This window comes from Streptomyces sp. NPDC017936, assembly GCF_044328485.1.
Taxonomy (GTDB): Bacteria; Actinomycetota; Actinomycetes; order Streptomycetales; family Streptomycetaceae; genus Streptomyces.
The window spans coordinates 171,368-218,669 of record NZ_JBIRHK010000007.1 but is presented as its reverse complement, the minus strand read 5'-3'; the positions used below and the strand labels follow the sequence as shown (position 1 = coordinate 218,669).

The following is a 47,302-nucleotide window of genomic DNA, read 5'->3' as shown; positions in this document are numbered from 1 at the left end:
GGCCCGCGGGGCGCGCGCCCCCCGCGCGCCCCCCCCCCCGGCCCCCCCCCCCTGACCCCCGGCCCCGCCGAAGGTCCAGAGGTCGTCGCTCCGGACCGCGGTCAGTCGTGCGGGACCACCGCCACCGGAGCGGCGGAATGGTGCAGCAGGGCCTGGACCACCGGCCCGATGTGCGTGCCGACCGCCGCCCGGCGGATCTGCCGGCCCACGACCACCAGCGACGCGTCGTGGGAGGCGTCGACGAGGTGGCGGCCCGCTCCGCCGACCGTGGTCTGCGCGCCGGTCTCCACGGCGGGGTACTTCTCCTGCCACGGTCGCAGCACGCCGGACAGTTCGCGTCGCACCCGCGCCGCCATCTCCTCGTTCAGGTCGGGCATGAGCTCGCCGCCGTGGTGGTAGGGCGGCGGCGTCCAGCCGTGGACGATCCGCAGGCGCGCCGAGCGCCGCGAAGCCGCGTCGAACGCGAAGCCGATCACCGTGCTGTCGGGCTTGCTCAGGTCGAGGCCGAGAACGACGTCGCGGTGGTCGGTGGCGGCGGGCGGTCCGGGGGCCGGGCGCTCCGGCGACGGCTCCTCCTCACCGTGCTCGGCGGAGCGCACGAGGACCACCGGCCGCTCGCACCGGGCGAGGACGGCGAGGGAGACGGAACCGGCCAGGAATCCGGTGACCCGGCCCGGACCGCGGGACCCCAGGACCAGCAGCTCGGCGTCCTCGGCGGCCTTCAGCAGGGCCGCGACGGGCGTCCCGGACAGCTCCTCCACGTCGGTCCGCAGGTCGGGGCGGTGGCGGGCGACACGGGTCCGTGCCTCGTCCAGCAGGCGCCGCGCCGCCGTGCGCTGGAGGTCGGCCGGCGGCACCGGCACGCCGAGCCCGGCCGTCGGGGCGTAGGCGGGGGGCTGCCACTGCCAGGCGTTCACCAGCCGCAGGGGCAGGTCGCGCAGCTGTGCTTCGCGGGCGGCCCAGTCGGCGGCGGCGAGGCTCGCCGGCGAGCCGTCCAGTCCGGCGGTGACGGTGCGGGTCATGGGGAGGACCTCCTTCAGGATGCCTCCAGTCTTCGTCGCGCACGGCCGTGACGGCAGGGGTCACCGGTCCCGGTCCGGCGGCCGATGGTCCTCTCGGCGTCCGGCCCACCGGCCCGCGGCCGAAGGGCCTTACCACCGTGGCGAGTTCAGGTCCCGTGAAGGTCCCGAGGCCCCGTGGACGACGGCGTGCGCGGCGTCGAGGGCGCCGACGGCGGCCGGACCGCCGGCCGGACCGCCGGTGTCGCGGCCGGCCGTGACCGGGACGCCTCCGCCGCCGGGGCGGCGGCCGGCCTTCAGCCGCCCTGCTGCCGCAGCCGGTCCTGTACCTGGGTGGCGATGACGGCGGCCTGGACGCGCCGTTCGACGCCGAGCTTGGCCAGCAGGCGGGAGATGTGGTTCTTCACCGTCTTCTCGGCGAGGTAGAGCCGCTGACCGATCTGACGGTTCGTCATTCCCTCGCCGATCAGGGCCAGGATCTCCCGCTCGCGTTCCGTCAGTCCCGGCAGGGCGTCCGGCTCCTCCTCCTTCTGCTGCCCGCCGCGCAGGCGCGCCATCAGCCTGGTGGTGGCGCTCGCGTCGAGCAGGGACTGGCCCCGGGCCACCGTGCGGACGGCCGACACCAGGTCGGTGCCCTGGATCTGCTTCAGCACGTACCCGGACGCGCCCGCCATGATCGAGTCCAGGAGGGCCTCCTCGTCGTCGAACGAGGTCAGCATCAGGCAGGCCAGGTCGGGCATGTGGGAGCGCAGTTCACGGCAGACGGTCACGCCGTCGCCGTCCGGCAGGCGCACGTCGAGGACCGCGACCTGCGGGCGCAGCGCGGGCACGCGCACCAGCGCCTGCTCGACCGTGCCGGCCTCGCCGACCACGGTGATGTCCGGTTCGTCGTTCAGCAGGTCGCGCACCCCGCGCCGTACCACCTCGTGGTCGTCCAGCAGGAAGACCCGGATCGGATCGCCGGGGCCGGACCGCTCGTTGTCCGCCATGTCATGCTCCTCGTCCCGTGTTCGTGCCGGTGCCCGTCCCCGGGCCCGACCGGCGTACGGCTCGGCCCTCTTCCCGCCTCGGGGCCGGAAGCCCGGGCCGTTCGGCCCTGGCATCCTCCATGATCCCTGCTGCCGGCGGCCACCCTGGTGCGGCGGGAACGGGCCGGTGCGGCCGGTCCGTCGGCGCCGGCACGCGACGCGCCGCCGGACCGCCGGAGACCGCGGCCCGGGCGGGGTCCCTCCCTCCACCGGCGACAGGTCGAACCGTGGCCGTCGCCGGGGAACCACGGGCCGCGGGCCCGGTCGGGCCGGCTCCGGAATCGCCGCGCGCTCCCCGTGCGAAGCCACCGGGAGGACGCGCGACCGGTCCCCGCGGGGCACCCCCGGATCAGGTCCTGTTCCCGGGCCCTCCGGCCAGGCCCTGCGGGGCGACGGGCGTCACGCGTTCGCTCAGGCCCGCCCCGCGCCGGACGTCGGGCCGGTCGTGCCCGCCTTCGAAGGTGCCGCCGGACACCGGCGGGATCAAGCCGCGCGCCTCGCCGTCCGGGGCGGACTCCCCGTCCGGCCCGGGGGTCCGCGGGCCGTTACCGGTCGGTGGACCCGGTTTCAAATCTTGAGCACAAATTCCACACATCCCTCTCTTCATACTGGCCCCGATGGTCTAGATTGACCGTGCTTCAGCTGTTCGGACACGAGGCGACCGTTAATGATCAATAGGTCCGACGTCAGGGAAAGCCAGCAGTCACGTCCCCGGCGCCGACGTGGGGGTGATCGGTTCTCGGAGCCCGACAGGGGCCTCGGATGCGGGGAGCACCCGGGGTCCGACGAGTTCCCGCACACCTCGGGAGTCCGGCCGGACGTGCGAGTCCGCTGCCGCCGGGGCGAGTTGTTCGCGTAGCTCCGGCACAGCCGGGATGTCATGCGTGCGCGGGGGGCGGGGGCCTCCCGCGCAGAGGAACAGCGCGGCGCGGGGGGCGGGGGCCTCCCGAGGGGAGGAACAGTGCGGGAGGCGGGGGCCTCCCGGGGGGAGGGACAGTGTTAGGCGAAGCACGTCGAACCACTGGGGACCTGGGGGGTTCTGTGCGGCAAGGGGGGTTGGTCAGCCCTGCCCCGCCGACGCGCGGGCGTCCGGCGAACGGGGCGGTCGTCCGGCCCGCGAGCGACTGGGAGCAGCGGTACCGCCGTACCGTGATCACCAGCGATGCCCTGGCCACCGCCTTCGTGGTGGCGGCGATCGGCAACTTCTTCGGGGCCCGGGACGCGGCCAACTGGCACGAGAAGTGGGGGATCCTCGCCTTCGGCACCTGGCTGCTGGTGCTGGGGGCGCTCGCGGTGAGCCGGGCGTGGGCTCCGGCCGTGCTCGGCCAGGGCGCGGAGGAGTTCCGCCGGCTCGGACGCTCCCTGTTCGCGGCGACCGTCGTCCTGGCGCTCGGCGGGATCGCCCTCACGTCCCGCAACATCAAACTCTGGATCTTCGTCGCGATCCCCGCGATCGCGCTCGTCACCATGACCGCGCGGTACCTGCTGCGCCTCTCGCTGCACAACCAGCGGAAGGAAGGGCGGTGCCTGCGGCCGGTGCTCGCCGCCGGGAGCCCGGCCACCGTGCGCGACCTGATCACCCGGACCCGCAAGTTCCCGCACCTCGGCTGGCGGGTGGACGCGGTGTGCACGACGGACGGTCCCGGGCTCGACGGCGACCGGCTGGACGGAGTGCCGGTCGTCGGCCGGCTGGCGGACGTCGCGGGCCACGTCCGCCGCGACGGCTACCGCGTCGTCGCGGTCACCCCCGACCCGCACTGGTCACCGGACCGGCTGCAGCGGCTGGCCTGGAACCTCGAGGGCAGCGACGCCGAGATGGTCGTGGCCCCCGTGCTGATGGAGGTGGCCGGCCCCCGGCTGCACGTCGACGCGGTGCTCGGGATCCCGCTGCTGCGGGTCAGCATGCCGGCCTTCACCGGCGGCCGCCGCGCGGTCAAAGGGGTCGTCGACCGGATGGGCGCAACGATTCTGCTGATGCTGTTCGCGCCGCTGATGGTGCTCGTCGGGCTGCTCGTGCTGATGGACAGCCGGGGCGGGGCGTTCTACCGCCAGCGCAGGGTCGGCAAGGACGGCCGCGAGTTCACCATGCTCAAGTTCCGCACCATGGTCGCCGGGGCCGACCGGGCGCGTGCCGAACTGGCCGACCTCAACGAGGGCGCCGGCCCGCTGTTCAAGCTCCGCCGGGACCCGCGGGTGACCCGGGTGGGAACGGTGCTGCGCCGGTACTCGATCGACGAGCTCCCGCAGCTCTTCAACGTCCTCACCGGATCGATGTCGCTCGTCGGTCCGCGGCCTCCGTTACCGGAGGAGTGCGCCGCGTACGGCCCGGACATGCGGCGCCGGCTGCTGGTCAAGCCCGGACTCACCGGCCTGTGGCAGATCAGCGGACGCAGCGACCTGTCGTGGGAGGAGGCGGTCCGGCTGGACCTGCGGTACGTGGAGGACTGGTCGCTCGCCCTGGACACAGTGATCTTGTGGAAGACGCTGCGTGCGGTGCTCCACGGCCAGGGGGCCTACTGATGCGCCGGGGACCGCGACTCGACGGTCCCGCCGGCGCGCGGACCGCAGGCCACGAGGGCCTGCGTGGGGGGAGGAACGGGTCATGAGAGTCAGTGTTTTCGGGCTCGGCTACGTGGGCTGCGTGTCGGCCGCGTGCCTGGCCAGCATGGGCCACGAGGTCATCGGGGTGGACGTGAACCAGGTGAAGGTCGACCTGGTCAACGACGGCAGGGCCCCGGTGGTCGAGGAACGGATCGGCGAGCTCATAGCCGAGGTCGTGCGGACCGGAGCGTTACGCGCCACCGACGACGTCCGCGAGGCGATCGCGGGCAGCGAGATCTCGCTGGTCTGCGTGGGCACGCCGTCGGAACCCAACGGCAGCCTGTGCACCACGTACCTGGAGCGGGTCACCGAGCAGATCGGCGCCGCGCTGGCCGAGCGGGGCGGGCGGCACACCGTCGTGTTCCGCAGCACCATGCTCCCGGGCACCTGCCTGAACCTGCTGGTGCCGATCCTGGAGAAGCACGTCGGCGGCACGGCCGGGGTGGACCTCGGGGTCGCGGTCAACCCGGAGTTCCTGCGCGAGGGCACGAGCGTGCGGGACTTCTTCGACCCGCCCAAGACCGTCATCGGCGAGCTCGACCCGGCGAGCGGCGACGCGGTGCTCGCGCTGTACGACGGTCTGCCCGGCGAGGTGTTCCGGGTGCCCGTCCCGACGGCCGAGGCGATCAAGTACGCGGACAACGCGTTCCACGGCCTCAAGATCGGCTTCGCGAACGAACTGGGCGCGGTGTACCGGGCGCTCGGGGTGGACTCGCACCAGGTGATGGACGTGTTCCTGGCCGACCGCAAGCTCAACATCAGCCCCGCCTACCTGCGGCCCGGCTTCGCCTTCGGCGGGTCCTGCCTCCCCAAGGACCTGCGCAGCCTGGTCCACGCGGCGCAACGGGCCGACGTCTCGGTGCCCATCCTCGCCCACGTGCTGCCCTCCAACACCGACCACCTGCAGCGCGCGGTGGAGCTGGTCGAGCGCACCGGCAAGCGCCGGGCGGGCCTGTTCGGCCTGTCCTTCAAACCCGGCACCGACGACCTCCGCGAGAGCCCGCTCGTCGAGCTGGCGGAGAGGCTCTTCGGCAAGGGCTACGACCTGAAGATCTACGACGCCAACGTGAGCCTCTCCCGGCTGCTCGGCGCGAACCGCGAGTACATCGAGACCCGGCTGCCGCACCTCGCGCAGCTGCTCGCGGACTCCGTCGACGAGGTGCTCGACCACGCCGAGGTGTGCCTGGTCGGGACCAGGGACCCGGACGTGCTGTCGGCGCTGCCCCGTGGCGGCGACGGCCCGGTGATCGTCGACCTCGTCCGCCTTCCCGACGCCGAGGCGCGCCGGGCCGAACCGGGATACATGGGCCTTGCTTGGTGACACATCGTTCGGTGACACGGCCGGCGGAGACCGGCCGGGCCGGCGCGCGCTGATCCTGGTGGAGAACCTGTCGGTGCCGTTCGACCGGCGGGTGTGGCAGGAGTGCACGACGCTGCGCGACGCGGGCTGGGAGGTGCACGTCATCTGCCCCCGGGGGAGCAAGCGGGACACGGAGGCGGAGGCGGTGATCGACGGGGTGCGCATCCACCGCTACCCGCTGCGCGCGGCCACCGGAGGGCCGGCCGGCTACCTGCGGGAGTACGGATCGGCGCTGTGGCACACGGTCCGGCTGGCCCGGAAGGTCGGCCCGGTCGACGTGGTCCACGCCTGCAACCCGCCCGACCTGCTGTTCCTGCCGGCGCTGTGGATGAAGCGGCGCGGGGCGCGGTTCGTCTTCGACCAGCACGACCTGGTGCCCGAGCTGTACCTCTCCCGGTTCGGCCGCGGCCAGGACCTGCTCTACCGCGGCGTGTGCGCGCTGGAACGCATGACCTACCGGGCCGCGGACGTCGTGCTCGCCACGAACGAGAGCTACCGGGACGTCGCGGTGCGCCGCGGCGGCCGGCGGCCGGCGGACGTCTTCGTGGTGCGCAGCGCGCCCCAGACCGACCGGTTCCGACCGGTGCCGCCCGAGCCGGAGTTGAAGCGCGGCAAGCCTCATCTGCTGTGCTACCTCGGTGTCATGGGCCCTCAGGACGGCGTCGACTACGCCCTGCGGGCCCTGGCGAAGCTGCGCGACGAGCTCGGGCGGACCGACTGGCACGCGGTGTTCGTCGGCGCCGGCGACGCCTTCGACGCGATGGTGGAGCTGTCCCGGCGGCTCGGGCTCTCCGAACAGGTGCAGTTCACCGGGCGCGTCCCGGACGCCGACCTGGTGCGCTACCTGTCCACCGCGGACGTGTGCCTCTCCCCCGACCCGCGCAATCCGCTCAACGACGTGTCGACCATGAACAAGGTCCTGGAGTACATGGCGATGGGCCGGCCGATCGTCTCGTTCGACCTGAAGGAGGCGCGGGTCTCCGCCGGCGACGCCGCCGTCTACGCGCCCGCCGATGACGAGGCCGAGTTCGCCGGGCTCATCGCGCTGCTGCTGGACGATCCGGAGAAAAGGGCCCACATGGGCAAGATCGGCCAGGAGCGGATCAACGGGCCGCTCTCCTGGCGGAACTCGCAAGCGTCGCTGCTCGCCGCCTACACCGCTGCCTGCCGTGACCACGCTCCGGCGCCGAAGGGCGGCCCGGACCGGGCACGGAGGAGGCCGCGCCGTTGAGCGATGACACGATACGCCTGGTCACGATCGGGCGGATTGTCCGTCGGCGCCGGCGGCTCCTCACCGTTCTCACCCTGGTGGGCGCGCTGGTCGGCTACGGCACCTCGCTGCTCGTTCCACCGCGGTACACGACGTCGGCGTCGGTGCTGCTGCCGGGGGCGTGGGAGGAGCGCGAGCTGCTGACCCAGACGGAGATCGCGACCAGTTCGGTGGTGGTCGACCGCGCGGCCGCCACGCTCGGCTGGACCGGGGTCGGCGGCAGCGAGCTGCGGGACCGGGTGAGCGCCAGGACCACCGACGGGAACATCATCAAGATCTCGGGCACGGCCGACACCCCGGAGCGTGCGCAGCGGCTCTCCGACCAGGTGGCCCAGCAGTACGTCGCCTTCGCCGCGCGGCTCGCGGGCGACGACCCCGAAGCGACGGCCGGGCCCGAGGAACTGCGCAAGAGGGTGGAGCAGACCAACCGCCACATCACCGACCTGGCCGAGGCGGCCGATCCGGGGCGGACCGTGGAGAGCGTGCAGGCCCGCACCGAGCTCGAGAAGCTGCGTACCGCGCTGCAGGAGGCCATGAAGAGGCTGGACGAGGCCGACCCGGCGACCGACCGGGCCGACTTGGTCGTCATGGGGCCGGCGGCCCGGCCGGCCGGCGAGGCACCGCCGACGAGGACGCAGCTCGTCGTCGCCGGGGCGCTGCTGTTCTTCCTGCTCACGGTCGTCGGTCATCTCGCCGCCGCGCGGATGAGTCGCCGGCTGCGCACCGAACCGGAGATCGCCGCGGCGCTGGGCTCGGTGCTGCTGGGGACCGTCGACGTGCCGGGGGAACGGCCCGCGCGCCGGCCGGAGGGCCGCGGCCCGCGGGCCCGGATCCGCCGGCTGCTGGGCGTCGACGTCCGGTGGGACACACCGACCCCGCAGACGTCCGGCGACGAGGCCGGCCGGCAGATCCGCTACCGGCGGATGTGCGCCCGCCTCCGGGACCGGCTGCCGGCCCCCCGGCGGCTGCTGGTCGTCGTCCCGGACGGCGACGAGACCGCCCGCCGGGCCGCCGGGCAGCTCGCCACCGAGGCCGGGAGCGATCCGCTGCTGCGGGTGACGGAGGTCTCGGTCTCCCGGCCGATGGTGCCGGACCGCGCCGACGAGTCCGGCGCCCTGGTCGTGCTCAGCGCGGGCAGCTGGACCGCGGGGGAGCTCGCCGGCATCGCCGAGGCGTGCGCGGACGCGGGGCACGACGTCGTCGGCGCCGTCGTCGCCGGCACGGTCCGGGACCGCCCGAAACGGTCCGCCGCCCCTCCTCCCGACGAGGACGCTCCGGCGCTCGCGGTGCGCGGCCACGCGACGGGAGGTCCGGTGTGACGACGAGCAGGACTTCGGAGCCGTCGGCCGCCGCTCCTCCGCTGCTGGACCTGCAGGCGCTGGTGGTGGCGGTGCGCAGGCGCCGTCGCCTCTGGTGCTCCCTGGCACTGCTGGGACTGCTGGCCGGCGCGGCGGTGGCGGTCCTGCTGCCGCCGCCGCCGACCGCGACGACCAAGGTGCTGGTGGCGCACCAGGAGGACCAGCCGAACGACACCGGAACGCTGATCCGCACCGACGTCGCGCTGCTGCAGACCACGCGGATCGCCGGCAAGGCCCTGCAGGCCCTCGGGTCCCGGGAGGAACCGGAGGACTTCATGGAGGACTACGGGGGGATCGGCTTGACCAACAACCTGCTGCAGATCCATGCGACAGGTGACAGCGACGCGGAAGCGGTGGCCCGCGCCGAGGCGCTGGCCGACGCGTTCGTCGCGGACCACGTGAGGCGGATACAGGAAGGCGCGAACGCCGAGGCCAAGAGCCTGCTCGACCAGCGTGACCGCATGCGGAAAGAACTCGCCCAGGTCAACGCGGCGATCGGGGACGGACCGCCGGAGAGCGACCCGACGGCGTCGGCGGACCTCGAGTCGCTCTTCGCCCGCCGGGCCGAACTCACCTCGCGGATCGCCGATTTCGACCAGCGTGCCGCGGAGGCGCGCATGGGCACGCCCCGGCTCGTCGCCGGCACGCAGATCGTGGACGCACCGCGCGCGGTACGGCACTCCCTGCCCAGGACCGCCGCCACCGACGCCGCGATCGGGCTCGTCCTCGGGCTCGCCCTCGGGCTCGCGGTCGCCGCGGTCTCCGCGGTGGTGGCGGACCGCCCCGTGCTGCGCCGGGAGATCGCGGCGAACCTCGGCGCCTCGGTCATCGCGGAACTGCCCCGCAGGTCGCCCTGGCTGTGGCGGCGCCGGCAGGTCCGGGCGGCACGGACACGGCTCACCGCGTCCCTGGCCCGCACCGTGCGCGGCTCCGCGGAACCGGTGTCGCTGCTGGAACTGGGCTGTGCGCGCAGCGCGAGCGTGATCGCCCTGGACCTCGCCGGGGCGCTGGCGGCTCAGGGGCCGGTGGTCGTCGTCGACGGTCTGCCCGGCCGGCAGCTCGCCGAGCGCCGCCCGCAGCCGGGGGACCTCACCGTGGTCAGCGACGTGGATGCCGCCGCGGCCGTGTCGCCCCGGGCACGTCGGCTCGGCGTCGGCTCGGTGGCGCCCGGCACCGCGTGGACCGACCTCCAGTACCTCGGCACCCGGACCGTGCTCGTCGTGCGGGCCGGGCACGGCAGCGCCGCCTGGCTGCACACCGTGGCGCGGCAGCTCGCGGAACAGAGCATCCCGGTGATCGGCGTGGTGCTGATCGACCCCGATCCGCGGGACCGGACCGACGGCACGCTGTGGGACGGGCCGCGCACCGCGCTGCGCGGCCAGGGCGAGCGGCCGGCCCGAAGGAACGGTGGGGGCACCTCCCACGCCGTCCAGGCAGTGGGGGAGGACCGGCTGCGGACGGAGCGGCTGCCGACGCCGGCCGCACGGGTCCCGGACAGCGACCAGGAGGCGCGGTAGGACATGTGTGGCATCGCAGGAACGTACCGGTGGCCGGACGGGAAGGCCGTGACCGACCGGCTCACCGACACCCTCGCCCACCGCGGCCCGGACGGGGCGGGCCGGTACAGCCATCCCGCCGGTGACGGCGAGGTGCACCTCGGGCACCGCCGGCTGGCCATCGTCGACCTGTCCGGGACCGGCGCCCAGCCGATGGTCTCGGGCGGCCTCGTCCTGACGTACAACGGCGAGCTGTACAACGCGCCCGAGCTGCGCGCCGAGCTGGCGGCCGCCGGGGTGCGCTTCCGCGGCACCTCCGACACCGAGGTGCTGCTGGAGGCCTGGCGGCGCTGGGGCACGGACTGCCTGCCCCGGCTGCGCGGCATGTTCGCGTTCGGGATCTTCGACGAGCGCACCGGTGAGCTGGTGCTCGCCCGCGACCAGCTCGGCGTCAAGCCGCTGTTCCTGCTCCGGCGCGGCGAGGGCCTGGTGTTCGCCTCCGAGCTCAAGGCGCTCGCCGCCGTGACCGGCGGGTCGCTGGAGGTGGACCACGCGGCGCTGGTGGCCTCGCTGCTGTACTACTGGGTGCCGGACTCGCGGTGCGCGTTCCGCGAGGCGGAGAAGCTGCCGCCGGGAAGCTGGCTGCGGTGCCGGCCCGACGGCCGGGTGGAGCGCGGCCGGTTCTGGAACCTGAGGGACGTCGCCGCCGAGGGGCGGGAGCGGGCCCGGGCCGGCGAGCGGCCGGACCTCGCCGCCGTCGTCGAGGAGTCGACCCGACGGCACCTGCTGTCGGACGTCCCCGTGGCGACCTTCCTCTCCGGCGGTCTCGACTCCAGCTACCTGACCGCGCTGGCGGCCCGTCACCGGCCCGGGATCTCCGCCTACACGATCGGGTTCCGCGCCGAGGACGCCCGGTTCGAGGCGATGCCGGACGACCTGCGCCACGCCCGGCGGGTGGCCGAGCGGTTCGGCGTCGACCTGCACGAGATCGAGATCGCCCCGGACGTGCTCGACCTGCTGCCGCGGATGACGTACCACCTGGACGAGCCGATCGGGGACCCCGCCGCGATCAACACGTTCCTGATCTGTTCGGCCGCCCGGGAGGCCGGGGTCAAGGTGATGCTCTCGGGGATGGGCGCCGACGAGCTGTTCGCCGGTTACCGCAAGCACCTGGCCAACCTGCTCGCGCTGCGCTACCAGCGCGTCCCGCGGCCCCTGCGGCGCGGGGTGTCCGCGGCCGTGGACCGGCTGCCGGTCGCCACGAGCCGCCGGGGGTACCGGTCGGTGCGCTTCGCGAAGCGGTTCCTGTCCTTCGCCGACCTGCCGGAGGAGACCGCGTTCCGGCGCAGCTACACCCTGTACGACCGGGAGGAGCTGCTGGGCCTGGTCGATCCGGACCTGGCCCCGGCGGTCGAGGACGTGCTGACCGAGCACGCGGACGTCTACCGGGACAACGACCTCGACGACTTCGTCAACCGCATGTGCCTGGGCGACGCCCGGATGTTCCTGCCGGGCCTGAACCTCGCGTACACGGACCGCTCCAGCATGGCCGCGTCGACCGAGGTGCGGGTGCCGTACGTGGACGTCGAGGTGGTCAGGGCGGCGTTCGCCGTGCCCGGCGACCGCAAGATCGTCGGACGGCAGGGCAAGGCCGTCCTCAAGGAGGCGGCCTGCTCGGTCCTGCCCCGGGAGATCGTGTACCGGCCCAAGGGCCTGTTCAGCGCCCCGCTGCGGGCCTGGATGAGCCGGGACCTGGCGCCGCTGGTGCGCGAGGTGATCCACGACGGCGCGCTCGTCGGTTCCGGGCTCCTGCGCCGCGACGCGCTGGCGCGCATGGTCGCCGAGGACGCCGCCGGGCAGCGGGACTTCTCCAAACATCTGTGGCACGTGCTGACCCTCGAGTACTGGTACCGCGGCGCGACGTCCGGGTCCGGCCAGAACTCCCTGACGGCGTAGAGACAAGAGGACTTCGGTGAAACAGGTCGTACAGAACTACAAGAGCGGCGAGCTGGCCCTGCTCGACGTGCCGGTGCCGGGGTGCAAGCCGGGCGGTGTGCTGGTCCGCAGCGCCTACTCGCTGATCTCCACCGGGACCGAGCTCATGAAGGTGTCCGAGGCCGGCATGTCGATGGTGGGCAAGGCCCGCTCCCGGCCGGACCAGGTGGCCAAGGTCGTGCAGAGCGTGGCCACCAACGGGCTGCCCGCCACCTACCGCAAGGTGATGGGCAAGCTGGACTCCTACACGCCGCTGGGCTACTCGCTGTGCGGGGTGGTCGAGCAGGTCGGCGCCGGCATCGACGACGTGAAGGCCGGCGACCTCGTGGCCTGCGCGGGCAACGAGCACGCGCTGCACGCCGAGCTGAACTGGGTGCCGAAGAACCTCTGCTCCCCCGTCCCCGACGGGCTCGCGCCTCGGCACGCGGCCTTCGGCACCGTCGGGTCCATCGCGCTGCAGGGCGTCCGCCAGGGCGAGCCGCAGCTGGGCGAGGTGGCGCTGGTCATCGGTCTCGGACTGATCGGGCAGCTGGTGGTGCAGCTCCTCGTCGCCTCGGGAGCCCGCGTCGTGGGCGCCGACCCCGACCCGGCGCGCTGCGGACTCGCCGAGCGCCTGGGCGCCGCGGCCTGCGGCGACCCCGCCTCCGCGGCCGTGGAGAGTGCCGTCGCCGAACTCACCGGCGGGCACGGCGTGGACCAGGTGTACCTGGCCGCCGGCGGCGGCAGCAACCAGCCCGTCGAGCTGGCCGCCCGGCTCTGCCGGGACCGCGGCCGGGTCGTCGACATCGGCAAGTGCCGTCTGGACCTGCCGTGGAACGCGTACTACGAGAAGGAGCTCGACGTCCGGTTCTCGCGTTCGTACGGCCCCGGGCGCTACGACCCGTCGTACGAGCTCGAGGGGCGCGACTACCCGATCGGCTACGTGCGCTGGACCGAGCGCCGCAACCTCACGTGCTTCCTCGATCTCCTCGCCCGCGGCAGCGTCGACGTGGAACCCCTGATCTCGCACATCGCCGACTTCGACGACGCCGTCGAGACGTACCGGAGCCTGAAGGACGGCGACCTGAAGGCCGTGGCCGTGCTGTTCCGGTACCCCGGACACACGGCGGAGGCGGAGGAACCGGCGGCTCCGTCGGTGGCCGTGCCCGCGGTCGACGTGCAGACCGCTCCGGCCCGGCTCGCCAAGTCGCCCGTGCGGCTCGCGTTCGTCGGCGCGGGCAACTACGCGACGTCGATGCTGCTGCCGCACCTGGCGCAGCGCGACGGCGTCGAGCTGTCGACCGTCGTCACCACGACGGCGCTGTCCGCGGCCAACGCGCAGCGGAAGTTCGGCTTCGCCCGGGCGACCACCGACCTCGACGCCGTGCTCGGCGACGAGTCCGTCGACGCGGTGTTCGTGGTCACCCGGCACAGCTCGCACGCCGAGCTGACCCGCAAGGCGCTGCTCGCGGGCAAGACCGTGTTCGTGGAGAAGCCCCTCGCCCTCACCGAGGACGAACTGGCCGGCGTGCTCGCGGCGGTGGAGGAGTCCGGCAACGACCGGCTGCAGGTGGGCTTCAACCGCCGGTTCGCACCGCTGCTGCAGGAGGCCAGGCAGCGCTTCGGCGCCCGGAGCGGCCCGGCCAACCTCCGCTACCTGGTCAACGCGGGACGCCTGGACCACGGCAGCTGGTACCTCCGGCAGGGCACCGAGGGATCGCGGTTCGCCGGTGAGGGCGGACACTTCATCGACACGGCGAGCTGGCTGCTCGACGCCGACCCGGTGTCCGTGTACGCGACCGCCCCGTCCGGCAACGAGGACCTGCAGATCGTGCTGCGCTACCCGGACGGGTCCACCGCCACCATCAGCTACGTCACCTCCGGCCCGTCCGGCTTCCCGAAGGAGACGCTGGACCTGATCGCGGACGGCCGTGCGCTGCGGCTCGACGACTTCGTGCGTGCCTCGGTGTACGGCCGGAAGCGCTGGGTCAGTTCACGGCTGCCCAGGGCCCGGGACAAGGGCCAGAACGCCGAACTGGCCGCGTTCGTCAAGGCCGTGCGGACCGGCGGGCCGATGCCGGTGCCGCTCCGGTCGCTGGTCGCCACCACGGCGGCCACCCTCGCCGTGCAGGCCGGCCTGGCCTCCGGCGCGCCGGTGACGCTGGCGGAGGCGCGATGACCGCGAGCTCGGGGAGTCCGGGCTGGTACCTGCGGCGGCTGTCCCGGATGGGGCCGCGGGAGGTCGGCGGCCGGACGGTCGACGCGGTGCGCAGGCGGCGGTGGCGGTCGGCGCCACCGCCGAAGTGCCCGGACGTGACCGGCGCCCGGTTCACCGCGGTACTGCCCGCGGGGACGCTCGCCGCGGTGCCGCCGGACGCCGCGAAACGCCTCGTCGCCGAGGCGGACCGGCTCATGGACGGGCACGCCGAGTACTTCGGCGTGGTCCGCGACGACCTGGCCGACCCGGACTGGTTCCGCGACCCGAGGACCGGGCGCCGCGCTCCGTCGGGCTACGCCTTCGACGTGCCGTACCGCGACGAGGACGCGGTCGGGGACATCAAGCAGATCTGGGAGCCGTCCCGGCACCAGTACCTCACCGTGCTCGCCGCCGCCTACGCGGTCACCGGGGACGAGCGGTACGCCGAGCGGGTGGCCGGGCACCTGCGGTCGTGGTGGGCGGCCGACCCGCCGCTGCGCGGGGTGCACTGGACCAGCGGCATCGAGCTGGGGATCCGGCTGCTGTCCTGGGTGTGGATCCGCCGGCTGCTCGACGGCTGGCCGGGCGCGGCCCCTCTGTTCGAGGGCAACCCGGTGGCGCTGCACCAGATCTGGCACCACCAGCGCTGGCTGGCCGCCTTCCCCAGCCGGGGGTCCTCGGCGAACAACCACGTCATCGCCGAGTCCGCCGGGCAGTTCGCCGCGGCCTGCGCGTTCGGGTGGTTCCCCGCCTCGGGACGCTGGCGGGCCGACGCGCTGCGGTCGTTGGACCGGCACCTGCGCGGTAACACCTACCTCTCCGGTCTCAACCGTGAGCTGGCCACCGAGTACCACGGGCTGGTCCTCGAACTGGGCCTTGCGGCCGTGGCCGAGGCGGACGCCGCCGACGTACCGGTCCCCGCGTCGACCCGCCTGGTGCTGCTGCGGATGACCGACGCGCTCGCGGCCGTCGTGGACAACCGGTTACGGCCGCCGCGCCAGGGGGACGCGGACGACGGGCACGGTCTGGTCGTGGACGGCGCGGGCACCGACCGCTGGGCCTCGCTGCTGGCCACCGGGGACGCCGTGTTCGGCCGGCTCGCCTGGTGGCCGGCGGTGACCGGCACCGATGTGCGCACCCCGCTGCTGGCCGCGCTCATCCGGCCGTACGCGAGGAACGGGACCGCGCCGGCCGTGTCCCGCCCGGCGAGCCGGCCGGCCCACTTCGCCGACGCGGGGCTCACCGTCCTGCGCGGTCCGGAGGAGATCTGGTGCCGCTGCGACGGCGGTCCGCACGGCTTCCTGTCCATCGCCGCGCACGCCCACGCGGACGCGCTGTCCGTGGAGGTCCGGCACGACGGGGTCGACGTGCTCGCCGACCCGGGGACGTTCTGCTACCACGGGCAGCCCGAGTGGCGGAGGTACTTCCGGTCGACCCTCGGCCACAACACCCTGGAACTCGACGGCGGCGACCAGTCCGTCTCCGGCGGCCCGTTCCTGTGGACCCGGCACGCCGAGAGCCGGGTCCTGGCCGTGGACGCGTCCGGCGCCTCGGCCGGGGGGACGGCCCGCTGGTGCGCCGAGCACGACGGCTACCGGCCCTCCGTGCACCGCCGCCGGGTGGAGCTGACGGCCGCGAGCCGGGAGCTGAGGGTGGTCGACGAGGTGCGCGGCCCGCGCCGGGAGGTGCGGCTGGCGTTCCACCTCGGCCCGGCGATCACCGCGGACCTGGTGGGCGACCGGGCGGTGCTCACCTGGACCCGGGACGGCGAGGACCGCTCCGCGGCGCTCGACCTGCCCGGGCAGCTGACCTGGCGGGCGCACCGCGGCGAGAGCGACCCGCCGCTGGGCTGGTACTCCGCCGGCTTCGGCCGCAAGGAACCCGCCACCGTGCTGGTCGGCACCGGCTTCACCGGCGGCGCGGAGGGGTTCACCACCGTGCTCAGGTTCCGCGGCTAGGGGGGCGCGTGGGGATCAAGTGGCGGCGCTGGGCGCTGCCGGCGGCACCTCTGGTACTGGTCCTGCCGGCGGCGGCCGGCTGTACGGGCGCGCCGGACGCCCGGACGGAGCCGACCGGTGCGCCCTCCACGTCCCCGGCCGTGGCCCGGGTGTGCGCCGAGCCCGCGGCCGGGCCGGCGAAGGCGCCGGCGGGCGCGGTGACGGTCGACCCCGCGGTGGTCGGCGACCTGGCGGCGAAGACCGACAGCAGCCCTGCGAACACCACGTTCTGGCTCCGGCCGGGCAAGCACCGGCTCGCGCCGGCACGCTACGCCCAGGTCATCCCCAAGAAGGGCAACCGCTACCTCGGCGCGCCGGGCGCGGTGCTCGACGGCCAGGAGACCAACCAGTACGCGTTCGGCGGCAGTGCCCCCGACGTCACCATCAGCCACCTGACCGTGCAGCACTTCGTCGCGCCGCACGACGAGGGCGTGGTCAACCACGGCTCGGCCGACGGGTGGGTGATCGAGCACGCGACGATCCAGTACAACTCCGGCGGCGGGCTGATGGCAGGCAACCGCCAGCGGGTCCGCGCCAGTTGCCTGCGCGGCAACGGTCAGTACGGCCTGAACGCGTACAAGCCCACCGGCATCGGCGACCTGGTGGTCGAGGGCAACGAGATCGTGGACAACAACAGGGACGACTGGGAGAAGCGCCGGCCGGGCTGCGGCTGCACGGGAGGCGTCAAGTTCTGGGCCGTCGACGGCGCCGACGTACGCGGCAACTGGGTGCACGACAACCGCGGACCCGGGTTGTGGGCGGACACCAACAACAACGACTTCCGCATCGAGAACAACCTGCTCGAGGCCAACGACGGCGCCGCGCTGATCTACGAGATCAGCTACAACGCGGTCATCCGGAACAACACGATCCGGCGGAACAACTGGGTCGAGGGCCGCAGGTCCGCCGACCGCGGCGACACCTTCCCGTTCGGGACCGTCTACCTGTCCGAGGCCGGCGGCGAACCACGGGTCCGGGCCCGCACGGACGAGATCGAGATCTACCGGAACGTGCTGGAGGACAACTGGAACGGGATCACCCTGTGGGAGAACGCCGACCGGTTCTGCAACAGCCCGTCCAACACCTCGTCGGGCGACTGCACGTTGCTGGTGAAGGACGCCGACCGCTGCGCGCAGCCGGCGATCGCCACCGCACCGCTCCACTCCGACTGCCGGTGGAAGACCCAGCGGGTGGACATCCACGACAACCGCTTCGTGCTGGACAAGTCCGTCGTCGACTGCACGGTGAAGTGCGACCGCATGGCGGTGCTGGCCAACTACGGCACCTATCCGGACTGGTCTCCGTACAAGGGCGACCGGGTGGCCGAGGCGATCACCCTCGAGCAGCACAACCGCTGGCACGACAACGTCTACCGCGGGCCGTGGGAATTCGTCGTCCGGGACCCGAGCCGAGTGCTCGCCCCGGGGCAGTGGCAGGGCGCGCCGTACCAGCAGGACGCGGGCAGCACCTTCCAGCCGCAAGGCGGTGGTTGAGGTGGGCGGGGACCCCATGCCGAAGACCGTCGGGATCGTCTGGGGGCTGCTGGCCCTCAACACCCTCGGCTCCGCCGGGGCCAGGACCATCGTCCCGCTGCCCCGTTCCCTCATCCAGATGGTCACCATGGGCGCGCTGGCCGCCGCCTTCGCGCTGGCGCTCGTGGTCAACCGCCGGCTGCGCATCCGAGCCAGCGCCTTCGTGTTCCTGCTCACCCTGCTGCTGGTGCCGAGCGTGATCTCCACCGCGGACCTGGAGTCCGGGTTCGGCGCGCTGTTCCGCTGCGCCCGGCTGGCCGTCTTCGTCGGCACGCTGTGGCTGCTCACCCGCTGGTGGGACGGCGGTCTGACGTTCGTCCGCCACCACATCCGGATGTACTTCGCGGTGCTCGTGTCGGTGGCCGCCGGCCTGGCCGTCTCACCGGGCGCGGCCATGCCCGAGCTCTACGGCGGACGCCTCGTCGGAGCGTTGTGGCCGCTCACCCCGCCGCAGATCGGACAGTACGCCGCGGTGATCATCGGACTCACCGTGCTGCTCCTGCTGGGCCGCCGGACCGACCGGGCCGGCGCTGCGATGATCATCGTTCCGTCGCTCGTCCTGCTCGCGCTCACCCACACCCGGACGGCCACGGTCGGCCTGCTCGTCGGGCTGGTGCTGGCGATCGGCTCGCTCGTCCTGACCAGCGCCGCCGCACGCCGGCTCTTCGCGTGGGCGGTGCTGGTCGCCACGGTGGCCGCCGTGGGGTTCGCCTCCGCGCTGCGCACGTGGTTCCTGCGCGGGCAGAGCCAGGAGAACTTCACCAGCCTCACCGGTCGGGCCAAGGTCTGGGACGCCCTGCTGGCAGCGCCCCGGACCACCTCGGAGCGACTGTTCGGCACGGGCCTGGGCGACAAGTCGTTCGACGGGCTGCCGATCGACAACAGCTGGCTGGCCGTCTACCACGAGCAGGGCCTGACCGGCACCGCCGTCGTGGCGGCGGTCCTCCTCGTGCTGGGCGGCATCGCGTTGCTGCGGCCGCCGTCGCTGCCGAGGGCCTGCGCGATCTTCCTGATCAGCTACGTCGCGATCTCGTCGTACACCGAGGCCGGACTGGGTGACGCCTCGCCGTACCTGCTGCACCTGGCCCTGGCCGCCTCGCTGCTCGCGGCACCCGCCGCGGACGCGCCGCCGGCGACGCCCGCAGTCCCCCAACGACGCATCCCGCGCTGGGCCCGGGATCGGGAGGTGAGCTGATCATGCACGTCCTCGTGGTGCACAACCGCTACTCCTCGGCGCAGCCGAGCGGGGAGAACAGGGTCGTCGACCAGGAGGTGGGGCTGCTGCGCGCGGCCGGCCACCGGGTCGAGGTGTTCGAGCGGCGCAGCGACGACATCGCCGCCCGGTCCCTGCTGGGCAAGGCCGCGGTGCCGCTGCTGGTGCCGTGGAACCCGGCGGTCCGCGCGGAGCTCGCCGCCCGGCTCCGCGCCGAGCGGCCGGACGTGGTGCACGTCCACAACGTCTTCCCGCTCCTGTCGCCCGCGGTACTGGCCGCCTGCGCCGACGCCGGGGTGCCCGCCGTCGCCACGCTGCACAACTACACCCAGGTCTGCCCGCCCGGCACGCTGCACCGGAACGGCCGGCTGTGCACCGAGTGCGTCGGGTCGGCGGCGTCGCTGCCCGCCGTCCGGCACGGCTGCTACCGCGACTCCCGGCTGGCGACGGTGCCGCTCGCGGTCAGCCTGTCGGTCAACCGGCGGCGGTGGTGGTCCGGCGTGGAGCGGTTCTTCTGCATCTCCGCGGCGCAGCGCGACGTCCTGGTGCGGTCCGGCATGCCGGCCGAGCGGCTGGCGGTGAAGCACAACTTCGTGCCCGACCCGGGCGCCTGCCGAGCGGGCGCCGGCGAGCACCTGCTCTTCCTCGGCCGGCTCGCGGAGGCCAAGGGCGTGCGGCTGCTCATGGCCGCGTGGGACGAGATCGCCGCGGACGGCGGTGCGGGCGTGCCGCTCGTGATCGCCGGCGCGGGACCGCTGGAGCACGAGGTGACCGCCTGGGCGGCGGGCCGGGACGACGTGCGGTACGTCGGCCTGTACGACGCGGCTCAGTGCCGGCAGGCCGTCGCGCGGTCGGTCGCCGTGGTGGCTCCCTCGATGGCCATGGAGACGTTCGGCCTGGTGGTCGCCGAGGCGATGGCGGCGGGGGTCCCGGCCGTCGCCGCCGGTCACGGCGCGTTCGTCGAGCTCGTCGAGGACGGGGTGACCGGGCTGCTGCACCGGCCGGGCGATCCCGCCTCGCTCGCGTCCTGCCTGCGCCGGATCACGGCCGGGCCGGACCTGGGCCGGGAGATGGGACGGGCGGCCCGGCGCCGTTACGAACAGGGCTTCAGCCCGGCCGTCGGGCTGGAGCGCCTGCTGGAGGGGTACCGCACCGCGATCGCGGGTCGGTCCGGCGGCGGGGACGGCCCGCCGCCCGTAGGGGAAACCAGCACTGGCTCGCGGCGGGGACACCCGCGCGAACAGGGGGATGGGGACAGTAGATGACACGATGCCGACTCTGCGGCTCGGAAGCGATGGCGAGCGTCGTCGATCTCGGGGCGACGCCGCCGTGTGAGAGCTTTCTCGCCGCGGACCAACTGGACCGGCCGGAGCCGGCGTACCCGCTGCACCTGCGGGTCTGCACCGACTGCTGGCTCGCGCAGATCCCTCCGCTGATCACGCCGGAGGACACGTTCAGCGAGTACGCGTACTTCTCCTCCTACTCGACGTCCTGGGTGGAGCACGCGCGCACGTTCGTCGACGGCGCCGCGACGCGGCTGGGTCTCGGCGCCGACGCCTTCGTGGTCGAGGTCGCGAGCAACGACGGGTACCTGCTGAAGCACGTGGTGGACCGCGGGATCCGCTGCCTGGGCGTCGAGCCCTCGGTGAACGTCGGCGCCGCGGCGCGGGACGCGGGCGTGCCCACGCTCACGGCGTTCCTGGACCCGGACACCGGCGCCGCCGTCCGCGCCGAGCACGGCCCGGCGGACCTGGTCGTGGCCAACAACGTGTACGCGCACATCCCCGACGTGGTCGGGTTCACCCGGGGGCTGCGCGCCCTGGTCGCCGACGACGGCTGGGTCTCGATCGAGGTGCAGCACCTGCTGACCCTGATCGAGGAGAACCAGTACGACACGATCTACCACGAGCACTTCCAGTACTACACGGTCGCGTCCGCGATCCGGGCGCTGGCCAGCGGCGGACTCGCGCTCGTGGACGTCGAGCTGCTGCCCACGCACGGCGGGTCCGTCCGGCTGTGGGCCCGGCCCGCCGAGGCGGCCGGCGAGCCGACGCAGCGGGTGGCCGACGTGCTGGCCCGGGAGAAGGCCGCCGGGCTGCAGGAGCTGTCCGGGTACGCCGAGTTCTCCGCCCGGGTGGCCAAGGTGCGCCGGGACCTGCTGAAGTTCCTCATCGAGGCGGCCGAGCGCGGCGAGACGGTCGTCGGCTACGGCGCCCCGGGCAAGGGCAACACCCTGCTGAACCACTGCGGCGTCCGGCCGGACCTGCTCCCGTACACGGTCGACCGCAACCCCTACAAGCACGGCAGGTTCACCCCCGGCACCCGCATCCCGGTCCTGCCGCCCGAGCGGATGGCCGCCGACCGGCCGGACTACGTCCTCGTCCTGCCGTGGAACCTGCGGGCCGAACTGGTCGAGCAGCTGTCCTTCGTGCACGAGTGGGGCGGCCGGCTGGTCTTCCCCATCCCGGAACTGAGCATTGTCGAGGTCACGCGATGAAGGTCGTCCTGTTCTGCGGCGGTTACGGGATGCGGATGCGCAACGGGTCCTCCGACGACGTGCCCAAGCCGATGGCGATGGTCGGCCCGCGACCGCTGATCTGGCACGTCATGCGCTACTACGCGCACTTCGGGCACACGGAGTTCATCCTGTGCCTCGGGTACGGGGCCCACCACATCAAGGACTTCTTCCTCACCTACGAGGAGACGACGTCCAACGACTTCGTGCTGCGCGGCGGGCGGACCGAGCTGCTGTCCACCGACATCTCGGACTGGACGATCACGTTCGCGCAGACCGGCATCGAGTCGCCGATCGGGGAGCGGCTGCGCCGGGTGCGGCACCACCTGGACGGCGACGAGATGTTCCTCGCCAACTACGCCGACGTGCTCACCGACGCCCCGCTGCCGGAGATGATCGACCGGTTCGCCCGGCGCGACGCCGGTGCGTCGATGATGGTGGTGCCGCCGCAGTCCTCGTTCCACTGCGTGGACCTGGGCGAGGACGGCCTGGTCGGGGGCATCACCCCGGTGAGCGAACTGCCGCTGTGGGAGAACGGCGGCTACTTCGTGCTCCGCCAGGAGGTCTTCGACCACATCCCGGAGGGCGGGGACCTGGTCGCCGACGGATGCGCCCGGCTGGCCAAGCAGGGCCGGCTGGTGGCGCACCGGCACCGCGGCTTCTGGAAGCCGACCGACACCGTCAAGGAGCGGGCCGCGCTCGACGCCGCCTACGCCCGGGGCGACCGCCCGTGGGCCGTGTGGGAACGGGACGGCGCGGAGGCCGGCGCCGCGGTGAGGACCGCGTGATCCGGCTCGGCGCCGGGCGCCTGGACCGGATCGTCGCGGTGGGCGCGCACTGCGACGACATCGCCATCGGCGCCGGCGGCACGCTGCTGACGCTGTGCCTCGCGCGGCCGGGTCTGCGCGTCGACGCGCTGGTGCTCTCCGGCGGCGGCGGCGAGCGGGAGCAGGAGGAGCAGGCCGCGCTCGCCGCCTTCTGCCCGGGCGCCGACCTGCGGCTGACCGTGCACAAGCTGCCGGACGGCCGGCTGCCCGTGCACTGGGACGAGGCCAAGGCCGCGGTCGAGGAACTGCGCGGGCGGACCGACCCGGACCTGGTCCTGGCCCCGCGCACCGACGACGCGCACCAGGACCACCGCGGCCTGGCGAAGCTGGTGCCCACCGCGTTCCGCGACCACCTCGTGCTCGGCTACGAGATCGTCAAGTGGGACGGCGATCTCGGCCGCATGGCGGCGTACCAGCCGCTGTCACCGGAGATCGCCGAGCGGAAGGTGCGGCTGCTGCAGGAGCACTACCCCTCGCAGCGGCACCGGCCCTGGTACGACCGGGAGGCCTTCCTCGGTCTCGCACGGATCCGCGGCATCGAATGCCACACGCGCTACGCCGAGGCGTTCGCCGTCACCAAACTCACTCTGAACCTGGGGGATTGACCTGTGCGCGTACTGCTGACCGGACACCAGGGCTACCTGGGCACCGTGATGGCCCCGGTGCTCGCGGCCGCCGGGCACGAGGTCGTCGGCCTCGACTCCGGCCTGTTCGCCGACTGCGTGCTGGGCCCGGCGCCCGCGGACCCGCCGGGGCACCGGGTGGACCTGCGCGACGTCACGGCCGAGCACGTGGCCGGGGTGGACGCCGTGATCCACCTGGCCGCGCTCTCCAACGACCCGCTGGGATCGCTGGCGCCGGAGCTCACCTACGACATCAACCACCACGCGTCCGTGCGCCTGGCCCGGCTGGCCCGCGACGCCGGGGTGCGGCGCTTCCTGTACGCGTCGACCTGCTCGGTCTACGGCGCCGCCGGCGGCGACGACCTGGTGACCGAGGACGCCCCGCTGCGCCCGGTGACGCCGTACGCGGAGTCCAAGGTGCGGGTGGAGGACGACCTGCACGCGCTGGCCGACGGCGACTTCACCCCGGTCTGCATGCGCAACGCCACCGCCTTCGGCTTCTCGCCCCGGCTGCGCGCCGACATCGTGCTGAACAACCTCGTGGGCCACGCGCTGCTGACCGGCGAGGTCCTGGTGCTCTCCGACGGCACCCCCTGGCGCCCGCTGGTGCACGCCGCCGACATCGCCCGCGCCTTCACGGCCGCGCTGACCGCGCCGCGGGACGCGGTGCACGACCGGGCGTTCAACATCGGCAGCGAGACCAACAACGTCACGGTCGCCGAGATCGCCGGGCAGGTCGCCGAGGCGGTGTCCGGCTCCAAGGTGGTGATCACCGGGGAGACCGGCGCCGACCCGCGGTCGTACCGGGTGGACTTCTCCCGGTTCCGCGCCGCGATCCCCGGCTTCGACTGCGCGTGGACGGTGCAGCGGGGCGCGCTCGAACTCGCCGACGCCTACCGCGCGCACGGGCTGACCCAGGAGGACTTCGAGCGGCGCTTCACCCGCCTCGCCGTGCTGCGCGCGGCGTCCGGGGCCGGCGCCGTCGACGACACCCTGCGGTGGCGCCGGTGACCGAGGTCGGGGAGGAGATGTACGCGCTGGTGGAGCGGCTGTACCCGCTGTGCCGGAGCATCACCGGCGACGGCGTGCGCGCCACCCTGGACATCGTCGGCGAGTACGTCCCGCTCCAGGTGCACGAGGTGCCGACCGGGACCCAGGTGCTCGACTGGACGGTGCCGCAGGAGTGGAACATCCGGGACGCGTACATCGCCGACTCCACCGGCAAGAGGGTCGTCGACTTCGCCGCGTCCAGCCTGCACGTGCTCGGCTACAGCGTGCCGGTGTCGGCGACCATGCCGCTGGCCGAGCTGCGCGGACACCTGCACACCCTGCCGGAGCACCCGTCCTGGGTGCCGTACCGCACCAGCTACTACCGGCCGGAATGGGGGTTCTGCCTGGCCCAGGAGACCCTGGACGCGCTGCCGGACGGCGAGTACGAGGTGCGTATCGACTCCACCCTCGCCGACGGCCACCTCACCTACGCCGAGCACGTGGTCCCCGGGCAGGTCGCCGACGAGGTGATCGTCTCCTGTCACGTCTGCCACCCGTCGCTGGCCAACGACAACCTGGCCGGCATCGCGGTGGCGGTCTTCCTGGCGCGGGCGCTGGCGGAGCAGAGTCCCCACTACACCTACCGGTTCGTCTTCGCCCCCGGCACCATCGGGGCGATCACCTGGCTGGCCCGCAACAGGGAGCGGGTGGAACGGGTCAAGCACGGGCTGGTGCTGGCCTGCGCCGGCGACCCGGGCCGGCTGACGTACAAGCGGAGCAGGCGCGGCGACGCGGAGATCGACCGGGTGATGGCGCACGTCCTTCGCGTCTCCGAACGCCCGCACCGGGTCAAGGAGTTCACCCCGTACGGCTACGACGAGCGGCAGTACTGCTCGCCCGGGTTCGACCTCGGCGTGGGCTCGCTCAGCCGGACCCCGTACGCCGGTTACCCCGAGTACCACACCTCGGCGGACGACCTGGACCTCGTCTCCCCCGAGGCGATGGCGGACACGCTCGCCGTCTGCCGCGAGGCCTTCTCCGTGCTGGACCGCAACCGGCGGTACGTCAACCTCAGCCCCTACGGCGAACCGCAGCTGGGCCGGCGCGGGCTGTACGACGCGCTCGGCGGCCGCAGCGACACCCAGCAGGCCCAGATGGCCATGCTCTGGGTGCTCAGCCTCTCCGACGGCGAGCACGGTCTGCTGGACGTCGCCGAACGCTCCGGGCTGCCGTTCGACACCGTCGCCGCCGCGGCCGGCGCCCTGCACGGCGCCGGGCTGGTCAAGGCATGACGCCGATGACCGGGGAGGGGGAGAGGACGACGGCACCGGCGGCCCCGGGCACGGACGCCCGGCGGTCCGCCCGGCGGGCCGTCGTCGGCCGGCTGTCCTGGGGGCTGGCCGACCAGGCGGCCTCCAGCATGACCAACTTCGCGGTGGGCGTCTACGTGGCCCGCTCGCTGGGGGTGACCGCGTTCGGCGTGTTCAGCCTCGCCTGGGTGACCTACGGCGTGGTGCTCAACGTCTCCCGCGGGCTGGCCACCGACCCGCTCGTGGTGCGCTTCAGCGGAGCGCCGGACGCGTCCTGGCGCGGGGCGGTGGCCCGGTCGTCGGGCACCGCGCTCGGCGCCGGCGCCGCCCTCGGCGCGGCGTCCTTGGTGACCGGGCTCGCTCTCGGCGGCCGCGTGGGGTCCGCGTTCGCCTGCCTCGGCGTCGTCCTGCCGGGGCTGCTGCTGCAGGACGCGTGGCGGTTCGCGTTCTTCGCCGCCGGCACCGGGCGGAAGGCGTTCGTCAACGACCTCGTGTGGGGCGTCGCGCTCGTCCCGGCCATGGTGGTGGCGGCCCGCGTGGGCAGCGTGGCCGCCTTCGTGCTCGCCTGGGGCGGGTCCGCCGCGGTGGCCGCGGTGTACGGCTGCGTCCAGTCCGGGATCCGGCCCCGGCCGGCCGGTGCGCGCGAGTGGCTCCGCACGCACCGCGATCTCGGCTACCGGTACCTGGTCGAGAACGTCAGCAACAGCGGCGCGAGCCAGCTGCGGGCGTACGGGCTCGGCGCGATCGTCGGGGTCGGCGCGGTGGGCGTGATCCGGGGCGCCGAGCTGCTGCTCGGCCCGTTCCTCGCGCTGCTGATGGGGCTTTCGCTGGTCACCGTCGCGGAGGCGGCGCGGGTGGTGCGGCGGGCCCCGCAGCGGCTCGGCGGGTTCTGCCTCCTGCTCGGCGGCGGGCAGGCCGCCGCCGCGCTGCTCTGGGGCGGGGCCCTGCTGCTGGTGCCGGACCGGCTCGGCGAGCTCGTGCTCGGCGGCGTCTGGAGCTCTGCCGCGGAGCTCGTCGTGCCGGTCACGCTCGGCGTCGCGGGCGCGGGACTCGGCACCGGCGCGGCGGCCGGGCTGCGCGCGCTCGGCGCGGCCCGGCGCAGCCTGCGCAGCCAGCTGTTCGCCTCCGCCTGTTACGTCACCGGCGGGCTCGGCGGCGCGGCCGTGGCCGGCACGGCCGGCTCGGCCTGGGGCGTCGCCGCCGCGACCGTCGGCAGCTCGGCCGTGTGGTGGCTGCACCTGCGGTCCGCCCTGCGCGAGCACCACCAGAACACCATCCGCGAAGTGAGGACGTCATGACCGCCCATCCCCGGCTGAGCATCGGCCTGCCCGTGTACAACGGCGAGGAGTACCTGGCCGAGTCGCTCGACGCCCTGCTCGGCCAGACCTACGAGGACTTCGAGCTGGTCGTCTCCGACAACGCCTCGACGGACGGGACCCAGGACATCTGCCGCACGTACGCGGCCCGGGACTCCCGCATCCGGTACATCCGGCTGCCCCGGAACATCGGCGCCGCGCCGAACCACAACCACGTGTTCACCCAGTGCCGCGGCGAGCTGTTCAAGTGGGCCTCGCACGACGACCTGTACGCCCGGGACCTGCTGCGGCGCTGCGTTCAGGCGCTGGACGAGCGGCCCGACGTGATCCTCGCGCACGCCGACCAGGCGGTCATCGACGAGGACGGGAAGGTGAAGGTGCCGTACGCGTACACGCTCGCCACCGCCTCGCCGCACGCGCCGGAGCGCTTCCGCAGCATGCTGTTCGAGCCCGGCGGCGACGACTTCTACGGGGTGATGCGGGCCGACGTGCTGCGCCGGGTGAAGCCGCACGACAGCTACCACCACGCGGACCGCACGTTCGTCGCCGAGATCGGCCTGCACGGGCCCTTCCACCAGGTGCCGGAGCTGCTGTACTTCCGCCGCGACCACCCCACCCGCGCCGAGCGGGCGAACCCGTCCAAGCGCTCCCGGTGCGTCAACCTCGACCCGCGCCGGGCCGGCCTGCTGCACCCGACGCCCCGGCTGCTCGCCGAGTACGTCTGGGGCTTCGTCTCGGCGATCCGGCGGGCGCCGTTGTCCTCGGCCGACCGGCGCGCGTGCTACCGCCACCTGGCCGCGTGGATGACCAGCCGGGCCCGGCCGGGCGCCGGCGAGCGGGTCGAGGACCGCGCACCGGTCGACCCGGCCGAGCTCACCGTCTCCGTCGACGCCCTCGTCGCCGGCCGTGAGGGGAGGCGGCCGTGACCGCTGCCCGCGTCGGGGTGTTCGGCCTGCTCGGCTCCGGCAACCTCGGCAACGACGGGTCGCTCGAGGCCGTCCTCGGCTACCTCCGCACCGCGCACCCGGAGGCGGTCGTGGACGCGCTGTGCGGCGGGCCCGAGGTCGTCACGGCCCGGTACGGGATCCCCGCGACGCGGCTGCACTGGTACCGCGGGGAGTACCGGACCGCGTCGCGGGCGGGCGCGATCGCGGGGAAGGGGCTGGGCAAACTCGTCGACGTCTTCCGCACCGCCGCCTGGGTGCGCCGGCACGACGTGGTGATCGTGCCGGGCATGGGCGTCCTGGAGGCCACGCTGCCGCTGCGGCCGTGGGGCTTCCCGTACGCGCTGTTCCTGCTCTGCGCGAGCGGCAGGCTGCTCGGCACCAAGGTGGCGCTGGTCGGCGTCGGCGCCGCCGCGATCGGCAGCCGGCCGACCCGGACCCTGGTGCGCTGGTCGGCGCGGCTGGCCGCCCACCGGTCGTACCGGGACGACCTGTCCCGCGACGCGATGCGGGCGATGGGCGTGGACACCGCGCGCGACGAGGTCCACCCGGACCTCGCGTTCGCCCTGCCGGCGCCGCCGGCGGGCGCGCCCCCGGGCCCGCCCGGCCTGGTCTGCGTCGGCGTCATGGACTTCCACGGCGGCGACGACGACCGCGCCCGGGCCGAGGAGATCCACCGCCGCTACCTCGACGGGACGACCCGGTTCGTCCGCGCGCTGGTCGACGACGGCAGGCCGGTCCGGCTGCTCACCGGCGACGCCTGCGACGCGCCGGTGGCCGACGCGATCCTCGACGCGGTGGACTCGCCGCTGGTCACCGCCGCCGAGGCGGCCTCGCTGGCCGACCTGATGAAGGAGACGGCGGCCGCCGACACCGTGGTGGCGACCCGGTACCACAACCTGGTCTGCGCGCTGAAGGCCGGCACGCCCACGCTCGCGCTCAGCTACGCCGCGAAGAGCGACGCGCTCATGGCGCGGATGGGGCTGGCCGCGTACTGCCACCCGGCGCGCGAGGTCGACGCCGACCGGTTGCTGGAGCAGTTCCGGGCGCTGGAGGAGCGGTCCGCCGGGCTGCGGCGGACCCTGACCGAGCGCAACCGCGTCACCACCGAGCAACTCGACCGCCAGTTCACCGCGTTGACGGCGGCCCTGTTCCCGGCGACCGACCGCACCCACGCCGTACGGGAGACACCTTGAAGGCGACCGAAGTCCCGGCGATCGCCGGCGCGTACCTGTTCGAGCCGACGCCGTACGCCGACGAGCGCGGCTTCTTCTGCCGCACCTTCGACGCCGAGGTCGTGCGCTCCGTGGGCCTCGACCCGGACGCCTTCGTCCAGGACAGCCTGTCCCGCTCGGTCCGGGGCGTGCTGCGCGGGCTGCACCTGCGCTCCGGCGCCGGCGAGGCCAAGCTGGTGCGGTGCTCGTACGGGAGGATCTTCGACGTCGTCGTGGACCTGCGGCCGGACTCGCCGACGTACCTGGGCCTGGCCTCCTTCGAGCTGTCCGGCGAGACGCAGGCGACCCTGTACGTCCCGGCGGGGTGCGCGCACGGCTTCCAGGCGCTGACCGGGACCGCCGACACCTCGTACCGGATCGACCGCCCGCACGACCCGGCCGAGGACGTGACGATTCGCTACGACGACCCGGAGCTCGCCGTCCCCTGGCCGCTGCCGGTCACCTCGATGTCCCGGCGGGACCGGGAGGCGCCGAGCCTCGCCGAGGTCCTGAAGCACCTGGAGAAGTGAGGCCGCAGTGACCACCGAAGAGTTCGAACTGCCCCGCTCGCGGGAGGCGAACGAGCGGCTGCACGCCCTGGTCCCCGGGGGCGCGCACACCTACGCCAAGGGCGACGACCAGTACCCCGAGGGCCTGGCCCCCGTCATCAGCCACGGCCGCGGCGCCCACGTCTGGGACGTCGACGGCAACCGCTACGTCGAGTACGGCTCCGGCCTGCGGTCGGTCAGCCTCGGCCACGCCCACCCGCGCGTGGTCGAGGCGGTGCGGCGGGAACTCGACCGCGGCAGCAACTTCGTCCGGCCGTCCGTCGTGGAGGTCGAGGCCGCGGAACGCTTCCTGGCCACGGTGCCGACCGCCGAGATGGTGAAGTTCGCGAAGAACGGCTCCGACGCCACCACCGCCGCGGTGCGCCTCGCCCGCGCCGCCACCGGGCGCCCGCGGGTGGCCCTCTGCGCCGACCACCCGTTCTTCTCCGTCGACGACTGGTTCATCGGCACCACGCCGATGTCCGCCGGCATCCCGGCGGAGACCACCGAGCTCACCGTGGCGTTCCCCTACGGCGACCTGGCCGCCGCGGAGGAGCTGCTCACCCGGTACGAGGGCGAGGTCGCCTGTCTGATCCTCGAGCCCGCCACCCACACCGAGCCGCCGCCCGGGTACCTCAAGGGACTCCGCGAGCTGGCCGACCGGCACGGCTGCGTGCTCGTCTTCGACGAGATGATCACCGGCTTCCGCTGGTCCGAGGCGGGCGCCCAGGGCCTGTACGGAGTCGTCCCCGACCTCTCCACGTTCGGCAAGGCGCTGGGCAACGGGTTCGCCGTCTCCGCGCTGGCCGGGCGCCGCGACCTGATGGAGCGGGGCGGGCTGCGTCACTCCGGCGACCGGGTGTTCCTGCTGTCCACCACGCACGGTGCGGAGACGCACGCGCTGGCCGCCGCGATGGCCGTGCAGGCCACCTACACCGAGGAGGGCGTCACCGCGCGGCTGCACGCCCTCGGCGGGAAGCTGGCCGCCGGTGTCCGCGACGCCGCGGCCGCGATGGGCGTCGGCGACCACGTCGTCGTCCGGGGCCGGGCCAGCAACCTGGTCTTCGCCACCCTCGACGGGAACGGGCAGCCGTCGCAGGAGTACCGCACCCTGTTCCTGCGCCGGCTCCTCGCGGGCGGGGTGCTGGCCCCGTCGTTCGTGGTGAGCAGCGCGCTCGACGACGCCGACATCGATCACACCGTCGACGTGGTGGCCCAGGCGTGCGCGGTGTACCGGAAGGCACTGGACGCCGGCGACCCCACCCCCTGGCTGGGCGGGCGACCGGTGAAGCCCGTGTTCCGCCGCCTGGCGTGACGAGACGTCATATGACGTGACGTCAGCGGCGCGCCCGCCGACCGGCGTCGGCCGTCCGGGCGGTCGTCCGGGCGGCCAGCCGGCCGGCCGTCCGGTCGACCAGCCACGCGGTCGCCGGCACCACCGCCAGCGCGGTGCACCAGCCGCCGAGGGCGTCGGTCGGGTAGTGCGCGCCCAGGGCGACCTGCGCCCAGCCCATGGCGGCGCCGGCGACCAGCGCCGCGGCGAGCACGAGTGACGTGCCGGCCGCCCTGCCGAGGCCGAGCCGGCCGGTGACGAGCAGCGCCACCACGAGGGCGAGCGCGGTGAGGAAGGCGGTGTGCCCGCTCGGGTACGACAGGTTGCCGGCGCCGTGGATGGTGCGTCCCACCAGGGACTTGAGCAGCGTCGCCGTCACCACGGCGAGGCCGGTGCCGGCGACGGCGAACACCGCCGCGCGAGGACGCCGCAGCAGCAGGCAGCCCGCCACGGTGGCCAGGACCAGCGCCGCCGCTCCCGCGGGCTCCCCCAGGAAGTCCGTGGCCAGGGCGACGTTCCGCCACGGCGGCCCCGCCCCGTCCACCGCCGCCAGGATCCGCGCGTCCACCCTGCCGGGCCCGCCGTCGCCGGCGTACCGGACCCCGAGCACGACGACCACCAGCGCGGCGAGGCCGGCGATCGGCCCGAGCCGTCCGCGCAGCGCCGGCGGCATCACCACGGCCCCCGTCCGGCCGGTCACACGGCCACCGCGTCCGGTCCGACGCCGGTCGGCGTGGCCTTCGGCTTCCGCCGGTGCCAACTCCCCGTCACCGAGCCCCCCGTCGTAGCCCCTCGCCACCCTAACCAACAACGCGGTCACGGCGCACCGCCGCCGGAAAGTCCGCGGACCCGGCGGTCGTCGTCTCCGAGGGGCGGGCCGCACGCGTTCCGGCGACGCCGGACGTCAGGCGGAACAGGCGGTACCTCTTGTGGTGATCAGAACGCGCGGGGAGTACGGAGACAGGACGGGGGTACACCGAGGCGGCCATGGACCGTGACACGGGCAGGCACCTGACCCGTGACCCTGCCTGATCCGAAGGGACACCGATGCACAGACGAACCTCCCGCGCCCGCCTGCTGCTGACGCTCGCGGCCCTGCTGGGATTGTCGCTCGGCACCGCGCCCGCGGCGCAGGCCGCACCGACGGACGAGGGCACCGCGCTGCCGATCGCGTACCACTGCGATCTCGCAGTGGATCCGCTCCACGAGCGGGTGTTCGTCTCCGACTACGTCACAGGCAGTGTCCTGGTGGCCGACTACCAGGGCCGCCTGCTCCGCACGATCGAGAACCTGCCGGGAGTGTGCGACCTGGAGTTGTCCGCCGACTCCCGCACGCTCTACGCGCCGCTCGCCCTCGACGACGCCATCAGCGTCATCGACACCGGTACCGCCCGGCAGCGAGCCCGCCACGCCACCGGCGTCGGCACCGCACCGTTCCACGTGGCGCTGAGCGGCCGAACGCTGTTCTTCGGCTACGGAGAACAGTGGGAGGCGAGCATCGGTTCGCTCGCCCTCGGCACCTCCACCCCGAAGGTGCGTCTGGGGCTCGTCCCCGAGGGCGACTTCAGCGGTGCGCCGCTCCTGGCGACCTCCCCCGCGGCACCGGGAACTCTCGTCGCCGGAGACCAGAACACCTCTCCCGGGCAGCTCTCGGTGTACGACGTCTCCGGGGAGAACCCCGTCCTCCGGGCGACGGTGCGCGGGCCCGGCGGCAGTTCCAACTTCAGCGACCTGGCCATCGCTCCGGACGGCAGGACACTGCTGACCGCGTCCGGGGCGCCCTACCACCACCCCTCGTTCCGGCTCCCGGACCTGGCCGAGGAGCACACGTACGCGAGCACGTCGTATCCCGACGCCGTCGCGGTCTCCTCGCGCGGCGACGTCGCAGCCGGGGTGAACAGCATCGAACCCGACCCGGACGTGTACCTGTACCGGGCCGGGGCCGACTCCCCCTACCGCACGGTCTCCCTCGCTCCCGCCACCGGGTTCGACGCCGGCCACCTGCGGCCCCGTGGCCTCGCGTGGACACCGGACGGAACCCGCCTGTTCGCGATCAGCGGGCACAACGACGAGGAGAACCTGAGGCTCGTGGTCATCCCGTCGGCGCACCGGCCGACGGCCGGCTGACACTCCGTGGCGGCCGGGCGGCGCCGTTGCGACGGCGCCGCCCGCGCGTGTCACACGACCTGCATGGAAGCCGCCGAGCCGGGCAAACGGTCCGCCTGGGACTTGGAGGATGCCATGACGACGACGGAGCCGCCGGCCGCAAAGACGGGGGAGGACGCCGCCTGCTGCGGACACGCCCACGGGCACGGCCCGGGATCCGGCGCCGAAGCACCGGAGACACCGCGTGAACGGGTCAACCGCCGCTGGAACGAGATACTCCAGGAGACCCGGGTCACCCAGACGGGCGTGCAGATCCTCTTCGGGTTCCTGCTCAGCGTCGCCTTCACCCCCACGTTCAGGCAGCTGGAGACGCTGGACCGCGGCATCTACGTCACCACCGTGGTGCTCGGCGCGGCAGCCACCGCATCACTCATAGCGCCGGTCTCCATCCACCGCTTCCTGTCCGGGCAGCGCATGAAGGACGAGGTCGTGGAGGCCGCCGGCCGGCTGATGATGTGCGGCATGGTCCTCCTCGCCCTGACCATCGGCTGCACGCTCCTGCTGATCCTCCGGTTCGTGGTCCCCGGCGTCCTCGCCGAAGTGCTCGTCGGCACGGTCATGCTGTGGTTCGGCCTGTGCTGGTACGCGCTGCCGCTGCGCCTGCGCCGCCGCGCCGACCGCCGCTCCCGCACCGCCCGCGACGCGTAGCACGGCCCGGAACCCCCTCCTCCGCCCGGCCCCTCCCCATGATCGCGCCCGGTGGGCCGGCCCCGCCGGCGTCGGCCCTACGGGCGTGGGGGCGTGGTCCCGCGCAGCCGGTCCAGGCGCGCCACGACCGGCCCGGCCGTGACACCGTGCAGGACGACGGAGGCGAGCACGGTGAACGTCACCACCGCCCACAGCTCCCGCGCCGGTACCGGGAAGCTGTGCTGCCCGAGGGCGTAGGCGAGGTAGTAGAGCGAGCCGATGCCCCGGATGCCGTAGGCCGCGGCCACCCAGCGCTCGCTGCGCCGCATGCGTGAGCCGAGCAGCCCGATCCCCCCGGACAGCGGCCGGATCACGAACAACAGCACCAGCCCGGCGACGAGCCCCCGCCACGTCAGCGGGGCCAGACCGCCCAGGGCGACGAAGGCGCCGAGCAGGAACAGCAGCACGGCGGTGAACAGACGCTCGACTTGTTCCACGAAGTCGTGCAGGACGTTGTGGAAGCCGTGAGCGCGTTCCGCCGCCCGGATCGAACAGGCCGTGACGAACACGGCGAAGAAGCCGTAGCCGTGGAGCAGCTCGGTCACGCCGTAGGCCAGGAAGGTGGCGCCCAGGGCGACGAATCCCTCCCGGTGTTCGGACAACCGCAGCACCGGGGAGCGGACCTGGAAGAACAGCCAGCCCAGCAGCCGGCCGACCAGCCAGCCGCTCAGCAGACCGATCGCGCACTTGAGGGCGACGTCCTTCAGCACCCACCCGCCGATCCACTCCGTCGACCAGTCGCCGCCGGCGGCGGCCACCAGCGCGACCGCCGCGTAGGTCAGGGGGAACGCCAGACCGTCGTTCAGACCCGCCTCGCTGGTCAGGGCGAACCGCACCTCGTCCTCGTCGTGCTCGTCCTCGGTCGGCTCCCCCACCCGCACCTCCGAGGCGAGCACCGGATCGGTGGGCGCCAGGACCGCGGCCAGCAGCAGTGCGGCGGCGGGCGGCCAGTCCAGCAGCCACCAGGCCGTGAGGGCGGTGAACACGACGGTCAGCGGCATCGTGACGCCCAGGAGCCGCCACGTCGCCGCCCACCGACGCCACCCGACGGGCCGGTTGAGGGCGAGGCCGGCGCCCATGAGGGCGGTGATCACGCAGATCTCCGTGAGGTGCTCCGTCATCAGCCGGTCGTCCACCGGGTCGATCTCCGGCAGCGGCAACGGCAGCAGGTACACGCCGATACCGCCCACCAGGAAGACGAGGGGCAGCGACAACGGCCGGCCCGCCACCACCCGCGGCAGCACCGCCGCGAGCAGCGCGCCCACCCCCAGCCATGCGAACACGGCATCGCCGATCGTCACCGCGCCGTTCCCTCCCTCTGTTCCGCCCGTCGATCGCCCCGACCGCGTCGGCCGGTTCACGTGACTGCCTCGGGGTTTCCCGCCGGCCGGGCTCAAAACGGAGGCGCTGCTCCGTTCTGGCCGCCGCCGTTCGGGGCGCGCCCGACAGCAGGGTGGTCCGCGCGGCGCGTGCCACCGTTCTCCCCGGCCTCGGCGGGTGCTCGTCCGCCGTCTGCGCCCCGCGCCTCCCGGGCCGGCGGGGCGGTGGTCACTCGGGCGGAGCGCCCAGGGGGGTCGCGGCCAGGGCGCGTGCGGTGCCGTACAGGTTGGCGGCCATCGCGCGGCCCGTCTTGTGGGCCCAGTCGTGACCGCTCCGGTCGTCGAGGTAGTCCGGGCCCGGGCCGGGACCCAGGTGCCAGTAGGTCCAGGACTGGCCGGGGACGGTGTAGCCGATGTCGCACAGGGCGCCGTTGATCTCGCTGATCACGTGGTGCGCGCCGTCCTCGTTGCCGGTGACGACGACTCCCGCGACGCGGTTGTAGGCGACGGGACGGCCGTCGTCGTCCGTTTCGGACGGCATGGCGTCCATGCGTTCCAGGACCCGCTGGGCCACCGAGGACGGCCGTCCGAGCCAGGTCGGGGAGGCGATGACGAGGATCTGCGCCTGCAGCAGCCTGGCGTGCACGGCGGGCCAGTCGTCGCCGGCGGTGACGGCTTCGCTCACCACGCCGGGGTGGATGTCGAGATCGACGGCTCGGACGTACTCCACCTCGACGCCGCCGTTCTCCGCCAGCCAGTCGCCGACCACCTGGGCCAGTGCGGCGGTGTTGGACGGTTCGGGGGACTTCTTGAGCGTGCAGTTGATCACCAGTGCCTTCATGACACAGCCATACCTCGTCGCGGGCGCACGCCCCCGTCCCGCACCCGTCCAGGCGAAGGCGGCGCCGGGTTCAGCTCCGTTGGAAGAACTCCACCTCCGCCAGGGCCAGATGACGTCCCTGGGACAGGTCGACGGGTGAGCGCAGTGACAGGCGCACCGTCTTCACGTCGCTGATCCCGGTCTGGATCGTCTGCGGTCCCGGCTTGTCGCTGAGGGTGAGCTCCTTGTCGTGCCGTGTGCCGTCCGCCGTCGTCACCTCCAGGTCCACCTGGAGGGCGCGGGCCTGGCGGGCGTACGCCTCCGGAGACGTGGACGCGCCGTTGGTGATGATCAGGTCGACGAGGCGGAACGGCTTGCGGAAGGTGTACGTCACCGAGGCGCCCGGCCCGGGGGCGCCCCAGTACTTGTTGTTCAGCCCGTCCGTGGTGTTCGTCGCGGGGTGCCCGGGGAGCGCGCCGCTCGCCTCGATGCCCACCGGGGTCACGGGCGTGGCCTTGCCCAGTTTGTCCCGGGTGTCCTCGAACAGGGCGCGTCCGGCGGGGAGCAGGAAGAGCCCGGCGGCGCACAGCGCGACCACGACGGCGAGGATCACGACGAGCCGCAGGCCCCGCCCCGAACTCGCCCGCACCCGACGCCGGAACGGCCACACCGTCCGCCACCACGGCAACGGCGCGGCCTTCTCCGCCGGCCTCAGCTCCGCGGCGCACCGCCGGCAGAACCTCCGCTCCGGCCGATTGGGCGTCCCGCACACGGGGCAGGGCCGCCCGGTGCCCTCGTCCTGCGCGGCCGCGGGCCGTACGACGGGACGGGGGGCGACGGCCTTCGCGGGGAGGACGGGGAGGATCGGGTCGGGGCCGGGGTCGGGACCGGGGGGTGGGGTGGGGCTGGTCGGGGGGCGGGGAGCGGTGGACGGGGGGCGGGGAGCGGTGGGCGGGCGCGGAGAGTTCGAAGGCTCCGGCCGAGCGGGGGCGCTGCTGGGGCCCTCACCGGTGGGGGGAGTCGCACCGGAGCCGGTGCCGGTGCCGGAGCGCGAGTCCGCGGCGTCCGTGCCCGGGGCATCCGGGGCCGGGGCGGTCGGTGCCGAGGTGCCCGCGGCCGGGGCGTCCGGAGCCGCAGGAGCCGGTGCCGAGGCAGCCGCATCCGGGGCGTCCGTGGTGCTCGTCCCCCTCGCGTCACCACGCCCGCGGCCCGTCAGCCGGGACCGCAGCGACGACCCGAGGCCGCGCGCGGCCGACGCGGCCCCCTCCCCCGAGGCGGCCCCCTCCCCCGAGGCGGCCGCCGCAGGCGTCGACGACGGCGCCGCGGAAGCCGTCGGCGGAGTGCCGGCCGGGGACGCCGTCGGGGGCTCCGGGACAGCCGGAGGATCCGTGGGCGCCGGGACCGCCGCACGGTCCGCGTCCGGCTGCGGCGCCGGGACCGCCGCACGGTCCGCGTCCGACTGCGGCGCCGGGACGGCCGGGGAGTCCGGGGCCGCCGTGGACCCCGTCGCCGCCGAGGTGACCGCGGGCGGGTCCGCGGGCGCCCGCGTGCTCGCCGACGTGTCCGTGGAGGCCGGCGTACCCGGGCTCGTCGGCGAGTCCGACCAGCCCAGATACGTGCCGCAGTTGCCGCAGAAGTCGTCCGCGGGGTCGTTGGAGGCCCCGCATGCGGGACATGCTCGCATGCGTCAGTTCCCTTCCTCGGTGGGCGGGCCGGGGAGGACCTCCACCCGGAACGCGACGTGCACCGGGCACATGGCCCGGACGATCTCGTGGACCCTGTCCACGTCCACCGGTCCGGACCCCGGCCCGCGGTCCGGAAGGACGCGGATCAGGAGCTCGGCGGCGGGCTCCGGCGGCAGGTCGGAGCCCGCGGTGTCCGACCACGCCGCCCCGCCGTCGCCGCTCACCTCGGCGTGCACGCCCAGCGCGAGACGCAGGGCCCCGACCAGCCCCCGCTTCGTGCCCCGCCACCGGTGCAGCTCCACCGCGCGGACGACCGCCTCCCGGCGCAGCTCCACGGGCCACTGCGGATCGTCCACGGCACCCACCCACGACGCCAGCCACCGAAGGAAGTCGACCGGTGTCACCCGGGGGTCGAGGTAGGCGGGCAGGTTGTCGAGCGTCGAGAACACCGGCGCGAGAACGGTGTCGAGCCCGGCGGTGAACCGCTGCGCGAAGTCGTCGTCGGCGTACAGCGCGGGCAGTTGCTCCCCGATCGGGTACCTGCTCGGCAGCCCGGGCACCGCGGCGCGGCTCATCCCCGTCCCTCCGCCCCGACCCCCGTCACGACCACCTGGTGCTGGTACGAGAAGACCAGCGCGCCCGGACCCACGTCGATGCGGTCCGTCGGGGCGCCGCGGCGGCCGGTGACCGGGTCGGCCGGGAACAGGCGGATCTCCTCGACCAGCGCGTTGCCGGTGGCGCGTTGCAGGACACCGAAGATCTCGCCGTACTGGACCGGTCGCCCGAACGGCCACCCGGTGCCGTCCGGGCCGCCGACCAGCGGGTTGAGGTGGCGGAACAGGGCGGCCAGCGCCGCCTCGCGGACCTTGTCCGTGTCGCCGGGGGCCGACGAGAGGCGGGCCACCACGGTGACGCCCTGGTAGACCGGCGGCTCCACCAGCAGGCGCGTGCCGATCAGACGCCGTTCGTCGAGGCTCGCGGTGATCGCCGAGAGCACCTGGTCGGAGGGGAGCAGCTGCTCGAAGCGCAGCCGGTCGTCGCCCTCGTCGGCCACCGCGTCCGGCACCACCAGGACCCGTACCGCGCCCGGCGCGTCCGCGGCCGGCAGACAACGGACCCGGCGCACCGAGGGCGCGGCCTGGCGGCTGATGATCTCGTAGTCCTCGGCGGTCACCGCGCGGTCCTGCATCCGCAGCGCCTCCGGCGCGCGCCGCCGGGCGTTCTCGACGGTCTCCCCCGCGACCCCGCCGCGCGCCGCCTCCCGGTTGGTGACCTGGGCGATGTACGGAACGGAGCTGAGCAGCACGGAGATCGCGCCGCGGGCGACGTTGCCCGCGGGGCCGCCGCCGGTGCGGTAGCGGGCGACCCGGATCCGGGCGCCCTTGGGCGGCACGGCGCCGCACTGCCGCAGCGTGCCGTCCGGTTCGCGCAGCGCCGGGGGGAAAGCGAACTCGCCGGTGGTGGCGTCCACCCGGACGTGCCGGTCGGCGGGTCCGGAGCGGCCGAAGTGCTCGACCACCTCCCAGCGCTGCCACCCCTCGTCGGAGGACACCTCCACCACGGGCGGCTCGGCGTCGAGCAGGACCGGCGGACGGCCGAGTCCGAAGGTCTGCCCGGCGACCCCCTCCGAGGTGCCGAGCGGGACGTCGGTCACCGTCTCGGCGTGCTCGACGGACATGGTGCCGCCGACGGTGAACACCGACGCCTCGCGCACCGTCGGGGACTCCGAGTAGAACGGCTGGCCCGGCTCCGCCTCGGTGACCCGGCAGCGCAGCCAGCCGGCCCGGGTGCCGCCGATCACGGACGCGGTGTGCCCGGCCGGCACGTACACGGTGACCTCGCCGGGCCGGTTGAGGCCGCCGGTGGTGTCGTCGCCGGTCTCGCACGGCTGCCAGCCGCCGCCGTCCCACGCCTCCCACACCAGCGGGGGCTGGCGCGGGTCCACGCCGATGCCCTCGACGCGGCTGTCCAGCCGTACGGCGACGATGCAGCGCGGCACCGCCGTGGGCAGCCCGAACAGCAGCGCGTCGCCGGGTTCCGGCGTGGCCTGGAAGCAGGGGATGTCGAGGCCGTCGGCGAGCATGCCGGTGCGGTCGCTCTGCTCGCCGGTCCGGGGCGCGGTCACCAGGCGGGTCAGCTCGCTGGGCAGGATGCGCAGTTCGTCCGTGGTCGTGAACACCACGGCCTCGTCGCTCTCGCCGCCCGCGGTGGTCACCTCGGTGCCCGGCGGCAGCACGACGGTGTCGGGCTGCGGCGCCGAGAGCCAGAAGTCGACGTCGGCGCCGGCCGCGGTCGGCGGGAACAGACGGATGCCCAACAGGTCCAGGAACGCGGTGTAGTTCTTGTCCGGGACCCGGTTCAGCCGGTACAGCAGCTGGTCCACCAGGTAGGCGAACGTCTCGATCAGGGTGACGCCCGGGTCGGAGACGTTGTGGTCGGTCCACTCCGGGGCGCGCTGCTGCACGTAGCGCTTCGCCTCGTCGACGAGTTGCTGGAACCGCCGGTCGTCCAGGTTCGGGGAGGGCAGCGCCATCAGTCCGCGCCTGCTTCCTCGGCCCCCTCCTCGGAGGGGATCGTGTAGAAGGGAAAGACCAGGTTGCGCCGGTCGTTGGTGGAACGCAGGGTGTAGTGCACGTCGATGTAGAGGGTGCCGTCCTCGACCGCGTCGAAGGCGACGACCACGTCGTCGACCGAGATCCGCGGCTCCCACCGCTCCAGCGCCTCGCGCACCTGCTGCGCGATACGGCCGGCGGTGGCGCCGTCGCCGGGGGCGAAGACGTGGTCGTGGATGCCGCAGCCGAACTCGGGGCGCATGGGGCGTTCACCGGGCGCGGTGCCGAGCACCAGGCGGATCGCCTCCTCGATCTCCCGCTCCCGTTCGACCAGGGCGATGCCGCCCGTCGGCCCGACGCGCAGCGGGAACGCCCAGCCGCGGCCGATGAACCGCTCGCTCATCACACGCCCCCGATCAGGACGTTCGGGGCTCCGGTGACGATCATCGCGCCGCACGCCGTCCGGTCGCGGGCCCGCGCGGCCGGCAGCCCGCCGATGAGGACCTGTCCCGAGGCGAGCCCGGCCGGGTTGGGCATGATCACGTTGGCCGGCCCCAGGGCCAGGTGCGGCGGCATCGCACACGTGTGCAGACTGCCGACGACGGCGGCGGGCCGGCCGCCGATCAGCACGGTCGCCACCGCCCTGGCGGCGGCGGGCGGCGGGGTGGCGATCACCCCGCCGTGGTCGGTGGGGTCGCCGGTACGGGCTGCGGCGGGCATGGGGAACTCCTCTCGGAAGGTGGTCAGTTGATGCGGATGAGCTTGGCCTTGAGGACGCCGAGCAGACCGCCGTCGACGGTGACGCCGGTGGCGCCGGTGACGTCCACCGTGCGGCCGCCGATCTTCACCCCGACCCTGCCGTTGATGGCCACGTTGGCGCCCGACACGTTCACGTCGCCCCGTCCCGCGTCCAGGGTGATGCCCTGCTTGTCGAGCACGACGGAGCTGAGCACCTGCCGGCTCCTGCCCGCGTACACCGTCATCTCGATCCGGTCCCGCCGGTTGTCGAGGAAGACTTCGAGGCGCTCGTCGGCGGACATCATCCGCACCCCGGAGCGCCCCGGTGCCCGCGCGTCCAGCAGCTCCACCCGGTGCCCCGAACGCGACACGATGGAACGGCGGTTGACCCTTCCCGTCGTCTTGTCGATCAGCGGGACGTCGTGCGGCGAGGGCTTGTCCACGCCGTTGTAGAGCCCTCCGATGACGTACGGGCTGTCCAGCAGGCCCTGTTCGAAGCCGACCAGCACCTCGTCGTTGACCTCGGGGCTCACCACCCCGCCGCCGCCCTTGCCGCCCCACTGCACCGTGCGCACCCAGTCGGTGACGTACGTGTCGTCCAGCCAGGGGAACTTGAGCCTCACGGCGCCGCGCTCGGAGCCGGCCGGCTCGCGCACGTCCGTCACCACGCCGATCGCCAGGCCCGGCATGCGCGGGCCCCGGGAGGGCGCGTTGGCGCCGGTGACCAGGCCGGTCAGGGAGCGGTCCGGGCTGGCGCTCACCCACACCGTCGTACGGTATCCGCCGTGCGGTTCGAGGACGTGCTGCACCGCCGTGGCCGTGTACTTGCCGGAGAAGGCCCGCCCGACGTTGCCGAGCGCGACGGGCTTGCCCGCCCGCAGCATGGGGTTGCCCTCGGCCAGCACCTCCAGCTCGCCGAAGCCCGCGCCGACCTGGGCGGCCACCGCGTCCGCGACCGCCTTCGTCTCGGCCTGGGTGCGGTACGGGGTGTCGGTGACGGTCAGCTTCGACGACTTGCCGAACCGGGCGGCGAACGCCGGGCTCAGCCCCGGCACCACCGTGTCGCTCTCGACCGACGGCTGCCGGGCCACCAGCGGCCGCTTGGTGGTGACGTCCCAGCCGCGCACCTCCACCTGCTGCGCCCCGTCCGCCGCCGACAAGGAGGCCCGCAGCGCCAGCAGATTGCGCCCGTACTCCAGCACCATCGGGTTCCGGGCGGCCGACGTGGACGGCGCGGGCGCCCCGGACGCCTTCTGGGGCTTGGTGAACTGGAGCAGCCCCTTGTCGTCGACGCGCACCTGCGCGCCGCTCTCGGCGGCCAGGAACTGGAGGAAGTCCCAGTCGGACACGTTCGCCTGGGACAGCTGCTTGTACGTGACCGGCGCGGCCTCCACGGTGCCGCAGGCCAGGCCCGCCCCCGCGGCCACCTTGCGGACGATGGCCGCCGCCGTCATGTTCCGGTACGCCACCACCTTGCGGCCGCGCTGAAGGCGGTGCGCCTTGGAGAAGGCGCGCACCACCGTGAACGAGCCGGTGCGGTCCCGGTCCGCCTCCAGGGCCGTCACCTCGCCGTCGAACAGCCGCTCGCGCGCCTGCCCGGTCACCGTGACCACCGAGACCCTGAGCGGGGTGCCGATGGTGATGCCGGTCTTCGTCAGGAACTCGTGATCGGGGTCGCGGAAGGTGAGCACCGCCGCGTCCGGCAGGCCCACGTTCTCGTCGACCACGCAGCTCACCAACTGGGCGGCCCAGACGGGCGGAAGCTCCCCGGGCGTCTCCACGATGGGGTCCGCCGTGAACGACCGGCCGTCCCTTGCCCCGCCTGTCACTGCTCCTCCTCAGCGCCCGCGTCGCTCACGGCCGGCAGCACCAGTTCGGTGCCGGGTGCGAGCGCCATCGGGTCGTCGATGTCGTTGGCCTCCGCGATGACCCGCCAGGCCGTCGCGTCGCCGTACTCCCGCCACGCCAGCAGCGCCAGGCTGTCGCCCGCGACGACGACGTGCGTACTGCGCCCGGTGCGCGAGCCGGACGTCGGGTTCTGCCCCGCCGGACCGACGCTCGCCTCCTCGATCGACAGCCGGCAGGTCGCCCGCAGCGGCCTGCCGTCCACGTCGAACAGCGTGTACGTCACGGACAGGCTGGACAGCACCCCGTCGAACGACGTCGTCCGCGCGCTGCCCCACTCGAACCGCACCCACGGGCTCGCCGGCTTCTTGCGCCCCAGGCTCGCCTTCGTCGGCACGCAGGCCTTCATCAGCTTCTCCACCGCCTGCTCCACGGAGTTGTCGTGGGTGGCGGTGGCGTCCAGGAACACCTCGAGACTCAGCACGCGCGGGCCACTGCCGACGAACTCGGGCAGCGCCGACTCCTCCGCCATCCGCGACGGGGAGCGCCGCCACTCGGTGGTCTTGCTCAGCTCCAGGGTGGACGGGTTGAACTGGAGGTTCAGCCGCGCGAGCGTCCCGCCGGGCTTGGCGCCGACGGAGGCCGGGGGCTCCTTCAGCGTCAGCTGGGCCCTGGCCCGGCTGGAGCGGGACGCTGGGGACATGGCCGGGATTCCTTTCCGAGGGGCGTACGTGAACGGGGCGCGAGGGGTGTGGTCAGGAAGGGCGCAGTCCCTCGTGGGCGATCTCCAGGGTCTCCACCGCCGCCTGCGAGCTGCTGGGATCGAAGGACGGGCCCTGCCAGCGCACCGGGACGATCCCGAACACCTGCCAGCTGATGATCCGCGACAGGTCCGGCCGCAGCGCCACGATCTCGCCGTCCTTGGGCTCCACCCGCTTCAGCGTCTCGTCGAGCCAGCGGGCGATCTTCGCGGTGTCGGCGGTGACCGGCCGGGTGAGCGTGATGTTCGACCAGCTCACCCGGCCGGGCAGGTGGTGCGTGAAGCCGTTGTTGCCGCCCTCGGCATAGGTCTCGATCTCCACCTCGGCACCCATGCCGGAGCAGGTGTGGAAGGCGCCCAGGTCATTGCCGCCGATCGCGAGCCGGAAGAACACGCTGCTCGCGAAGATGTTGTCCGTCATCCGTCCGTCATCCGTTCCGTGCCGTGCCCTCAGCGGCGTCCGTCGTGGGGGCGACCCGTGCGCTCCCGGCCGCGCCGCAGTTCCGTGCGCAGCAGGCGGGCCACCGGGTCGAGCAGGCGACGCGCGAGGTCGTCCAGGTCGAGGCCGGGGTCCTGCGCCGCGTCGGCGGACCGCTCCGTACGCCGGCCGGACGCGGAGGCGGAGGCCGTCCCGGAGGACTGCTGCCCGCCGCGCGCCGCGGGCACCGCCCGCGCCGGTACGCCCTTGGACGCGCCGGGTACGTCGGGCAGCGCCTTCCCCGCGCCGGGGACCGCGCGCTGGACCTCGGGCACCGCGGGGCTGTTGCCGCCGCCGCTCGCCGATCGGGCGCCCGGCGTCACGACCCGCGGCCGGACCACGGGGACGGCCTCCGCCCGTGCCCCGGCTGCCGACGGGCCGTTCGCGAGGGGCGGCGTCAACGGAGGCGTGACCGGCAGGGGCCGCGCCGGGGGGACCGCCGCCGTACCGGGCACTCCCCCGCGAGGTGGCGCGGGCTTGACGACCGGGACGGCTCGCTGGACGACACCGGGGGCGCCGGTCGCCCGTACGGCCGAGCCGGTCGCCGGTACGGCCGAGCCGGTCGCCGGTGCGCCCGGGTGGCGCGGCGCGTGCGCGGTGGCGGCCCGTTGGACCGGCGGGGTCACAGCGGCGCCTGCGGACGGTGCCGACGCGGGGTGCGCGGGGTGCGCGGGCGGTCGGGCGGACGGTGCGGGGGTGCTGCCGCCGGGGAGGTCCGGCGCACCGCTCCACCGCGCCGCCACCACGGGAGGGCCGCCGACGGGGCGCGACGCGGCGGACGGCGCCAGGCCTTCCGGGGCCAGGGTGTTGAGGGTGAGGGGCCGTGCGGGCAGCAGCGCGAGGGTGCGGCGGGCCACCGGGACGGAGGGGGTGGCCGGGCGGGGGCCGCCGCCGGTGGACGCGGTCGTGGGGTGGGCGCCCGCCGTGGGGTCGGCCACGCGGCGGGCCACGACGACCGGGGCCGGGCCGCCGGGCCTCGGGGGACGTCCGTCGCCGGGACCGGGACCGGGGCGCGTCCCCCCGGGTCGTACGGCTGTGCCCGCCGGAGCCTGGGGCGCCGCGCCCGGAGACGGTGTCACCAACGGCGTGGCAGGGGCGGTTCCGTGGTCCGTGGGGCTGCCGCCCCGGGGCGCCGGGTGGTCCGCGAGGTGGCGCTGGACGTCGACCGTCCCCAGCAACGGTGCGTGGCGTGCCGTGTCCGGGGCGGGCTCCGCGGGCGGCGTACGGTCCCTGCCCGGCCCGGGCGGTGCCGGTGTGCGCTGGATGCCGGGCCCGGATGCCGTGCCGGAGGCTCGGGTCCCGGACGCGGCGGAGCCGGGCAGACCGGCGCCGGCCGGCATCGCGGGCAGCGGCGCCCCCAGGCCGCCGCGCGCACGCGCACCGGAACGCCGCGGAGCCGAAGACGGGGAGGACGGGGAAGACGGGCCCGGGGCGGGACCGCTGGGGGCACCCTGGGCGTCCTCGGCCTGCCGCTGTACGACGGGAAGCGCCGGACCGGACACGGGCACGGCAGGGGCACCCTCCGCCAACGGCGCGGCGGTGGGCGGCAGCTCGGCGAGCGGAGCACCCAACGGCGGCCGTTCCCCGGCACGCTGCACAGCCGCACCCGACGCGGAACCACCGGAAGAACCCCGGACCTCCTCGACCTGCCGCTGCGCGACGGGAAGCGCCGGACCGGACACGGGCACGGCAGGAGCACCCTCCGCCAACGGCGCGGCGGTGGGCGGCAGCTCGGCGAGCGGAGCACCCAACGGCGGCCGCTCCCCGGCACGCTGCACAGCCGCACCCGACGCAGAACCACCGGAAGAACCCCGGACCTCCTCGACCTGCCGCTGCACCACAGGAAACACCGGACCAGAAACGGAACCCGCCCCAGGCACCACAGGAGCACCCTCCGCCAACGGCGCGGCAGTGGAGGGCAGCTCGGCGAGCGGGGCACCCTCCGCCGACGACGCACCCAACGGCGGGCGCTCTCCCGCACCTCGTACGGGCGCGCTGGGTGCGGCCGTCTCGGCGACCACCGCAGACCTCAGGGCAGGGACACGGCGTACGGGCCCCGTCACCCGGCGGGCGACCGTCAAGTGGTTCCCCACCGACCGTGGCCGGACGACGGGGAGGGACACCTCCGGCCGGCTTCCGCTCGGCGCGGGCCGCGCACCCGTCTCCGGCGCCTCCTTCGCGGCGCGCCGGACGGACGGTCCGGCCGCCCCCGGGACCACCGCGACCCGTCGTACGAGCGGAATCGGCGCGGCGGCCGGCGGGGCGGCGGCCCGTCGGACAGCGGGAGCCGGGGCTCGGACAGCGGGAGCCGGGGCGGGAAGGACAGCGGGGGAACCCACGGACGGCGTGATGTCACGACTCCGCGGGGTTCCGCCCGGACTCCTCTTCCCCCCGGTTCGGCCGGCGCCGGAGGAGCCACCGCGAGCCGGACGTACCGACGCCGGCGCCGACGCCGGCGCCGAGCGGCCATCCCCGTGCGTCCCGCCCTCCGGCTCCTCGCCCCCCTCCGTCCGCACCGCCCGGAGCAGCAGCGGACCCCCGCCGGCGTTCACGGCGCGCGGGCCGGCCGGACGGGCCACACCCCGCACCAGCCCGGCCGGAGCCGTGGGCAGCAGCGCATGTCCGAGGCCGCCGTCGAAGGAAGGGTTCTGCCAGGCGGCGAGCCCCGCACGGAAGGTGAGGCCGTCGCTGACTCCCAACGGGGCGCGGGAGACGGTGAGTCGAGGCGGGGCGGTGCGGCGCCAACCGCCGTCCCAGTCACCGGGCAGGGAGGGACCCACGGGACCCGGCGCACCCGAAGAACCCGATGCGCCCGAAGAACCCGAACCCCCGTCGCCCCCGGCGTCCGAGCCTGCGGGCACGGCGGAGCCCCGGGCTCCCGGCCCGCCCGCCCCGGCGCGGCGGCGCAGCCTGTCCCGCCATGCCATCTGCTCAACCGCTTTCGTTCATACGGGTGTTGATACGGGCGATCTCGGCCACCCACTGCTGGCGTTCGCCATGCGTGAGGTCGAGGATCTCCTCGCGCTCCCAGTGGAAGTGGTAGGCGATGTACGCGATCTCCTCCCGGAGCCGGGGAAGGGCGTACGTCACGATTCCCCCAGGCGCCCACCCGAGAGGTCGACCTCGAAGCCGCCCTCGCAGTGCGGACAGGTGACCGCCGCGCGGGTGTGGCCCTCGCTGTTGACGCGGCGGTAGAAGTCCTGGAGGAACGCCACGTCCGTGGCGTACATCCGCTCGACGATCCCGGCGTGCACGTCCGTGATCGTGCCGAGCCGGGTGATCACCTGGCTCAGCAGCACCACGCTCAGGTACGCCGGGTTCTCCTTGACCCGCAGGTCGATCTGGGGCCGCAGTTCGTCGCGGGCGGTGGCCAGCCGCATCGCGCCGTACCGGTGCACGGTGCCCGCCTCGTCGACGTACCCGCGCGGCAGCTCGAACTCGAACTCCGTGCGCAGCCCGCCGTCGTCGTCCTCGCGGCGCGGCGAGGCGGCGGCCGGGGCGGGGGCCGCCGTCTGCTCCGGCGCCTGGGCGGGCGCCGTGACCTGGAGGAGGTCCTCCAGGTTGCCCGCCGTCACCGTACGGCGTCT

40 protein-coding genes (2 of these 40 cut by a window edge) are annotated in these 47,302 nt (G+C 74.3%); 23 read left to right on the top strand and 17 right to left on the bottom strand.

Annotated features, from left to right (window positions below; translation table 11 throughout):
• Positions 1-101: 101 nt before the first annotated feature.
• Positions 102-1,022 carry a universal stress protein gene (locus tag ACH4F6_RS16810; protein WP_397960905.1) on the bottom strand — a complete coding sequence of 307 codons (921 nt, stop codon included), beginning with the start codon at positions 1,020-1,022 and terminating at the stop codon, positions 102-104.
• 293 nt (positions 1,023-1,315) lie between these two features.
• Positions 1,316-2,008 carry a response regulator gene (locus tag ACH4F6_RS16805; RefSeq protein WP_397960904.1) on the bottom strand — a complete coding sequence of 231 codons (693 nt, stop codon included), beginning with the start codon at positions 2,006-2,008 and terminating at the stop codon, positions 1,316-1,318.
• Between the two features lie 1,080 nt (positions 2,009-3,088).
• On the opposite strand from ACH4F6_RS16805, the gene ACH4F6_RS16800 reads away from it, so the two are divergent.
• From ACH4F6_RS16800 to ACH4F6_RS16700, 21 genes are all read left to right on the top strand, one after another.
• The gene (locus tag ACH4F6_RS16800; RefSeq protein WP_397960903.1) at positions 3,089-4,567 is read left to right on the top strand and encodes a sugar transferase; all 1,479 of its coding nucleotides are present in this window, start codon (positions 3,089-3,091) and stop codon (positions 4,565-4,567) included.
• 82 nt (positions 4,568-4,649) lie between these two features.
• Positions 4,650-5,969: a nucleotide sugar dehydrogenase gene (locus tag ACH4F6_RS16795; RefSeq protein WP_397960902.1), complete on the top strand. Its 1,320-nt coding sequence runs from the start codon at positions 4,650-4,652 to the stop codon at positions 5,967-5,969.
• The gene (locus ACH4F6_RS16790; protein ID WP_397960901.1) at positions 5,959-7,239 is read left to right on the top strand and encodes a glycosyltransferase family 4 protein; all 1,281 of its coding nucleotides are present in this window, start codon (positions 5,959-5,961) and stop codon (positions 7,237-7,239) included. Before ACH4F6_RS16795 ends, ACH4F6_RS16790 begins: the two co-directional genes overlap by 11 nt.
• On the top strand, positions 7,236-8,597 hold the full coding sequence (locus ACH4F6_RS16785; RefSeq protein ID WP_397960900.1) for a Wzz/FepE/Etk N-terminal domain-containing protein: 1,362 nt from the start codon (positions 7,236-7,238) through the stop codon (positions 8,595-8,597). Before ACH4F6_RS16790 ends, ACH4F6_RS16785 begins: the two co-directional genes overlap by 4 nt.
• Positions 8,594-10,153 (top strand): Wzz/FepE/Etk N-terminal domain-containing protein, encoded by a 1,560-nt coding sequence (locus tag ACH4F6_RS16780; protein WP_397960899.1) that lies wholly within the window; start codon positions 8,594-8,596, stop codon positions 10,151-10,153. The genes ACH4F6_RS16785 and ACH4F6_RS16780 overlap by 4 nt, the downstream gene beginning before the upstream one ends.
• A 3-nt stretch (positions 10,154-10,156) precedes the next feature.
• A complete protein-coding gene (gene asnB / locus ACH4F6_RS16775) occupies positions 10,157-12,088 on the top strand; it encodes an asparagine synthase (glutamine-hydrolyzing) (RefSeq protein ID WP_397960898.1) in 1,932 nt (643 codons plus the stop codon).
• A gap of 16 nt (positions 12,089-12,104) precedes the next feature.
• Positions 12,105-14,285 (top strand): bi-domain-containing oxidoreductase, encoded by a 2,181-nt coding sequence (locus ACH4F6_RS16770; protein WP_397960897.1) that lies wholly within the window; start codon positions 12,105-12,107, stop codon positions 14,283-14,285.
• Positions 14,282-16,261: an alginate lyase family protein gene (locus ACH4F6_RS16765; RefSeq protein ID WP_397960896.1), complete on the top strand. Its 1,980-nt coding sequence runs from the start codon at positions 14,282-14,284 to the stop codon at positions 16,259-16,261. Before ACH4F6_RS16770 ends, ACH4F6_RS16765 begins: the two co-directional genes overlap by 4 nt.
• An 8-nt stretch (positions 16,262-16,269) precedes the next feature.
• The gene (locus ACH4F6_RS16760) at positions 16,270-17,793 is read left to right on the top strand and encodes a right-handed parallel beta-helix repeat-containing protein (RefSeq protein ID WP_397960895.1); all 1,524 of its coding nucleotides are present in this window, start codon (positions 16,270-16,272) and stop codon (positions 17,791-17,793) included.
• A gap of 16 nt (positions 17,794-17,809) precedes the next feature.
• On the top strand, positions 17,810-19,027 hold the full coding sequence (locus ACH4F6_RS16755) for an O-antigen ligase domain-containing protein (protein ID WP_397960894.1): 1,218 nt from the start codon (positions 17,810-17,812) through the stop codon (positions 19,025-19,027).
• Positions 19,028-19,029: 2 nt separating this feature from the next.
• Entirely contained in the window at positions 19,030-20,310 is a 1,281-nt protein-coding gene (locus tag ACH4F6_RS16750) for a glycosyltransferase (RefSeq protein WP_397960893.1), read from the top strand.
• Complete coding sequence (locus tag ACH4F6_RS16745) at positions 20,307-21,542, top strand: class I SAM-dependent methyltransferase (protein ID WP_397960892.1); 1,236 nt, start codon at positions 20,307-20,309, stop codon at positions 21,540-21,542. The genes ACH4F6_RS16750 and ACH4F6_RS16745 overlap by 4 nt, the downstream gene beginning before the upstream one ends.
• Positions 21,539-22,348 (top strand): glucose-1-phosphate cytidylyltransferase, encoded by an 810-nt coding sequence (locus tag ACH4F6_RS16740; protein WP_397960891.1) that lies wholly within the window; start codon positions 21,539-21,541, stop codon positions 22,346-22,348. The genes ACH4F6_RS16745 and ACH4F6_RS16740 overlap by 4 nt, the downstream gene beginning before the upstream one ends.
• On the top strand, positions 22,345-22,992 hold the full coding sequence (locus ACH4F6_RS16735) for a PIG-L deacetylase family protein (protein WP_397960890.1): 648 nt from the start codon (positions 22,345-22,347) through the stop codon (positions 22,990-22,992). Before ACH4F6_RS16740 ends, ACH4F6_RS16735 begins: the two co-directional genes overlap by 4 nt.
• Positions 22,993-22,995: 3 nt before the next feature.
• Positions 22,996-24,021 carry an NAD-dependent epimerase/dehydratase family protein gene (locus ACH4F6_RS16730; RefSeq protein ID WP_397960889.1) on the top strand — a complete coding sequence of 342 codons (1,026 nt, stop codon included), beginning with the start codon at positions 22,996-22,998 and terminating at the stop codon, positions 24,019-24,021.
• Positions 24,009-25,292 carry a DUF4910 domain-containing protein gene (locus ACH4F6_RS16725; protein ID WP_397960888.1) on the top strand — a complete coding sequence of 428 codons (1,284 nt, stop codon included), beginning with the start codon at positions 24,009-24,011 and terminating at the stop codon, positions 25,290-25,292. Before ACH4F6_RS16730 ends, ACH4F6_RS16725 begins: the two co-directional genes overlap by 13 nt.
• 5 nt (positions 25,293-25,297) lie before the next feature.
• A complete protein-coding gene (locus tag ACH4F6_RS16720; RefSeq protein ID WP_397961131.1) occupies positions 25,298-26,608 on the top strand; it encodes a hypothetical protein in 1,311 nt (436 codons plus the stop codon).
• Positions 26,605-27,552, top strand: a complete 948-nt coding sequence (locus ACH4F6_RS16715; RefSeq protein WP_397960887.1) for a glycosyltransferase family 2 protein — start codon at positions 26,605-26,607, stop codon at positions 27,550-27,552. The genes ACH4F6_RS16720 and ACH4F6_RS16715 overlap by 4 nt, the downstream gene beginning before the upstream one ends.
• Positions 27,549-28,766 (top strand): polysaccharide pyruvyl transferase family protein, encoded by a 1,218-nt coding sequence (locus ACH4F6_RS16710; RefSeq protein WP_397960886.1) that lies wholly within the window; start codon positions 27,549-27,551, stop codon positions 28,764-28,766. Before ACH4F6_RS16715 ends, ACH4F6_RS16710 begins: the two co-directional genes overlap by 4 nt.
• The gene (locus ACH4F6_RS16705; RefSeq protein ID WP_397960885.1) at positions 28,763-29,314 is read left to right on the top strand and encodes a dTDP-4-dehydrorhamnose 3,5-epimerase family protein; all 552 of its coding nucleotides are present in this window, start codon (positions 28,763-28,765) and stop codon (positions 29,312-29,314) included. Before ACH4F6_RS16710 ends, ACH4F6_RS16705 begins: the two co-directional genes overlap by 4 nt.
• 7 nt (positions 29,315-29,321) lie before the next feature.
• A complete protein-coding gene (locus ACH4F6_RS16700) occupies positions 29,322-30,647 on the top strand; it encodes a glutamate-1-semialdehyde 2,1-aminomutase (RefSeq protein WP_397960884.1) in 1,326 nt (441 codons plus the stop codon).
• A gap of 22 nt (positions 30,648-30,669) precedes the next feature.
• Here ACH4F6_RS16700 and ACH4F6_RS16695 read toward each other — a convergent pair whose 3' ends face one another.
• Positions 30,670-31,338, bottom strand: a complete 669-nt coding sequence (locus ACH4F6_RS16695) for a phosphatase PAP2 family protein (RefSeq protein WP_397961130.1) — start codon at positions 31,336-31,338, stop codon at positions 30,670-30,672.
• Positions 31,339-31,712: 374 nt separating this feature from the next.
• On the opposite strand from ACH4F6_RS16695, the gene ACH4F6_RS16690 reads away from it, so the two are divergent.
• Both ACH4F6_RS16690 and ACH4F6_RS16685 read left to right on the top strand, forming a co-directional pair.
• Positions 31,713-32,792 (top strand): hypothetical protein, encoded by a 1,080-nt coding sequence (locus ACH4F6_RS16690; RefSeq protein ID WP_397960883.1) that lies wholly within the window; start codon positions 31,713-31,715, stop codon positions 32,790-32,792.
• A gap of 114 nt (positions 32,793-32,906) precedes the next feature.
• Positions 32,907-33,479 (top strand): DUF6328 family protein, encoded by a 573-nt coding sequence (locus ACH4F6_RS16685; protein ID WP_397960882.1) that lies wholly within the window; start codon positions 32,907-32,909, stop codon positions 33,477-33,479.
• 77 nt (positions 33,480-33,556) lie between these two features.
• Here ACH4F6_RS16685 and ACH4F6_RS16680 read toward each other — a convergent pair whose 3' ends face one another.
• Complete coding sequence (locus tag ACH4F6_RS16680) at positions 33,557-34,819, bottom strand: cation:proton antiporter (RefSeq protein WP_397960881.1); 1,263 nt, start codon at positions 34,817-34,819, stop codon at positions 33,557-33,559.
• Between the two features lie 247 nt (positions 34,820-35,066).
• On the bottom strand, positions 35,067-35,678 hold the full coding sequence (locus ACH4F6_RS16675; RefSeq protein ID WP_397960880.1) for a flavodoxin family protein: 612 nt from the start codon (positions 35,676-35,678) through the stop codon (positions 35,067-35,069).
• A gap of 70 nt (positions 35,679-35,748) precedes the next feature.
• A complete protein-coding gene (locus tag ACH4F6_RS16670; RefSeq protein ID WP_397960879.1) occupies positions 35,749-36,345 on the bottom strand; it encodes an NADase-type glycan-binding domain-containing protein in 597 nt (198 codons plus the stop codon).
• A gap of 999 nt (positions 36,346-37,344) precedes the next feature.
• Positions 37,345-37,917: a phage tail protein gene (locus ACH4F6_RS16665; RefSeq protein ID WP_397960878.1), complete on the bottom strand. Its 573-nt coding sequence runs from the start codon at positions 37,915-37,917 to the stop codon at positions 37,345-37,347.
• Positions 37,914-39,875 carry a putative baseplate assembly protein gene (locus tag ACH4F6_RS16660; RefSeq protein ID WP_397960877.1) on the bottom strand — a complete coding sequence of 654 codons (1,962 nt, stop codon included), beginning with the start codon at positions 39,873-39,875 and terminating at the stop codon, positions 37,914-37,916. Before ACH4F6_RS16660 ends, ACH4F6_RS16665 begins: the two co-directional genes overlap by 4 nt.
• Positions 39,875-40,297 carry a GPW/gp25 family protein gene (locus ACH4F6_RS16655; RefSeq protein ID WP_397960876.1) on the bottom strand — a complete coding sequence of 141 codons (423 nt, stop codon included), beginning with the start codon at positions 40,295-40,297 and terminating at the stop codon, positions 39,875-39,877. The genes ACH4F6_RS16660 and ACH4F6_RS16655 overlap by 1 nt, the downstream gene beginning before the upstream one ends.
• Positions 40,297-40,614 (bottom strand): PAAR domain-containing protein, encoded by a 318-nt coding sequence (locus ACH4F6_RS16650; RefSeq protein ID WP_397960875.1) that lies wholly within the window; start codon positions 40,612-40,614, stop codon positions 40,297-40,299. The genes ACH4F6_RS16655 and ACH4F6_RS16650 overlap by 1 nt, the downstream gene beginning before the upstream one ends.
• A 23-nt stretch (positions 40,615-40,637) precedes the next feature.
• Complete coding sequence (locus ACH4F6_RS16645; RefSeq protein WP_397960873.1) at positions 40,638-42,461, bottom strand: VgrG-related protein; 1,824 nt, start codon at positions 42,459-42,461, stop codon at positions 40,638-40,640.
• On the bottom strand, positions 42,458-43,180 hold the full coding sequence (locus ACH4F6_RS16640; RefSeq protein ID WP_397960872.1) for a LysM peptidoglycan-binding domain-containing protein: 723 nt from the start codon (positions 43,178-43,180) through the stop codon (positions 42,458-42,460). Before ACH4F6_RS16640 ends, ACH4F6_RS16645 begins: the two co-directional genes overlap by 4 nt.
• Before the next feature lie 52 nt (positions 43,181-43,232).
• Positions 43,233-43,658 (bottom strand): phage tail protein, encoded by a 426-nt coding sequence (locus ACH4F6_RS16635; RefSeq protein ID WP_397960871.1) that lies wholly within the window; start codon positions 43,656-43,658, stop codon positions 43,233-43,235.
• A 29-nt stretch (positions 43,659-43,687) separates the two neighbouring features.
• Entirely contained in the window at positions 43,688-44,653 is a 966-nt protein-coding gene (locus tag ACH4F6_RS16630; RefSeq protein WP_397960870.1) for a hypothetical protein, read from the bottom strand.
• 1,993 nt (positions 44,654-46,646) lie between these two features.
• On the bottom strand, positions 46,647-46,805 hold the full coding sequence (locus tag ACH4F6_RS16625) for a DUF6760 family protein (RefSeq protein WP_175439233.1): 159 nt from the start codon (positions 46,803-46,805) through the stop codon (positions 46,647-46,649).
• Positions 46,802-47,302: the 3' portion of a hypothetical protein gene (locus ACH4F6_RS16620; RefSeq protein ID WP_397960869.1), read on the bottom strand. It continues 3 nt past the right edge of the window; the window shows 501 of its 504 coding nt (coding positions 4-504); the start codon falls outside the window, past its right edge — the gene reads right to left on this strand; its stop codon occupies positions 46,802-46,804. The genes ACH4F6_RS16625 and ACH4F6_RS16620 overlap by 4 nt, the downstream gene beginning before the upstream one ends.
• Position 47,302, bottom strand: partial view of a phage tail protein gene (locus tag ACH4F6_RS16615; RefSeq protein WP_041127466.1) — a 1-nt sliver only. The gene runs 440 nt beyond the window's last position; only 1 of the gene's 441 nt is visible here; the start codon falls outside the window, past its right edge; only part of the stop codon is in view: it crosses the right edge, with 1 base visible at position 47,302. The genes ACH4F6_RS16620 and ACH4F6_RS16615 overlap by 4 nt, the downstream gene beginning before the upstream one ends.

Bases quoted from the DNA above. Each gene is read 5' to 3' on its own strand.
- ACH4F6_RS16810 (WP_397960905.1), bottom strand. From the start codon at position 1,022: ATGACCCGCACCGTCACCGCCGGACTGGACGGCTCGCCGGCGAGCCTC.
- ACH4F6_RS16805 (WP_397960904.1), bottom strand. From the start codon at position 2,008: ATGGCGGACAACGAGCGGTCCGGCCCCGGCGATCCGATCCGGGTCTTC.
- ACH4F6_RS16795 (WP_397960902.1), top strand. From the start codon at position 4,650: ATGAGAGTCAGTGTTTTCGGGCTCGGCTACGTGGGCTGCGTGTCGGCC.
- asnB (WP_397960898.1), top strand. From the start codon at position 10,157: ATGTGTGGCATCGCAGGAACGTACCGGTGGCCGGACGGGAAGGCCGTG.
- ACH4F6_RS16765 (WP_397960896.1), top strand. From the start codon at position 14,282: ATGACCGCGAGCTCGGGGAGTCCGGGCTGGTACCTGCGGCGGCTGTCC.
- ACH4F6_RS16755 (WP_397960894.1), top strand. From the start codon at position 17,810: ATGCCGAAGACCGTCGGGATCGTCTGGGGGCTGCTGGCCCTCAACACC.
- ACH4F6_RS16750 (WP_397960893.1), top strand. From the start codon at position 19,030: ATGCACGTCCTCGTGGTGCACAACCGCTACTCCTCGGCGCAGCCGAGC.
- ACH4F6_RS16745 (WP_397960892.1), top strand. From the start codon at position 20,307: ATGACACGATGCCGACTCTGCGGCTCGGAAGCGATGGCGAGCGTCGTC.
- ACH4F6_RS16740 (WP_397960891.1), top strand. From the start codon at position 21,539: ATGAAGGTCGTCCTGTTCTGCGGCGGTTACGGGATGCGGATGCGCAAC.
- ACH4F6_RS16720 (WP_397961131.1), top strand. From the start codon at position 25,298: ATGACCGGGGAGGGGGAGAGGACGACGGCACCGGCGGCCCCGGGCACG.
- ACH4F6_RS16715 (WP_397960887.1), top strand. From the start codon at position 26,605: ATGACCGCCCATCCCCGGCTGAGCATCGGCCTGCCCGTGTACAACGGC.
- ACH4F6_RS16695 (WP_397961130.1), bottom strand. From the start codon at position 31,338: ATGCCGCCGGCGCTGCGCGGACGGCTCGGGCCGATCGCCGGCCTCGCC.
- ACH4F6_RS16690 (WP_397960883.1), top strand. From the start codon at position 31,713: ATGCACAGACGAACCTCCCGCGCCCGCCTGCTGCTGACGCTCGCGGCC.
- ACH4F6_RS16685 (WP_397960882.1), top strand. From the start codon at position 32,907: ATGACGACGACGGAGCCGCCGGCCGCAAAGACGGGGGAGGACGCCGCC.
- ACH4F6_RS16675 (WP_397960880.1), bottom strand. From the start codon at position 35,678: ATGAAGGCACTGGTGATCAACTGCACGCTCAAGAAGTCCCCCGAACCG.
- ACH4F6_RS16665 (WP_397960878.1), bottom strand. From the start codon at position 37,917: ATGAGCCGCGCCGCGGTGCCCGGGCTGCCGAGCAGGTACCCGATCGGG.
- ACH4F6_RS16660 (WP_397960877.1), bottom strand. From the start codon at position 39,875: ATGGCGCTGCCCTCCCCGAACCTGGACGACCGGCGGTTCCAGCAACTC.
- ACH4F6_RS16655 (WP_397960876.1), bottom strand. From the start codon at position 40,297: ATGAGCGAGCGGTTCATCGGCCGCGGCTGGGCGTTCCCGCTGCGCGTC.
- ACH4F6_RS16650 (WP_397960875.1), bottom strand. From the start codon at position 40,614: ATGCCCGCCGCAGCCCGTACCGGCGACCCCACCGACCACGGCGGGGTG.
- ACH4F6_RS16640 (WP_397960872.1), bottom strand. From the start codon at position 43,180: ATGTCCCCAGCGTCCCGCTCCAGCCGGGCCAGGGCCCAGCTGACGCTG.
- ACH4F6_RS16635 (WP_397960871.1), bottom strand. From the start codon at position 43,658: ATGACGGACAACATCTTCGCGAGCAGCGTGTTCTTCCGGCTCGCGATC.